The following is a 57,671-nucleotide window of genomic DNA, read 5'->3' as shown; positions in this document are numbered from 1 at the left end:
TTACACTTTCTGTGAACACCATCTTATTCCTTTCTTCGGGAAGGCACATATTGGCTATATTCCAAATGGCAGAGTAGTTGGATTAAGTAAGTTTGCAAGACTTGTTGAGCTTGTTGCAAAGCGTCCGCAGGTACAGGAACGAATGACCCAGCAAATTGCAAGTGCAGTTATGAACGTATTGCAGCCAGAAGGTGTAATTGTAAGTGTCGAGGGGCAGCATCTTTGTATGTGTGCAAGAGGAATTAAGAAACCAGGTAGCTCTACTGTTACTACAGTTAAAAAGGGAATATTTAAAGAGAATAAAGGTCTAGTTGAAGAATTCGAAAGAGCTCTTTTACGAGATTGATAGGAGGTTTGCAACATGCTTTATCTTTCACGAAAAATGTACTTTTCAGCAGCTCATTATTATCGGATTGAAGAGTGGAGTGAGGAAGAGAATCAAAAAGTTTTTGGACTTTGTAGTAATCCACACGGACATGGACACGATTATACGTTAGAAGTGATGGTGAAAGGGCAATTAGACAAAGAATCAGGGATCGTAGTAAATATTACGGATATTGATAAAGTTGTAAAATCCTTTATTTATAGTGAAATAGATGGAAAATTTCTGAATAAAGAGCATCCGTATTTTACTAGTCATTTGCCAACTACCGAAAATATTGTTTCGTATATATGGAATTCACTTGATGGGAAAATTGACAATTGTCAGCTTCACAAAATTCGTTTGAAGGAAAATGATTTTTTATTTGCGGAAAAGGAGGACCAAGAAATGGTTCGATTAACTAGAAAATACCACTTTTCAACTGCACACCGTTTGCATAGTAATCAGTTGAGTCACGAAGAAAACCTTGAAATCTTTGGGAAATGCAATAATCCATATGGGCACGGTCATAACTACTACCTGGAGGTAACAGTAAGCGGAAAGCCAGACCCAATTACCGGGATGATTGCAAATCTTTCAGAAATAGATGAAATCGTTGAACAGGAAATAATGAAGAAATTTGATCATAAGCATTTGAATTTAGATACAGAGGAATTTAAGGAATTAAACCCAACTTCCGAAAATGTAGCAGTGGTCGTTTGGGATCTTTTAGATCCGAAGCTAAAGAATCTTTATAAAATTGGGTTATATGAAACAGAGAAAAACTATTTTGAATATTATGGTCCGGAAATGGAGTAAAAATATGCCTAGTCAATCGTTTAAGGGAAGAACAATTGTCGTTACGGGTTCAAGTAAAGGAATTGGTAAAGAAACAGCAGCCGAGCTTAAAAAATTTGGTGCAAACCTCGTGCTTGGAAGCAGAAGCAATTCCTATAAGCTAGAAGGAAATGTATTAGAGTTACCGTTAGATGTAACAAGTGAGGAATCCGTTAAAGAGTTTTTTAAACATGCAGTCAATCAGTTTGGCACAGTAGATACCTTATTGAATTGTGCTGGTGTAGGCGTATTTGGAAGTGTAATCGATACCTCATTAGAGGATTTTGATAATATGCTAGCAACAAATGTACGAGGTACTTTTCTAACCTGTAAGTACTTTGGGAAGCATATGGCTGAAAGAGGTAAAGGTCATATTTTAAATCTTGTTTCAATCGCTGGCACCACAGCATTAGCAGGTTGCGGGGGGTATTCCGCATCTAAATTTGGAGTTATGGGATTAACAAAAGTATTACAGACTGAACTTCGGACGAAAGGTGTTCAGGTTACAGCAGTTATACCAGGCTCTGTTAGCAGTAGCTTTTGGGACAATATGGAGACAAGCTTTGATTTGTCAAAAATGATTCCAACCGAAACGGTTGCAAAAAATTTGCTTTACCTACTTGATCAGCCACAAGGGGCTTTTATTGATGAAATCACAATAATGCCACCTTTAGGCATTCTATAGGAGGGGGGACAGTGAGGCGGCTTTTTAATAGAGTATTTAAGAATTCTTCAATTGAAAAAGAACAGCCTTTTGCCATGACTCTCCCTTCTGGAACAGAATTTGACGACTTAGATCAAATGACCAAAAAAGGATTTCTCGCGAAGAAATTATGTGAATACTCAGGAGGAGATAAGGCTCAAGGAGATTTCATATTCTACTTGTCATTTACCAAAAAGTCATTTCATGACCCTATAAGTGATGAAGAAGTCTTTCTCCATTTAAGCGAGATAATGGTCAATTGGAATGAACAAAATTTGGATATCCCACAAGAAATTAGACAGTTAGATGTAAAGAATGATATCCAAAACGCGATGCTTAAGGCGTTTGAAATGTTTAAGAATGAGCTATTTGTTTCACTTAATACAGTGAAACAAACATCTTTAAAACAAGCTGATGACGGTAAGTGGGAAGTCTATCGTGATGTCATTTTAGCAGCAACACAGGGCAAATTTTTGCTAATAAAGGAAGATGAGGTTGAAGGCTTCAAAGAAGGAATCGTATTTTGCGAGAATACGATCAAGAACCGTTCAGATATCCCGAATTGTCGCAATCAAGCAAAAGAAATTCTTGAATCAAAGCATATAAGCAAAACTCTGGTCATGACCTGGTTGCTCGTTCTCTCAGAGGCAATTACGAACACGATTAAACATGCAGAAGAGGGTAAAATGACCTTAATTGAAGACACTGCCAAAAAAGAAGTAAGGTTTATTATTGAAGATAAGGGGCCAGGGTTCAATTTACAAGACCTGCCTAAGATGGCTCTACTAGAAGGATACTCTACAAAAAAATCAATGGGGCAAGGTTTTACTCTGATGATGAAAATGACGAAGCAGGTCACATTATATACATCTCCACAAGGCTCAACCATCATCTTACATTTTGATTTTACTAATGAAAAGGAGGGGAAATTTGATGCCACGGGTTGAAATACCTAAACGAAATATGAATACGATTGAGAAAACACTTTTAACTGCTAATTTGTTTGAAGGTTTTTGGGATAGATGGATTGTTCATGGTGTGGAAAAGGAAGACTTAGAGACAGTACGTTCCACTATCTCCACGAAAGATGAGTGGATTCAATCCTGGAGAAGCTTAGCAAATCAAAAAGTTTTTGAAGCAAAGAAATTAGCAGAAAATAACCGAGTAAGGGAGGCAGAACTGAATTACCGCAAAGCCGGACTTTATTTTCAGTTAATTCAATGGCTCATTCCAGAAGCGAGTAGCGAAAAAATATATTGGCTGAATAAGTCCATGGAAAATTTCCATGAAGCAGACCGACTTAATTCTTGGAAAACAACATACGACATGCTGCATATGGGGGATGAAATTTATTTTGGAAGAATAAGAGTTCCTTCAAATCCAAAAGGAGTTGTGGTTATCATTAATCCTCTTGATTCCACGAAAGAAGAACTGTTTACGTATGAGTTGGATTTTTTAGAAAAGGGATTTGTTACGCTGAGTTTTGATGGTCCAGGTCAAGGTCAGACATACGCTTATATGGGAATTAGGGGCACGAAAAAAAGGTGGCAGAAATTTGTCGATTTACTTATTGACTATTCTGTACTCAATTTTTCAAATCTACCCATTTATTTATTTGGTACAAGCTCCGGTGCGGCTTGGGCATTATATGGTAGCTGCAACCCAAAAGTTAATAAGGTTGTGGCTGTATCACCTGTCTTTCCTTCAAGTAAGATTACTCTTCCCGACTATTTTATGGAAAGAACACGTTATGTTTTAGAGGAATCAAATGCACTCCCAACTTTGGATTCTCTAGATTTTGAAAAACCAGTATTACTCGTTCACGGTAAACAAGATGTGATGGTTTCAGATGAAGAAATACATCACCTTTATCATCTATTACCTGATGGTAAATGTTACCTAGAATACGAGGATGAAGGGCATTGTTGTAATTTTAAACTTCCAGAAGTTAGACGATATGCAACTGACTGGTTTTCCCGAAATTTAGAAAACTGTAAAAGGAGGCAATGACATGGAATTAAAGATCAGAAAAGAATATGAAAATTTGACCCTTACACTCTATTTAGAGGGAATATTGGATATTTCAACAGCAAATGTAATAGATCCATATTTGGAAGAAATAGATGAGATTGAAAAGCTAATCATTGATTTTTCGAAATTAGAATTTATTGATTCAACGGGAATTGGTTCGATTATGAATGCCATCTACTTATCAAAGGAAAAGGGATTCAAGCTTAGATTACAAGGAGAAGATGAGTTAACACGACAAGTTCTTGATACTGTTGGTTTATATGACATGTTATCTGTACTCCAAGAGGAGGTTGAGTAATGTATATGGATCATATGTCATATAACTTCTCAAAATCTAAGCAAGAAGAAATGGATAGAACGTTAGAACGGGAAATTAATTTAGCCAGGAATATCCAAACCTCACTATTAAATGGTAAAACTCCTAGTATTGAAGGTGGAGAGGTCTCCGGTTCTTCCATACCTGCACGGTTAATAGGTGGAGATTATTTTGATTTTTATCCCCTTGTAGACGGGAATCTTCGGATTGTGATTGGGGATGTTATGGGTAAGGGTATCCCAGCAGCGATGCTAATGATTTTAACTAGAGGAGCATTCCGTAGTGCTGCAGAAAGCACACAAAGTCCTGGTGAAACATTAACAGCTATGAATCAAGCAATCTATGAAGACTTACGGACTTTGAAATCTTTTGTAACGCTTTTTTGTGCTGATTGGAACCCAAGTACGTCGGTTTTAACCTATGCAAACGCAGGCCATAATCCTCCCTTACTTATTAAATCAAAGAATAATACAGTAGAGGAGCTTCCAAAGGTGAAAGGGATTATGGTTGGTGGTTTACCCAATCAGGTCTATCAAGAGCTATCCATAAAATTGGAGGAAGATGATACAGTGTTTTTTTATACGGATGGTATTGTTGAGGCTCAAAATAAGGATGGGGAGCAATATAAGCTAGAGCGTCTTTCTCAAACCTTATTGCAAAACAAGGATCTAGGTGTTGGCGAAATTGAAAAAAGAGTCATGGAGTCAGTGAACGAGTTCACACAGGGAGTCCCACAAAAAGATGATATTACGATGGTTTTACTAAAGATAAGTGAGAAAAAAGCGGATATAACAAGTTTGAATTCTCCGGTATTGAGTTAGGAGGATGGTTATGGAAAGTATTGTTTCTAAAGGAAAAGATATTAGGGAAGCAATAGAGATTGGACTAAATGTGTTAGAGACAACAAAAGATAATGTGGCCATCGAAATTATTCAAAATGAAACAAAAGGATTCTTAGGAATCGGTTCGAAGGCTGGAATTGTAAAACTGACGAAAGTCAAAAATGAAAAGCTAGAGCAGACAAAAGTAAACGAAATGAATGAAACGGTTATCAATCAGATGGATTTGATTGCAGACCATGTATCTAATCAAAAAGAAATGCCAGTGGATAAATTAAGTCAAGGTCAAATGGAATCTGTTATACATGAGACTCAAAGGAATCAAGCATCCTCATACGATGGCAAAGCATGGGTCAAGGATGGTCAGCTATATTGTAAGTCATCCCCTACTCATTTTCCGATGGTCACGGTACATCCTGGAGTTTCTCTATATAAAAATGGTATGAGAGTCAAGGATACGACAACAATTATCTCTGAACACGATTCTTATGACATTCGGGTGGAAGAAGAGGTCAAGGAAACAAAATGGTCAGTTTCCATGGATAATCATCGATTAAAGGTATTATTAAAGGTGGAACCAGGCTTTAAAATTAAGAAGAAAGTGCCAGATATAGAAGCTGAGCACCATATTGAATTGATTGCTGAAGAAGTGAAGGAGATACAACATACACTCTCCTACGAGGATGTTTTGTTTAAATTAGAGACGTTGAATGTAAGACACGGTTTCAATCACACAGAAATAAATAAAGCACTGGAAGCAACAGAGCCAGGCACATTTGAAATTGTGACGGGAATCCAACCTAAGCCAGGTAAAGATGGTTGGATTGAAATTAAAGTGGAAACAGACACAACCGAAGGTCTTAAGGAAAAGGAGGATGGCAGTGTAGATTTTAGAGAGATCAAAACGATTCCATCTGTAGAGAGGGGACAGCTTATTGCGATTGTTCATCCTCCTGTACCTGGCCAAATTGGATATACAGTCACAAATGAGCCCTTGCCAGCAAAACAGGTACATCCTGTTGTATTGAGAACAGGTAATGGTGTTATGGTTGTTAAAGATAAAGCTGTTGCTACGGAATCAGGGCGTCCTTTTCTTGAGAAAAGGGGACAGCTTGTAAAAATATCACTTATGCAAAAACTAACACATCTAGGAGATGTTGATTTAGGATCAGGGAATCTTCGATTTTCTGGAGATATAGAAATTGTCGGTGAAGTAAAACATGGGATGATGGTTGAGGCAGAAGGCGATGTTATGGTTCATAAAGCGATTGACCATGCAACTTTAAATGCAAGCGGTGCGGTAATTGGATACGGTACTATTATTGGTTCAGAAATTTCAGCGGGAAAGAACAATATGCTGGTTGCAGAATTAGGGCATCTTCTTGGGATAATAGAACAACATATGACAAATATTGTTAAAGTAATTGGGCAGTTGTCACAATCAGCAGCTTTTAAATCAAGTGACTTAACAAGGGCAGGCATTCAGCCGTTATTAAAAATTTTATTGGAAAGAAAATTCAAAAACTTCCCTCCGATTGCCAAAAAGTACGTCGATGTTGTGAACAGAAGTGAGGGATACCTCCAAGATGATGAATGGAGAGAAATAGCGGTGTTGCTGAACAAACTCTTTCTTTCATTAACCAATCAGATCACCTCCTTAGAATCAATAAAGCTATTATCTCGCAAGGTAAAGGATTTGCATGAACTTAGTAAGACGCCTGTGGAGCCTGATTCCTATATAACCATTTCAAGCTCGGTAAATAGTAAACTGTATTGTAGTGGAAATATACTGATCCTCGGAAATGGATGTATTAATACAAAGATACACGCTGGAGGAACCTTGAAAATTTATGGAGTTCTTCGAGGTGGAGAGGTGTATGGTCGCTTAGGCGTAGATATCAATGAGGTCGGGGCTGAGAGTGGAACTTCTACTTTAATAGCGGTCCCTGAAGACCAAAAAATAGTTATGAAAAAGGTTATGGAAGGATGTACGATCAAAATTGGTCATCGTAAATATACATTTATGGAAGCTAGAAATCATGTAACAGCATTCCTAAACGATAATGGCACAATTGAGATTCAATGATAGGATAGGTGGATTTTATAATGATTCGTTTTTTATTAATAAAGGATGAGAAAACTGTAGAAGTTAAATTAGAGGGAGATTTAGACATAGATGGAACGGAAGTTGTGGAAGAGGAACTACTCCCAGCTATCGAAAAATTTTCTTCTGTTACCCTTAACTTAAGAGATGTCCCATTTGTTGATTCTTCGGGGATTGGTCTATTGCTAAATTTGGTTAAAACAATGGAAGAAAAAGGAATTACGATTGTAATAACAAATGTCAGAGAAGAAGTAATGGATGTGTTCGATCTTTTACAAATTCCCGATATTCTTGGTGAAGGAGTTTTTATATAACCTTTTACAACTTTTGTATAAAGATATCAATTTTTTTCCTCGGGACACCAATAGTTTAAATCAGTCGTGAATGTTATTGGAGCACATATAGAATTTTGGAAATAAAGGTGATTCGATGGATGCTATTTATACAGACTTTGAAGTTAATAATTTGATTTCCTTTTTAAAAAAAACAGGTCAAGAGAATGTAGACTTTTTAGGAGAAGATATAGATATTTTCTTTTGGTCATATGATTACCGAACAAATGAAATGCTTTTTACGAATGGCATCAAGAAAGTATCTGGATATACGCATCAAGAATACACTGAATTAAAGCTATGGAACAAATCGATTTATCATGAGGATAAATACGTAGAAGAAGTTTTTATTGATGCATTTGTTAATATGACTCCAGTTAATATCGAATATCGAATTATAAGAAAGGATGGGTCTATCGGTTGGGTTAAAACCAAGGGAAAGCCAGTTGTTTCTCATCTCAACGAACCCATTCGTTTCAATGGTCTGACTCGTGATATTACCGCAAAGAAAACTTTTGATAATGAAATAAAAGAGTCTAAAGAAAAATACCAGACACTTGTAGAGAATTCTGCACTAGGTGTATATATATCCCAAGATAGTAAATATCAATTTGTTAATCAAAAGATGATTGAGATAACAGGCTATACCGAAAGTGAATTGCTTGAAATGCGCTATGATACTCTTTTAGACCAAAAGAGCAAAGAACTCGTTCTAAAAAGAGTTTCCAATTTTTTAAGTGGAAAAGAGAACAGCTCAGAGGAAATTACAATTGTTCGAAAAAATGGGGAAAAACGAATAGTTGAGCTACAATCCTCACTCATAACTTATAAAAACAAACCAGCATTAATGGGGACATTCCTTGATATAACAGAAAAAAAGAAGTCTGCAGAGCAAATAAATTTTCTTGCCTACTATGATTCATTGACAGGTGTTCCTAACAAACATCTTTTTCATAAAATGCTTGAAAAAGAAGTAAAGGTGGCAAAGTCCCAAAACAAAAAGCTTGCCCTCCTATACATGGATTTTGTTCAATTAAGTATCATAAACGACACATACGGTCACAATGTTGGCGATGAGGTATTAAAATCAGTTGTAAATCAAATAAGTGAATTAGTTGATAAATATGGGTTTATCACAAGGTATAATGGTTGTGAATTTTTCATCCTGTTGCGCGAATTGAGCATTTCTGAAGTAGAAGGAATGGTTGAGGAAATCATAAGTATAGTGCCCAAATCTCTTAATATTGGTCTAGAATCGACCCTAAGAATAGGAATAAGCTTATTTCCAGAACATACAGTATGTGTTGACTCATTAATAAAATATGCCAATATTGCACTACATCATATTAAAGATAATGTAACGAATGGGAAGGGTTACGAATTTTACGATGACACCATGATGAGGCAAGTGGAAAGGATAGCAAAGCTAACAGGTGATTTTCAAAGAGGCTTGGCACAAGGTGAATTTTATTTGGAATTTCAGCCGAAAATTGAAATTGTGACGAAAGAAATAAAAGGGATCGAAGCGCTCATTAGATGGAAACATCCAGAGTTCGGTTTTATTTCCCCTATGGAATTCATTCCGCTTGCCGAGAAGAATGGATTTATTAATCAATTAGGCGACTGGGTCTTGGAAGAAGCTATTCACCATGTAATGACGTTACCCAAACCTATCATGGTAAGTGTAAATCTATCGGTAATCCAATTATTTCAGGAAAATATTGTTGAGAAGCTTGAAAAGATTTTAATGCAAACGAACTTTCCACCTTCCTTATTGAATTTGGAAATAACAGAAGGTATTGCGATTTTGGATATTAATAAAACGGTAAAAATACTTGAACGGATAAAGAGCTTAGGTATTCACTTATCGTTAGATGACTTTGGAACAGGGTACTCCTCTTTAAGCTATTTATCTCAACTTCCATTTGATTATATTAAAATAGATAAGTCATTCTTTGATAACTCTGAACATGAACAATCTAATCAGAAAATCATTCAAACAATTATAAACGTATCTCATAGCTTGAAATTAAAGGTTGTGGCTGAAGGGATTGAAACAAAAGAACAGGCAGATGCTTTAGTCCAGTTTGGATGCGATTTGGGACAAGGTTATTATTTTTCAAAGCCAGTAACAGTAGAAAAAATAAAAGAATATATGTTGAATAATGATTAGGAATGTCATCTTTCGGGATGGCATTTTTTTGGGTGGATTTACGAAATTTCATATTTTGTGTATGACAGACAAGGAATCCCACTCAAACCTCAATCACACACCCATCCCGAATCCCAAACTTCCGAATCGATCCGACTGGCATTTCAATGGTTTTATATGCATGTTTAACCGGAAAGATAACGGTCCACGGTTTCACATCTTCCTTCGTTTTCACCACTCGATTTTCTTTATCAAGAAAGACAACATCAATTGGAAAAAACATGAAGAACATATGGATGGAATTGCAGGGCTCTAAAATGATAGCTTCGTTTTTGATCGGTTTAAGTTGAAACATCAAGCCTTTTAACCGTTTTAAAAAAGTATCATAGGTCTTTAGTTCTAGATTTAAGATGCGAATATGAGTCTTTTTGCTCATATTTCTTTCCTGCCTTTCCATTATCTACTGATTGTTTGATGCTGTATAGGCATGTTATATTCTAACTCGTAAGGCAAACAACAATGACAAAATCGATAAGGGCAAACCTGGGGAAACCTAGCGACGCAAAGCTATAGGGGCTTCATTGTGAAAACAATATGCTCGCCAGCTACCGAAAAATAAATCGAACCCTTGAGGGGCGATATTATTCTTTCGGGATAATATCGCCCTTTTTTGTACCTCATCGATTGTCAAAAAAATAAAAACAAAAATTTCGAGGGGGAAATATATATTATGCAAAAAATTAAACAATTTTTCACAGAAGAAAAAGGTCAAGGAATGACTGAGTACGGTTTGATTCTTGGACTTATCGCTCTAGCAGCAGTTGCAGCAATCACATTCTTCGGTGAACAAATTCAAACAAAATTTGCTGAAATTGGAAAGAAACTAACTGGTACCGAATTTACACCACCAGCTCAATAATTATAGAATTAATGTAAACTAACCAATTCCCCTACTATCCTAAAAATGCGAGAGTAGGGGATTTTTAAATGAACTTGAAAATGAGGTGGATGAATGCTAAATGTATGTTTATTCTTGGCACTTCTCATTTCTTTTATTACAGATATAAAAGAAAGAAAAATATATAACCTTGTTACATTTCCAACCATGCTTATCGGTCTTATTTTTCATACAGTATCAAATGGATGGGACGGTCTTCAATTTAGCTTTTTCGGTATTCTTACAGGATTCGGTCTACTATTAATTCCGTACGTACTTGGTGGTATGGGAGCAGGAGATGTCAAGCTACTTGGGGCAATTGGAGCTTTAAAGGGTAGTACTTTTGTTTTTCAATCATTCTTCGTGATTGCCATTATTGGCGGAGTGATTGCGATAGCGATTTTAATTCATAAAAAAGAAGTAGGTTTCTTCTTCAAAAGGATCTTCTTTGCGATGCGTTTTCGTACACTTGATGGAATCGATAAAGAGGATATGCATCATGCCTTTCCTTATGGAGTTGCGATCGTGATTGGGACGCTTCTTTATAGTGGAGTTGAGTTAGTGTGATACGAAAGCAGAATGGTCAAGGAATTGTTGAGATGGCACTTTCGATTACACTCCTTTTGTTTTTAGTATTTGGAATCATTGATTTTGGACGGATTTTTTCAGCTTATTTAACCCTCAATCATGCAAGTAGAGAGGCAGCTAGAGTGGCAAGTGTAGGCGGAAGTAATGAGGATATCCTGCGGACTGCAGTTGAGGCAACAGAAGTAATGACAAGCGAATTGGTTAAAGTGAATATTTCACCTGAAATTGGTCGCTCAAGGGGTGAATTTGTAACCATTGCGATTTCTTACCCAGTTACGCTTTCAACCCCTCTTCTTGATCGTGTTGTACCGAATCCATTTCAGCTTGAAAATGAAACAACAATGAGGATAGAATAATGAAATTTTTTAAAAAAGAAGATGGGGCAACGATTGTACTTATTGCTATTATGATGAGTGTGTTTTTAGGATTACTTGCATTGGTCGCTGATGTGGGGAATCTATACTTAGAAAAGGCCAAAATTCAAAAGGTAGCGGATGCTGCTGCTTTAGCAGGAGCAGGGGAACTGCCTCTAAATCAAACTCAAGCTCAAATGATGGCAACGAAAACGATTGAACTTAATAAAGAGAACCCAAGTGATTTTTCAATCTTTATTCAAAATAACTCAACAACGATCGAGGTCATTGCAAACAAGGAAGTCCAGTTATTTTTCGCTCGTACCCTTGGTTTTGAAAATCCAGTGATCCGGGCAGATGCTTCTGTAGATTTGATGCCTGTAACATCAGGAGTTGGGGCTGTGCCACTAGGGGTAGAATATTCGAATTCCTTACAATTTGGAAGTGAAGTCAAGCTGAAGGTTGCTGATGCAACCTATGGAAATTTTGGGGCACTTGCCTTAACTGGACCCGGTGCAAAAAATTATGAAACAGATTTAGAAAATGGATATGGTTTTGAAATAAAGGTTGGCGATGTGTTAAACACTGAAACAGGGGCCATGGCCGGAAAAACATATACGGCTGTTACAAAGCGGATTCAAGCATGCCCAAATCAGACTTATTTAGATTACAGCGATGATTGCAAACGACTTATTTTAGTACCAGTTTTCAAGCCGATTTTAATTGATAATGCGAAACAGGTGAAACAAGTTGAGGTTGTTGGCTTTGCCACTTTCTTCATAAAAAATGTTACATCAACAAGCAGTAATGCTGAAGTCATTGGAACTTTTATTCAAACAACCTACCCAGGAAGCATATCTTCCACACAAAAAAGCTATGGCACTTATGGGTATAAATTAACAAAATAGGTGGGGTACTATGAACCGAAAAAAGCTTTGGATTTTTGCAATCACCTTTGGATTGTTTTCAGCGACTTTATTCTATTTGATAACGGAATCTAAGAATGTAGAGCCTGTAAATGCTGCTGATTCAGAAGGCATTGCTTCAAGTGAACAAGCGGAAGAAAGCACTGAGCAAATAAAACAGCTACTGCCAATAGAAAATGGAAAGAGGGCCATTACAGTTTCTGTTAATGAGGTTCAAGGTGTTTCTGGGTTTATTGTTCCAGGCTCTTATGTAGATGTGATTGCTACTTCTCCAGAGAATAACAGTCAGCTTTTGGTAGAAAATAGTAGGGTCCTGGCTGTTGGGAGAACAACGGCTGTAGCCGAGGATGCGAGTGTAAATAATTATCAAACCATCACACTAGAGGTAGCACCTGAAGCTGGGATTGCCATTGCGAATGCAACAAGTAAAGGTGCAATCAGTCTGATGTTGAAGGGGAGTCCTGCTACAGAGCCAACATCAGGATCTTAAGTGGAAAAAGGTGATCTGAAGTGATTCATTATTATATTTTGATGGATAAGAATGTCCATATCGAAAGAATGAAGGGCTTTATTGGCAAACAAAACGTAATTTCAAGTTTTCATACCGTTACGGAACTACATTCAGCATTGAAGGGTACTGAAGGGGAGTCGATTATTTTACTTGGTGAACTCTCGACAAATGATCCGTACTTAGTTTGTCAGGAAATCACGTATCACTACCCTCAAACTGCGGTGGTCTTACTCTTACCAGATGAAAGCATCGATTTAAAAAAGGCTATGTATTCCGGCGCTGTTGATGCAGTTAATATTTACAGTGATCAAGAATGTGTAAAAGCGATTGAAAAGGCAAGAGAAATCGTCCACCTCAAGAGTCAGCGATTCCCACAGGAAGAACCAACCGAAGGTAAGGTTATAACAGTGTGTAGTACAAAGGGTGGAGTGGGTAAGACAACAATAAGTGTCAATCTAGCGGTGGCTTGTATGAAGAAAAATTTGAAAGTAGCGGTTATTGACCTAGATTTGCAATTTGGAGATGTGCCCCTTTTATTTGATCAAAAGCCCAAAAAGACGATCTATGAGTGGATGAAAGAAGGATATGATGAAGGGTCGACTTCCCTTGAAGGCTATCTTACAAAAGACGAGACTGGTATTGAAATACTAGCCTCTCCTCATTTACCGGAATATGCAGAGCTTGTTACGGGTGAGCACATTTATACGATTATTCAAGAAATGAAAAAAACGTTTGATGTGATTATCATTGATACGCCACCTTCATTTGTCGAAACAAGCTTAGTGGCTTTAGAAAACTCGGATGAGATCTTGTTAATCACTAGTCTTGATTTACCGTCCTTAAAGAATGGAAAGTTAGCTCTTGATACGCTTGGTATTTTAGGGTTGAAGGACAGAATCAAAGTGATTTTAAACCGTGACACAGAGTCTGCTGAGCTAACTACAGACATGATTGAAAAAGTGTTAGGATTACCTATTAAACAACGGATTCCGAGTGATTATAAATTAGTGATTTCTTCTATTAATAAAGGGGACCCTTTTGTGTCTATGTCACATCGCTCCCCAGTAGCAAAATCGGTTCTTGCATTAGCAGATGAACTTATCGAAAGACCGAAACAAAAAGAAGTTACAAAGAAAAAAACGTCATTTTGGAAGTCTATTACTCGAAAAAAGTAAGGAGGGTTTGGTTTGTCACTATTAAAACGACTTAATGAAAAAACAAATACTGTAAGTAGTACAAGCCCTCAAGAAGTAAAACGAAAAGAACCCAAGAAACCAAAAGAATCAGAGCTAAAGACTCAATTGCATCAGCATATCATTTCAGAACTTAAGAAACACCCAGCGATGACTGAGGAAGAACAAATCACATTTATTGAAAAAGAATCGATGGAATTTCTGAATGAACATGCGGATCGCTTTTTAACACATGAAGCTAAAAAAGAGCTTATTGATACGATTACAAACGAATTGATCGGTTTTGGTCCAATTACACCTCTTTTAAATGATCCAGATGTATCCGAGATTATGGTGAATGGTCCTTACCAAATTTATATCGAAAAAAAGGGAAAGTTGATTGAAAGTGATAGCTATTTTCGAGATGACGACCATGTGATGCAGGTGATTGAAAAGATTGTATCACCGCTTGGGAGAAGAATTGACGAATCAAGCCCAATGGTTGATGCAAGGTTGCCGGATGGGTCTCGTGTGAATGCGATAATTCCACCCCTCTCATTGGTTGGTCCTGTGATCACGATTCGTAAATTCCCAAGTAAACGCTTGGAAATGAGAGATTTAATTGGTTTTGGAACATTAAGTGAGGAAATGGCTAAGTTCCTTGATGGGTGTGTAAAAGCAAGACTTAATATTTTTATTAGTGGTGGAACCGGTTCTGGTAAGACCACACTATTAAATGTATTATCATCGTTTATTCCAAATGATGATCGGATTGTGACGATTGAGGATGCCGCTGAGCTTCAGTTAATGCAGGACCATGTCATTTCACTTGAAACGAGGCCTCCTAATATTGAAGGAAAAGGCGCTATTGCGATTCGTGATTTAGTGCGAAATTCCCTTCGGATGCGACCAGACCGTGTGGTAATTGGGGAGGTTCGTAGTTCAGAAGCACTTGATATGCTTCAAGCAATGAATACAGGTCATGATGGCTCTCTTGCAACAGGTCACGCAAATACCCCGAGGGATATGCTATCACGTTTGGAAACAATGGTTTTGATGGCGGGGATGGATTTACCGGTGCGTGCCATTCGGGAACAAATTTCAAGTGCCGTTGATCTTATTATCCAACAATCTAGACTTAAGGATGGAAGTCGGAAAATCACGCATATTACCGAAGTTATCGGTATGGAGGGAGATACAATCATTTTACAGGACCTCTTTACCTTTAAACAAACTGGTACTACTAGTGACGGAAAAATAGAAGGTAGACATTCCTCAACTGGAATTCGCCCGTACGTATCTGAAAAACTAGAAAACTACGGAATTGACTTACCAAGCGATTGGTTTAATGAGGTGTAATGAGATGTTTTTAATCTACTTTCTCGTCTTTATCCTTTTATTTTTGGGGATTGGATTCTCTTTTTTTCGTGAAAAAAGTGTTGTAAAACGAAGAATCGAAACGTTTATCCCAAATGACATTAGAAACACGATGATTGTTGATGAGCCAGAGGCAAGTAAAAAAGAGCGTCTAAAAATGAAAGAAATCTTTCTCAAGCTATCAACAGTCATCCATCCGAGAAAGAATAAAAGTGAGAGATTACAACAAGAGCTAGAGACAGCGGGAATTCCATTAAAACCAGAGGAGTTTATCTTGTTACGACTAGTGATTGTGGGTTTTGTCCTGGTCATTTCACTATTGACCCAGCTACACCTGTTTGTCATTCTCTTGTCAATTATTATTGGATGGGCATTTCCTGCATTCTATTTAAAATATAAAAGGGGAAAGCGGCTATTAAAATGTGCTTCACAACTTCCCCAAACGCTTGAAACCATGTCAACAGCTATGAAATCGGGTTTTAGTTTTATGCAAGCGATGCAGATTATTGCAAAAGAAGTACCCGATCCGATCGGACCTGAATTTTTACGAGCAATCCAGGAAATCAATCTTGGAGTCTCCATGGAAACGGCTTTTGAAGCTATGTTAAAACGCCTTCCAAATAAGGACCTAGATATTGTTGTCACCGCTTTACTGATTCAGAGAACAACTGGTGGGAATTTAACACAAATACTAGAAACGATTAAAGACACAATTACAGAGCGTGTTCGAATGAAGGAAGAGTTAAATGCCTTAACGGCACAAGGGAAAATGTCTGCGTGGGTAATATCTTTACTTCCAGTTATATTAGGACTGCTCCTTAATGTCATGAATCCAGAATATTTTAGTCCATTGCTTTCACACCCACTCGGGTGGACATTACTTGGTTTTGGAGCGATTTCTGGAATAATTGGTTGGTTGCTTATTCAAAAAATCATCAAAATTGAGGTGTAGCATGACTTTTCTATTTTGGCTTACATCATTTATTTTTTTTACTTCACTATTCCTTTTAGTTGTTTTTCAGACAAATAAGACAAAATGGAAAATGCAACAAAGGATTTCACCTTTTGTGAATGGAAGAAAAGTCTTTGAAGAAGACTCACATGAACTTGAACAAAAGGATCTAGCATTTAAAGAGCGGGTAATTGCACCTATATTGACTTATGTGCGAAGAATAACGTTTGGAAAAATGTCAAAGTCCAAAATGGAAAATCTGGATAAAAAATTACTGGCAGCAGGCCATCCATTTAGACTTACTGCTGTTGATTTTAAGCTCATCCAAATCTCATTATCAGTGATTGTCTTTATCGTGTCATTTTTCCTTTTTAATTCAAAAACAGAGGAAACACTTAAAGTATTTATGATGTCATCCGTTTTTTCAATCTTCGTCTACTTGTATTTCAATTTTTATTTAAATGCAAAAAAGAAAGCTAGAATCAAAGAGATTGAAAAGTCGATGTCTGACTTTTTTGATATGATTACCGTTTCGATTGAAGCAGGGATGGGGCTGGATGGGGCATTGAAAAAGGTTTGTAAACAAATGCATTCCCCGCTTTCAACTGAGTTTTTGTATGCGTTAGAGGATATGAAGCTTGGAAAAACAAGGCGTCAGGCATTTATTGAATTGCGAGAACGGGTACCTTCTGAGTTTTTTAGAAGTATTATGAACTCCATTATTCAAGCAGATCAGCTAGGGATTGGAATGACAAAGGTTTTACAAGCCCAGACCCAACGGATCCGCGAAAACCAACGACAGGTTGCAAAAGAGCAGGCCATGAAAGCACCAGTTAAAATGTTAATGCCTATGGTGATTTTTATCTTTCCGACCTTATTTATTGTCCTCTTAGGTCCGGTTGTTGTGAACCTTGTAACGAAGTGGTTATAAAAAAGTTTAAGAAGTGAAAGTAAGCTCTTTATTGACTTTGTCGGCTGTTTTTTCTGTTTTTCTCAACACCAATAATGGGAGGAACCACACATTTAAAAACTCCCTCAATGTGTGGTTCCTTTCGTTTTATCTCTCCAATCTAAAATACCAGCAATAAAATACCCATAATAAATATAAAGTAGCGTAAATAGATAGCCAGGACACATACCAGTCCCAATGTAAATAATGAATAAGATTTGTGTATTTTTCAATGATGACTTCCAATAGTGTTAGAACTGAACAGAACCCACTTATATATATAAATTTCTTCCAAATTGGCTTTGTACGTGGATAATGGATACAAAAGAAAATACTGATTACAGGATAACATAAGAATTCAAATAAAAAGCTAGTGCCGTTGATGCTGGATAGTTCCCTGTCAGGGTATTCAAGCAAATGGAATTCGACCGTTATTAACCCAAGAGACCATGTAATAGTTTGTTGAAACAAAAAGGCGATACTTGCTTCTCTCCATTTACTCTTTGGAATATACGCTAATGAAATGAAAGTACATCCGTAGATGATGTATAATATCATATGTTCCAGCTTCATGAGTATCTTTCCTCGCTAGACAGAGGCTGGTCAATCACCCACAATACATATTGACGGCATAACCATAACTCAATCAAAAAATTAAAGAAACTTCTTATTAAACTATCCTTAGTAACAGACATAATATTGGTAAATGCATCTAATAAAAGCATGATTAAGAGAATAATGCCAACCCAAAGCAAATAGTGAAGCGACCGTCTTTTATAAGATGCATTTTTGGGAAAGCTCAACTGAAAAAAAACGGCGATGCTAGGAAAAACAAAAAATTCCATTGTAAAACTAATCTTTGTTGCATGTTTAAAAAATCGAACCGGTGATTCGAGTAAACCTGCATAGGTAAGCCCAATGCTAAAAACCCAGGTTAACATTTGAAAAAACAAAAAGGTTGCAATTGCTTCACGTAATCGGTTTGCAGGAACTCTTCTCCATAGCACTACGGGTAATACCAACCAAAATAAAATGAGTACATAATAATCGAAATTCATATCCATCACCCTTTAAACTAATATGTCAGGTGAAAATAAAATCCATCCATATTTTTGAGATATTCTACCCAAAATTTGGACATACTACTACTGAAGAATTCTTCAAGCACTCTCATCTTAGAATCCACACAAGTTACCATTCATAACCCGCCTTAGACATGCATATATTTTTACACCTACACATATTCTTTACAAATTTACATTAACAGCATATTAAGTGAGAAGTGGAGATCGTTATTGTGGGCAACCTGTGTCCCTGAACCACGTTAACAATTTCACAATTTCTTCATATTTCCTTTACAAAAAAGAAGGAATTGAGGAGGTGTGTGTAGAATTAGTACATATAACCTTAAATCAAACAAGGTTATATTGTTTCACAGGTTGGATACCCTAAACAGGGTCTGGGCTGTGTCCAATGCATTAGAGTTAAAAGGAGGAGTTCATGTATGAATTACAACGTTCGTGGTGAAAACATTGAGGTAACTCCAGCATTGCGAGAGTATGTTGAGAAGAAAGTTGGTAAGCTTGAACGCTATTTTGACAGCACTCCGGATGCGAAAGTAAATGTTAACTTAAAAGTAAATAATGCAAAGGATCATAAGATAGAGGTTACGATTCCAATGCCGCAGCTTGTGCTTCGTGCAGAGGAGTCTCATGAGGATATGTATGCAGCGATTGACCTTGTGACTGACAAGCTTGAGCGCCAAATTCGTAAACATAAAACGAAAGTTAACCGCAAGCTTCGTGAAAAAGGTTCTACCAAGACGATGTTTGCTAATGGTGGAGCTGGTACAGCAACTGCGGTTCAGGAAATTGAGGATGAGGATTACGAACTAGTTCGTACGAAGCGTTTTGATTTGAAACCGATGGATAGTGAAGAAGCGATTCTGCAAATGAATATGCTAGGCCACAACTTCTTCGTTTTCACAAACGCAGAAACGAATACTACGAATGTCGTGTATCGCCGTAAGGATGGCAAATACGGCATCATTGAACCTAGCTAAACTAACAAATACCCAAGAGTGCAGCCTATTCTAAAGGCTGCCTCTTTTTTGAAAAAAATAGGGGGAATCCCCCATAGCCAAACTCTTCAACATCGTAGATAATACTAATTGCGGGACAACTCGTAGACTATCGATTTTTCAATAAAGCAGGGATATCTATGATTACTATTCTACAACCAACCCTTTCTAATATTGCGATTATTTTGTTCATGTATTTATGCATTAGCATCCTGGTGACGAATCGAAAATCGATTAATAAATATCTATTTTCGGCAAGTGTTCTTTTCCTCACCTCGGTATGTGTGATTTTTCTTTTTTATTTGCCGATTCGCATTGAGGACTATAAGTTTGATCTTCGTCTTGTTCCTTTGGTGGTGTTCACCCTTTTGTTGGGGTGGAAGCATGCGATCCCTGCCCTTGTTATAGCGGTTAGCTGGAGGCTTGGCATGGGTGGAGTGGGAGCTATGCCCGGCGTGGTATTCGGCATGATTCTCCCGGTGTTCCTGGCTCTTCTTTTTCATAAAAAGGATCGAGCGATGCCAAGTCCGCTTGCGTTGTTCATTCTCATGACGGCTTGCTGGCTTACATCTGATTTGCCGATTCTTTTTCTAGTGCCAAATGGTGGAGAGGTGTTCGGTCAAATATATCTTGTGCGGATTTTGGCGCTCCAGGTGTCGGCGTTCATTCTGTATTTTTTCATTTACCAGCTGGACAGAGAAGTGGTGCTGAAGCGAAAACTAAGGTTCTATGCGGAGCGTGACCCACTGACTGGACTTTATAATATGCGTTATTTTGAAAGTCGGATGAAAAAAGTAGCTAACTCTCGTCAAACGTATATCGTGATGATTGATATTGATCATTTCAAAAAAATTAATGATACGTTTGGCCACCTTCATGGGGATTCTGTTTTGAAGAATGTAGCTATGACGTTATCAAGGCTCATTCCGCCTCGCCATTCCTTACTTGGGCGCTATGGTGGTGAGGAGTTTATTTTGTGTTTAGAGGTAGATTCGAAGGAAAGCTTGATGAGCATTGTTTCGGAGATTCACAGCGGGATTGAGCATACTCCATTTTATGTGGAGGATCAGAGGCTAAAGGTCACGGTATCCATCGGGGTTTCTGAGCTTAAGGATCCTGCAAGACTCTACCAAGCGATCGAAAAAGCGGACAACTCTTTGTATGCGTCAAAGCAAAATGGCCGGAATCGAGTTAGTTATGCGATGTAAGTATCCTGCGGGGTACTTTTTTTTGTATTTGTCTAGTTCCAGCGCCTAGCCAGTTTTCCCCCAGAATAATCTTCTTAGGGTATCTTGCGAAAAGCTTTCGGCAACAAGCAAAGCTTGTTCCTGCGAAGAATACTCTATGAGGCCTTCCTTAGTGCTTTGAGCAGCTCGAGGTCACAAGCCAATCTGTCAAGAAGGTCAAAGAACAACCTTCATGCCAGCTCGTCTTGTGCTTGTCGGGGCTGTACAGGCACTTGCGCTTTTCGATTTTGTCGAATCGCCTCACATCGCGAAACCCGATAATATTTTACCCTTGTCCTTTTTAATGGTAAAATGAATGATATACAATTTTCCTATTAGACGAATTTACGATAGAGGAGCGTACATAATGCTTGGAATTTTAAACAAAGTTTTTGATCCAAACAAACGCACAATCAAGCGCTTGGAATCACTTGCAGATAAAATTGAGGCACTCCATCCTGCCATGGAGAAGCTTTCTGATGAGGATCTTCGCAACAAAACCGAAGAGTTCAAGGAACGTTACCAAAAAGGTGAAAAACTAGATGATATACTCGTTGAAGCTTTTGCTGTTGTTCGTGAAGGAGCAAAGCGTGTGTTGGGTCTGCACCCATACCGCGTACAGCTCATGGGGGGGATTTCCCTTCATGAAGGAAATATTTCTGAGATGAAGACAGGGGAAGGTAAAACCTTAACTTCCACAATGCCTGTTTATTTAAATGCAATTACTGGTAAAGGGGTTCATGTTGTAACTGTCAACGAATACCTTGCTAGCCGTGATGCGCACGAGATGGGTCAGCTTTATGAGTTTTTAGGTCTATCGGTTGGATTGAACTTAAACTCGATGTCTCGTGAGGAAAAAATTGAAGCCTACCGCGCTGATATTACGTACGGTACGAATAATGAGTTTGGTTTTGACTATCTTCGTGATAACATGGTCCTTTATAAGGAACAAATGGTGCAGCGTCCGCTATATTTTGCCGTCATTGACGAGGTTGACTCGATCTTAATCGATGAGGCGCGTACTCCGTTAATCATTTCGGGTTCCGCTCAAAAGTCGGCAGCCCTTTATGTACAGGCGAATGGATTTGTGACCACTCTAAAAAAAGAAGCAGATTACACCTATGATGAAAAAACAAAGGGTGTTCAGCTTACTGAAGAAGGGATTTCAAAGGCTGAAAGAGTGTTCGGCATTGAAAACCTGTTTGATATTCAAAATGTGACTTTGATTCACCATATCAACCAAGCGTTAAAAGCGAATGCGAGTATGCACCGCGACATTGACTATGTGGTTGACGATGGACAAATCGTCATTGTGGACCAGTTCACAGGTCGTTTGATGAAGGGTCGTCGTTATAGTGAAGGCCTTCACCAAGCGATTGAGGCGAAGGAAGGCGTCGAAATTCAAAATGAAAGCATGACGCTTGCGACGATTACGTTCCAAAACTACTTCCGTATGTACGAAAAGCTTGCAGGTATGACCGGTACGGCGAAGACAGAGGAAGAGGAATTCCGCAACATCTACAATATGAATGTTGTCGTGATTCCAACAAACCGTCCGATTGCTCGTGATGACCGTCCTGATTTAATTTACAAATCAATCGAGGGCAAGTTCCGCGCGGTTGCTGAGGATATTGCTGAGCGCCATGCGAAGGGACAACCTGTTCTTGTTGGTACGGTTGCAATTGAAACGTCTGAAATTATTTCGAAGTATTTATTGAAAAAAGGTATTAAACATAATATCTTGAACGCGAAGAACCATGCGCGTGAGGCGGAAATCATTGAGCAGGCTGGTCAACAAGGCGCGGTTACGATTGCGACAAACATGGCCGGTCGTGGTACTGATATCAAGCTAGGTGAAGGTGTCAAAGAGCTTGGTGGTCTTGCTGTTATTGGTACGGAGCGCCATGAGAGCCGTCGTATCGATAACCAGCTTCGTGGTCGTTCTGGTCGTCAAGGGGACCCTGGTGTGACGCAATTCTATCTATCCATGGAAGATGAGCTCATGCGCCGTTTCGGTTCCGACAATATGAAAAATATGATGGAGCGCCTTGGCATGGATGATACCCAGCCAATCCAAAGTAAAATGGTTTCAAGAGCGGTTGAGTCTGCGCAAAAACGTGTTGAGGGCAATAACTTTGATGCGCGTAAGCAGCTTTTACAATATGACGATGTACTTCGTCAACAGCGTGAGGTTATTTACAAACAACGTTTTGAGGTACTGGATTCCGAGAATCTTCGTGAGGTTGTTGAGAACATGATTAAGTCTTCCCTTGACCGTGTCGTTCAAGCCCATACACCAAAGGATGAGGTGGAGGAAGACTGGAACTACAAAGGAATCATTGATCATGTCAATGCGAACCTTTTAAATGAGGGCGACGTGACGGAGAATGACCTACGTGGAAAAGAGCCAGAAGAGATGTCCGAGCTCATTTTTGCAAAGGTAAAAGAGCGTTATGATGAAAAAGAAGCGCAAATTGAGCCAGAACAAATGCGTGAATTTGAACGTGTTGTTGTGCTTCGTGCCGTTGACAGCAAGTGGATGGATCACATCGACCAAATGGATCAGCTTCGTCAAGGGATTCATTTACGTGCGTACGGTCAAACGGACCCACTTCGCGAATACAATTTTGAAGGCTTTGCAATGTTTGAGAATATGGTTGCTTCCATCGAAGACGATGTTGCGAAGTTTGTGATGAAGGCGCAAATCCGCAGCAATCTTCAGCGTGAAGAAGTGGCGAAGGGCCATGCTGTTCAACCAAAAGAAGGCGGAGAAGCAGAAAAGCCAAAGAAACGCCCTGTTCAAAAAGCCGTTAACATCGGCCGTAACGACCCTTGCTACTGTGGTAGCGGGAAAAAGTTTAAGAATTGTCACGGAAAGTAATGGGACAGGTTTCATGTCCCGGATTATAGATTTTGGATAGGTGAGAGGTGAGCTCTCACCTTTTCCTTCGAAAAAAACCGGGACTTCTTGTGAAAAAATGAGTAAGATGATGAAGTAGGATAATGATAGTAGTAAATGACAACATCTTGGAGGAGAATTTATGGATTTAGTAGATATTAAGCATGAACTGGATAAAATGGCTAAGAAATTAGCGGGCTTTAGGGGGTCTCTTTGACTTAGAGGCCAAACAAGCGCGTATCACCGAGCTTGACGAAATCATGTCAATGCCGGATTTCTGGAATGATCAGAACGCCGCACAAACCGTGATCAACGAATCAAATGCGTTGAAGGACCAGGTCGTTGAATATAATAATCTAAATGATGCCTTTGAAAATCTTGAACTCACGTATCAGCTTGTGAAGGAAGAGCCAGATGCTGATTTACAGGCGGAGCTTGATGAGGAAATTCAGGAATTATCGAAGAGTTTAAGTGAATTTGAGCTGCAGCTTCTTTTAAGCGAGCCTTATGATAAAAATAATGCGATCCTAGAACTCCACCCAGGTGCAGGTGGTACGGAATCACAGGACTGGGGCTCCTTGCTTCTTCGCATGTACACGCGTTGGGCGGAGAAAAAAGGCTTTAAGGTTGAAACATTGGACTATCTTCCTGGAGATGAAGCCGGGATTAAGAGTGTAACTCTTTTGATCAAAGGCCACAATGCTTATGGCTATTTGAAGGCTGAAAAAGGAGTCCACCGCTTGGTTCGTATTTCACCGTTCGACTCATCAGGTCGACGTCACACTTCGTTTGTGTCATGTGAGGTTATGCCTGAGTTTAACGACGATATCGAGATTGACATCCGCAGTGAAGATTTAAAAATCGATACGTACCGTGCCAGTGGAGCAGGTGGTCAGCACGTTAACACAACTGACTCAGCTGTTCGGATCACACACATCCCAACGAATACCGTTGTAACGTGTCAAACCGAACGTTCACAAATTAAAAACCGTGAACAAGCGATGAAAATGTTGAAGTCTAAATTGTATCAGCTTGAAATCGAAAGACAACAAGCCGAACTAGACGAAATTCGCGGCGAACAAAAAGAAATCGGATGGGGCAGCCAAATCCGCTCCTACGTCTTCCACCCGTACTCCATGGTCAAAGACCACCGTACGAATGTGGAAGTTGGGAATACAGGAAGCGTCATGGACGGGGAGATTGATCTGTTCATTGATGCGTATTTGAGATCGAAGTTGAATTAATGAGTGTGGGAAGGGGCAGCCTTGGGGCTGCCCCTTTTTAAAAGGTGAAAATAAAATAGCCATATAAATGTGTCCCTCCATATGACCTGGACTACTCTCAACTTCCTAAATACTGGAATATGGTATCACTCCATTGTACCTGGACTACTCCCAACATACTAAAAACTGGAATGTGGTATCACCCCGTTGAACCTGGACTTCTCCCAATATCCTAAAAACTGGAATGTGGTACCACTTCATTAACCCTAGACTACCACCAACATCCTAAAAACTGGTACATAGTATCATTCCAAGCAACCTGGACTACCCGAACCCTCAAAATGTTGAAACCCAGTCTCGTTCCAAATAGCTAACCCCTCAACAGTAGCTCCATCCCTTAAATTACCCCACCCTCCTGAACGCGAAGTTTTCTATATAAAACCACACAACAAAGCGAACATAGGATAGCGAGTGTTGCGATAAAAATATATCCAGCTTGCAATCCAAGGAGATTACCGACTTGGCCTTTTCCAAAATACTGATTAACAGAACTAATGATGACCCCAATCAGCATGTTGCCAATTACACTTGCGATTCCCATTAGCGTCACTGTAAATGTCATGGCGACCCCAATTCCTTTTGTATACCTTTTGGCGAGTAGAGCCATAACGGTCGGATAAATCGGGGCAATGCCGACTCCGGCAATCGCAAATAAAATCGCACCCGGTTCCCCAACAAGAACAGCAACCAAACTACAAATTCCAGAAAAAGCAGAGAACAGCATGATTGAAAAAGTGTAGCCGATTTTATCAGTAATTGGGCCAGCAAACAAACGAGCGAGTGTAAAAAAGATGAAAAACAAGGATAACATTTCCGAAGCTCTTTTTAGTGACCACTCATAAGCATGCTGTAAATAATAGACAAGCCAGCTCCCAACTGCCAATTCAGATACTACGCCAAATGACAGGACTCCTACAATCAACCATGCAATTGGATCGCGAATGAGACCACGAAATGATATGGATTCACCTTCATTTTCACCTTGATTGATCTTTGGAAATTTCCCCAATAGTGCGGGGATGATTGGTAAAATCGATAACGAAAGAATGATCAAATACATGCCACGCCATCCAAGCTCACCGTCAAGTAGGTTCCAACCCATTAACGAAGCACCTATGACCGGAGCGCCAACTGAACTCAGACCATAAAAAAAGTGGGAAAGGTTCATCATCGTCCCTGTGTTTTTGGTGAAAATATGAGCCGCCATGATTCCGAGACCAATCTCAAGCATTCCGTTTCCGATATATAGTAAAAAGTAAGAAGCTATAAGGGAAATATATCCTTGTGAAAGATACAAAAAGATACCCGACACAGCCATGGAGGCAAAAGCGAGAATACCCGTCAGTTTCATTCCAATCTTGTTTGTTAGGAATGAAGTAAAGGAACACGCCAATAAATAGCCCAAAGAATTAAGGGCAAGCAACAATCCAAGCTGCGTCTCGTTAAGTGAAAAATCTTTTTCCATACTTGGTAAGGCAGGACCTTTCACATTTTCGGATAAACCAAAAATAAGAAATCCGCCAAAAACAACAAATAATAAAATGACATAATTTATTTTAGGTTTGAACACCATGTTGACCTCCATCTTCATCACATTCTCCTAATATAGCAAAAACAATCTAGTAATTCATTATAAATCTTTCCAATTTTCAAACAAACGATTGTTTAGATTCTGCCCTCCTTGATCCAGTTACTAAACAAGTGTCAATTAAAGCCGAATCTCCAGCATAATTATGTTCAAATCTCTGAAAAAAATGTAAAATAGAGGGAGATATCAAAATTGGGGGACAACCTTATGAATGAAACGATTTTATCTATCGAAGAGCTAAAACGAGAGGATCTCATTCGAAAAAACAAATTGGTCGGTCTTGTTTCACTTATTTCTGTCATTCTGGCAATCATTGTTGAGGCTTCAATTGGACAGCCCCTTCAAATGATTCTCACGATTGGAATTGGTGGGGCGATTTTTCTATCAATCTTACACGTATTAATTTATAAGAATCTATTTTTAACACAAACACCCTATTTTTCTGTTATAGGGATTGCTGTGGTTCTTTTCATCATTATGTCTAGCTCGCAATCAGCGCCAATTGTTCTTTTACCATTTTACCTACTGACGACGGTTGCGATCTACAATAAGCGAAAGACATTATACTTTGGAGTGGCCTGCGCTATATTAATCACGGTTATATTTTTCGTGACGAAGGGTCAGGACTTTGGCTATACCCCTAAGGAGCTTGTTATCTATTATTTAATCTTTACAGTTATTATTGCAACTCTATTTTTCCAGAGCCTTGTAACAGGAAAACTTACTCAGGAAATTCAAGCTACCCAGGAACAAACGGAGCATCTTTTAAAATTGAGAAGGCAGCATGCAGTTCAGCTTGAGGAGAACTCACAGACCATCAGCGAGAACATTACAAACATCCGTCGCCAAGGTGAGGAGCAAATGCACACCTTCAATGAGATGACCATCGCTGTTTCTGAAATATCTGCTGGGATGAATACGCAAAACGAATCGGCGTCAACGATAACGGAGTCGATTGAGAGCCTTAACCTTGTGGTTCAGGAGCTTGTTAAAGGATCAAACCACCTTAGCACTCAGACAGATAAAGCGAATGAGGCAGCTGATAATGGAAATGAAACGATTGATCTATTACTCACAAAAATTACGGACTTTCAGGCATCTGTCACATCGATGTCTGAAACGATGAATTTATTAGTTGAAAAAATTAATGAGACAAATGGATTTACGGATCGTATTCAAGAAATCGCATCACAAACGAATTTACTTGCTTTAAATGCGTCAATTGAAGCTGCCCGTGCAGGTGACAGTGGCAAAGGCTTTGCCGTCGTTGCGGCCGAAATTCGGAAGCTTTCAGAGGTAACATCCAACACAGCGAATCTCATCGCTGAAAATTTAAAAGAGGTAAATGAAAGCACCACATTAACGCAAAAACAGATGGCAGAAAACGCAGAAAAAATGGATGAGAGTGTCAAACTCACAAAGGATACAAAAGGGGTCTTCACAGTCATCGATGACACTGTTTCTGAGCTAAACGAGGCGGTAAAGCATTTCGAAAAAAGTACGAACGAAATCGGGAAAACAACGGTTTCCATCGAAACCTCTGTTAGTGAATTTGCGGCCATCATTGAGGAAACAACCGCATCACTCGAGGAAATCACCGCCTCTATCGAAAACCAAAACAGCCAAATGCAGCACCTCGTCTCTTACGTCCAAAACACAGACGATGCCACTGCTGAACTAATGAAAATATTTAAGGAAAAATAGGGACAGCCCCACTGTCGCTATTCACATAAAAAGGGTACGAGGGACCTGTCCCTAGTCCCAATAAAGGAGAGATACATATGGTCTATCAAGCTAGTGAAAATCGGTATAGTGAAATGAAGTTTAATCGTGTTGGAAAATCCGGTTTGCTGTTGCCAGCCATTTCCTTAGGGTTGTGGCATAATTTCGGAGGAGTCGACAACTTTGAAAATGGACGTAATATCCTAAGAAAGGCTTTCGATCTTGGGATTACCCATTTTGATTTGGCAAACAACTATGGTCCACCACCAGGTAGCGCTGAAGAAATGTTTGGAAAAGTACTGAAGCAAGACTTTGCGCCATATCGTGATGAAATGGTGATTTCCTCGAAGGCTGGTTACACCATGTGGGAAGGTCCATATGGGGACTGGGGTTCCAGAAAGTATTTGATTTCTAGCCTTGACCAAAGCTTAAAACGAATGGGACTTGACTATGTGGACATTTTTTACTCACATCGTCCAGATCCTAACACACCGCTTGAGGAAACAATGGGAGCGCTTGACCATATTGTAAGACAGGGAAAAGCTCTGTACGTTGGAATTTCCAATTACAGTCCAACTCAAACGTTAGAAGCAATTCGTATTTTAAGAGAGTTAGGGACACCACTACTCATTCATCAGCCAAGATATTCCATGTTTGACCGCTGGATTGAGGATGGTTTGCAAGATGTGCTGACTGAAAATGGTGTAGGCTCTATCGTCTTCTCCCCGATGGCTCAAGGGTTGTTAACAAATAAATATCTTGGTGGCATTCCGAGCGACTCAAGGGCGGCGAAGGAACACACACATCTTCAAAAGGATATAATTACAGAGGATGTCCTACAAAAAATACAACAGTTAAACGAACTTGCAACAGAAAGAGAACAAAGCCTTGCGCAAATGGCACTTGCATGGGTTCTGCGTGGAGATCGTGTCACATCCGCATTGGTCGGAGCAAGCAAAGTGAGTCAAGTCGAGGACAGTGTAGCCGCGTTAAAAAACCTCGATTTCACAGAAGAAGAATTAACAAAGATTGAGGATATTTTAAACGAAAAGTAGTTATACTAGAAAAGCGCATAATAGAAGAGGAGTAGCCTGTGTACGAGCAGGTTGCTCCTCTTTTATATTGCATCGATGATTGCCCTTTATTATAAATATCCGAATTATGAGATTTCGGACTATCACATTCGGTGTAGCTGTGATATTTTCATTTATAGGAATACACAAATAAAGGAGATTGAGAGAATGGCAGTTTCAGCAGTTGTGATTGGGGCAGGTGACCGCGGGGAGAGGGCATATGCTCCGTATGCTCTAGATCATCCACACGAACTCAAAATAGTGGGTGTGGCAGAACCTAATGAAGAAAGAAGAAAGAAGTTTCAAGCACTTCATCAGATTGAAGATACATACGGATTTACATCATGGGAAGAGTTGATGGAACAAGGGAAAATCGCGGATGTCGCCATTATTTGTACACAGGATCAGTTCCATTTTGAACCCACAATTCGAGCATTGAAGCAGGGGTATCATGTCCTTTTGGAAAAACCGATGTCACCAGATGTACGGGAATGTATTGAAATGGAACGGGTTGCCCGTGAGTGTGAACGTAAATTGACGATTTGTCATGTTTTACGTTATACAGAATTTTGGTCGACTATTAAAAAGGTAATTGAAGAAGGCAAAATAGGGGAGGTTGTCTCCTTACAATTAAATGAAAACGTTGAAGTTATGCATATGTCTCACAGCTTTGTCAGAGGGAACTGGAGCAATAAAGAGAAATCCAGCCCGATGATTTTACAAAAGTCATGCCATGATATGGATATTATTAGCTATATCATGGACAAAAAGTGCGAACGAATAAGTTCATTTGGGTCGTTGATGCATTTCAAAAAAGAAAATGCCCCAGAAGGTGCTCCAAAAAGATGTTTGGATGGGTGTCCTGTTGAACTTGAGTGTCCATTCCATGCGGGTAGGTATTATCTTGGTGAGGGTAAAGGCTGGGCCAAAAAGTTTACAGAGGACGACTCACGGGAAGGGATTATTAAGGCACTGCACGAAACGCCATACGGAAAATGCGTTTATCAATCAGAAAATAATGTCGTTGATCATCAAGTCGTAAATATGGAGTTTGAGGGTGGTGCAACTGCAACCTTTAGTATGTGCGGGTTCACGCGCGAACAAACCCGTATCGTACAAATCATGGGAACAAAAGGTGAGATCCGTGGAAAGATGGATGAAAATAGCCTATCCATCTATGATTTTCTCACGAAACAAGAAACGATTATACGCCTTCCCAATTCCATTGGAGGACATGGTGGCGGTGACTTTGGCATTATCCGCTCCTTTATACGAGACATACAAAACCAATCACAAAAAGAAAGCATTACCTCTGCAGCAATCTCGTTAAGAAGCCACATCATGGCCTTTGCTGCCGAGGAATCCAGATTGTATCAAGGAAAATCCATTCAGTTAGATGATTTTTATCTGCAGTATACAAATTAATTTAATGCTCCCCTTAGAATAATAGGGGGAATCTTGTGGAATAGGGAACTCAAGAATTCCTAAGTGATTCAGGATAAAATCAACAAATATTGCAATTATATTTTATTGGCAATCATTTTGTTTTAACCGTCCCTTTGCACCCTCCCTCTATGTAAAGTTAAAATGTTTACTAAAAATGTTTACTTTACGCTAATTTCTGTATACTATATAAGTAGAGGAAAGACAGAAGGGATGAGAAAATATGGCCACAATTCGTGAGATAGCCCAAAAATCTGGCTTTTCAATTGCGACCGTTTCTAGGGTACTTAATAATGATTTGAATTTATCTGTTAGTGAAGAAACGAGAGATAAAGTGAAAGCCGTTGCTGATGAATTGGGATATAAAAAGAAGCAGGGGATTACACAGCTTAACAATATCGCATTTCTATATTGGATATCCAATGAAGAGGAGCTTGAGGATGTCTTTTTCAGGGGCATTAGGACAGAGCTCGAAAAGCAGGCAAAGGCAAGGAAAATAGAATTAGTTCGATATCATATCGATGATGGCATTGAAAAGGTTGATAAAAAGACAACCGCTTTTATTGCAATTGGAAAATTAACCGACAAAGAGATCAAATATTTAGAGGAAATCACCCCCCATGGCGTGTTCTTAAATACAAGAAGAGACCCGCAAAATCTAGATTCTGTTCTACCAGATTTGAAGCTTATGACAGAATATATGATTCAGTTTTTTGAAGGCCTCGGCTACAACCGAATTGGGTTTATTGGTGCAAGTGATTACGATGTTGAGACATATGAACCTATTCCTCAGTTACGAGAGGTTACGTTCAGAAACTATCAACGGGAACGGAACAAATTAAGAGAAGAGGATGTTTTAATTGTACCTGCCAGTACGGTGAAAAATGGTTACAAAGTCGCGATGGAGGCAATCGAAAAAATGGGTGATGACCTTCCGGAGGCATTTTGTGTTGCGACAGACCCACTTGCGATTGGTGCCCTTCAAGCATTTAATGAAATGCAAATTCCGATACCGCAAAGGGTAGCTTTTTTTAGTATCAACAATATCAGTGTTACGAAATATGTTTCCCCACCCTTAACAACCTTCCATATTGATATTCCAACCCTTTGCGAAACGGGTTTGGATTTGCTGGAGGAACGATTAACAAAAAACAGAACAACTGCAAAAACGGTATATATACAAGGGAAACCAATTTTTCGAAAAAGTACCCCACCAATAGAGGAAAAAAAGTGAGCAAAAAATGCTCACTTTTTTTGTGCCATGAAAAACTGTGTTTACTTCCTCTTTATTTTACACTGTATGAATCCAAATAACATGGAGAAAGCTAAATTGATTTTGTTAAGGAATGGAAAAGATGGTATATAACTAGTAAAAACAAAGTTATTTTTTAGTAAAACATATTAAATTAAACGTTTACATGTTTAGTTAAAAGTGCTATGATTTTATCAGTAAACAAATTACTAAAAGAGGAAGGTGTTCTTTATGAAAAATAAATTCATCTTGTTTATTTCGGGGATCTTATTAATAGGTATACTTGCTGCTTGCGGTAGCTCAAGTAGTCAAGAGGGCGCAGATGATGATGTAGTTACGATCTGGGCAAATAATATTAACGTTCCAGTATTAGAAAAGGCTGCAGAAATCTATAAACAGGACCACCCAGATTTTAAAGTGAAAATTATTGAAACAGGCGGTCAGGATATTAAGAGTAAAACAACAACAGGATTGCAGGCTGGTGGTAAAGGCCTACCCGATGGAATGCTTCAAACAGACGATGAACTTCAAGGTAAATTAGAGGCGTTCCCTGGTGCGTTTGCAAACCTAAGTGAACTCGGGTTTGACGAATTTAAAAATGAGTTTCCGGATTTTAAGCTAGAGGCTGTTTCTAAAGATGGGAATATCTACGCAATGCCATTTGATACAGGCCCAGCAGCAATATTTTATCGTACCGATATTTTTGAAGAAGCAGGCGTAAATCCAGAAGAAATTAAAACATGGGATGATTACGTTGATGCTGGCGGAAAAATTAAAGAGGCAACTGGTAAAGCAATGCTAAGCTTCGATCAAGCGGATGCAAACGTGTATACAATCATCTTAAATCAGCAGGGAGAAGGGTATTACGACGAGAATAATAGACTAACAGTTGGCAGTGAAGCTTCTGTCAATGCTCTTAATGTACTGAAAGGCTTACGTGAGAAAGACGCTCTATTAGGTGTAACCGGTTGGGATGCATGGGTGACCTCGATTGCAAATTCAGAGACAGCATCTGTTGTTGCAGGTGGCTGGTTAGTGGGGACAATTGAACAACAAGCACCAGAAACAGAAGGTAAATGGGGCTTAATGCCATTACCAGCACATGAAGAAGATGGATCACGTTCATCTGTTCAAGGTGGTAGCTCATTTGTGATTCCTTCAACTGGTGATCAGGTTCAAGAAACATATGATTTCTTATCATGGTTTACAACCAGTGTTGAGGCACAAGAAATTGCGATGGAAGGTGGATTATTTCCTACCTATGCACCAGTATTTGAATCTGAAATGTTTGATGCAGAAGAGCCATTCTTCGGAAATCAAAAAATCTGGCGTTTCTTAGCAGACGAAATGGACAAGATTCCAACAATCATTTATACAAAAAATGATCCAATCGCTCGTGATGAAATTGTAAAAGCGCAAGGTGAAGCACTGAATGGAAAAAGTGCCGATGAAGCGATGGAACAGGCTAAGAAAAACATTGAAAATCGAGTAAAATAATCAATCTAACAAAATGAGGTGATGAAAGAAGCCTTTCATTACCTCTCCCATGAGTAAGGGGGTTGACAACATGATGAACCAATTCAACAAAACAAAATGGACGCCGTATTTATTTTTAGCTCCAGCGCTCATTTTATTTCTTATATTCACGGTGTATCCAATCATTTCATCTTTTATTTTGAGTTTCCAAACGTCTGAAGGTGGCGTTTATGTATTTGCTGGGCTTGATAACTATATCCGATTATTGAATGACACTACATTCCATCAAGCCCTTTTTAATACATTTATTATTTTTATTGTTCAAGTACCAATCATGATTCTTTTAGCGCTTATGCTAGCGGCACTACTAAATAGTAAACTATTAAAGTTTAAGGGAATGTTTCGTACAGGGTTCTTTCTACCAGCTGTAACCTCATTAGTTGCCTACTCTATTCTATTTTCTATCATTTTGATGGACAAAGGTATCTTCAACCAATTTTTATCCCTTATTGGAATTGAGGCTATTCCTTGGTTGAATGATCCATTCTGGGCGAAGGTTTCTATTATTATTGCGATGACTTGGAGATGGACGGGCTATAACATGGTGATTTATCTGGCTGCCATGCAGAATATTTCGGAAGAAACGTACGAAGCAGCTTCTATTGATGGTGCAGGGAAGGTTCGACAATTCTTCTCGATTACCATTCCGCAATTGAAGCCAATTATATTATTCACTTCGATTATCTCAACGATTGCCACCTTACAGTTATTTGATGAACCGTTTAACCTTACGAAAGGTGGACCTGGAGATTCAACGACAACACTAGGATTAATGATTTATAAAAATGGATTCCAATACTATGACTTTAGCTATGCATCGGCCATTGCATATGTGGTTGTCGTGATTGTTGCAATCCTATCACTAATTCAATCAAAAGTAACGGGAGATGGTAAATAATGCAGGAAAATAAGGCATCTAGATTCTCGAGAAAAGCAGGTATTTATCTTCTTTTGCTAATCGGTATCGTGATTTCAATCTTCCCATTCTATTGGATGTTAGTTGGTGCAACGAATCATACGAGTAAAATGTTCTCGAATCCTCCAACATTGTTATTTGGAGATCAATTTTTAACCAACTTTACGAATTTAAATGAGAGCATCAATATTTGGCGGGTATTGTTTAACTCCTTATTTGTGTCGGGTGTTTATGTCATTTTGGCACTTTTCGTTTCAACAATGGCTGCTTATGCTTTGGCAAAATTTCATTTTAAAGGGAATAAAATTATCTTTACAACATTTCTCTTATCGATGATGATTCCGTATCAAGCCCTCCTTATTCCTCAGTTTAGGATGATGGCTGATTACGGATTATTAAATACGTATGTTGCTCTTATTTTACCAACCGTTTGTACACCTTTTGCCATCTTTTTGATGAGACAAAACTTTATGGCGTTTCCAACTGAATTGATTGAAGCTGCCCGGATGGATGGAGCAGGAGAAATGAAAATTTTCTTTCGTATAGTTATCCCATCTATGAAGCCGGCACTTGCGGCCACATCCATTTTCTTATTCCTATCACAATGGAATAACTTTCTATGGCCATTAGTCGTAACGACAACAACGGATATGTATACATTTCCAGTGGCGTTATCAAGCCTAAAGGGTGTTTCTATTATTGATTATGGTCAAATCAATGTCGGAATTTTGATTGCAACTATTCCAATTATCATTTTCTTCCTTGCACTACAGAAGCATTTTATCCAAGGTATGCTGGGAAGTGCCATTAAATAAAGTAAAGCAATACAACCAACTTTTGGAGGTCAATATGAAGCAGCTTAAAGATTACGAGAATTTGAATGTACTTCAAAAGAACCGAATAAATGATCGTTCTTATTTTATGTCTTATCAGAATCTAGAGGATGCGCTTAGCTTTGAAAGAGGTCGTGCGCATGGGTTTTTTTTATTAAATGGAATGTGGAAGTTTCATTATGCGAAAACACCCGAACATGCTCCAGAATCATTTTATAAAAATGACTTTGATACTAGTAATTGGGATGATTTACAAGTACCATCAAGCTGGCAGATGCATGGGTACGGAAACCCGCATTATACAAATGTTCAATATCCATTTCCAGTTGATCCTCCCTTTGTTCCAACTGAAAATCCAACCGGTTCTTATCGAAGAGGATTTTATGTGACCGATGAAATGCTGAATGGACTTGTTTTTCTTCGCTTTGAAGGGGTAGATAGTGCATTTCATGTTTGGATCAATGGGCAGTTTGTTGGATATAGTCAAGGGAGTCGTGTGGCTTCCGAATTCGATGTAACAGACTTTGTTCAGGAAGGGAATAACACGATTGCTGTTCGGGTCTATCAATGGTCTGATGGTAGCTATATAGAAGACCAGGACATGTGGTGGCTAAGTGGTATTTTTAGAGATGTGTATTTACTTGCAAAGCCGAAAGTGTATACCCATGACTTCTTTGTAAAAACAAACTTGGATGAAGCGTATAAAGATGCAGAATTACAGCTTCAATCTGTGATCCATTCACCTATTGGTAGTTCAAAAGAATACCAGTTAGAGATTCAGCTTTTTGATGGGAATTTCAAAGAGATTGAAGAAGCGAAAAGAGATATACTAGTTCCGTTAAGCGGGTCAGAAGAAACGAAAATAAATACTAGTATACCGGTAAGTGACCCTTTTAAATGGACAGCAGAAACACCATACTTATATTACTTAGTAATGACGTTAAAAGATAATGAGGGTAGCATCATTGAGGTAATCCCATCGAAAGTTGGATTTAGGCAGGTAGAGTTAAAGAATGGTTTAATCCAGGTAAATGGGGTGCCTGTACTCTTTAAAGGTGTAAACCGTCATGACCATCATCCTGATTTAGGGCGTGCTGTTCCGCTTGATTGGATGAGAAAAGATATTGAACTGATGAAGCAGCATAATATCAATGCGGTACGTACTGCGCATTATCCGAACGACCCAAGATTTTATGATTTATGTGATGAATATGGCCTATATGTTATCGATGAGGCAGATCTGGAATCTCACGGATTTGACAGAATCGGAAAGCCTCACCAATTAGCTCAGGATCCAGAGTGGAAGGATGCGTTTGTTGACCGAATGAAGAGAATGGTAGAACGTGATAAGAACCATCCTTCTATAATCATCTGGTCACTAGGAAATGAATCTGGATTCGGCCAGAACCATATAGCGATGGCTGAGTGGGCAAAACAAAAGGATCCAACAAGACTTGTCCATTATGAAGGAGAGACTCGTTCGATCATGACCAAGGAGAATAATAATCCAACGCGTTTGCATGAAGCGGCTGACATGTTCTCGACAATGTACACCCCACATGGAATTATGGAACAATTAGGGAGCAGAAATGATTTAGCTCAGCCACATATTTTATGTGAATTTGGTCATGCAATGGGGAATGGACCAGGTGGAATAAAAGAGTATTTTGATTTGTTTTATAAGTATGATCGTCTTCAAGGTGGGTTCGTCTGGGAATGGCTTGACCATGGTATTCGTCAATATACAGATGATGGTGAAGAATATTTTGCATATGGTGGTGACTTTGGAGAAACACCTCATGATGGGAACTTCGTCATTGATGGGCTCGTCATGCCTGATCGTACACCCTCTCCAGCGCTTTTAGAATATAAAAAGGTGATTGAACCTGTAAGGGTTGAAGCGGTTGATCTAGCAAATGGTACTGTTCGCATTCAAAACTTATACGATTTTATTACTTTAAATCACCTTACCATTTCATGGTCTCTCGTTTCAGATGGAAAAGTGATAGATCGTGGAATGGTGGAGATGCCAACGATTTATCCAGGTGAGTCGAGTGAAATTTCAATTCCATTCGCATTGCCAGCTATAAAAAAAACCAATACTGATTACTGGCTTAACCTCCAATTAAATCAGTCGTTTGATACAAACTGGGCGAAAGCTGGACATGAAGTGGCGTGGGAACAATTTGAGTTACCTGTAAATCAATGGATAGAAGTGACTGATAATGGAGTGTATTCTCCGTTGCAAGTAAAGGAAACCGATCATAAGCTCGTAGTTAGCGGAGAATCCTTCGAGTATATCTTTAATAAAATTTACGGGGTACTCGAATCATGGAAGCACCAAGGTATTGAATTGTTAGAGCAAGGTCCGAATGTGAATATTTGGAGAGCTCCAACAGATAATGACAAACTGGGCTTAGATGAATTTAGTGTGAAAAAAGAAGAAGCAGAGTGGCGAAAATTCGGTCTGCATCACTTGCAAAATCGCGTAAAAGCTGTTGAGTATGAGGTAGCGCCAACTAATAACCAAGTGAAAGTATACGTGCAGTCTCGATTTGCTCCTCCGGTACATGCTTGGGGCTTTGAGACAATGGTGACGTATACCATTTCGAAAAATGGCTCAATGAAGATTGATGCAAATGGAAAAAAACAAGGCGAGTCTTCAACTACATTACCTAAGATTGGTCTGCAAATGAAGTTGAAGCCTCAATTAAATCAAGTCGATTGGTATGGTAGAGGACCAGGTGAATCCTATGTTGACAGCAAATTAGCGAATCGCTTTGGAGTTTGGTCAAAGACGGTTGATGAACTACACACACCATATGTCGTTCCTCAGGAAAATGGAAATCGACATGAAGTAAGATGGGCTTCATTAACTGACCTTTCAGGTATTGGGTTACTGGTAGTAGGACATCCTAGCTTTGATTTTAGCGCAAGCTATTATTCAACTGACACTCTTGAAAATGCGAACCATACCTATGATTTAGTGAAGGATGATTTTATCACCTTTAATGTAGATTACAAGCAACAAGGTTTAGGATCAGCAAGCTGTGGACCTGGAGTTTTAGAACAATATCAATTAAAAAATGAGGACTTCCACTTCACAGTAAGCTTCCGTGCTTATTCAAAAAGTGAGCACTCACCAATCGAATTAAGTAAAATGATATAAAACATAACACCTGTCATCATTGGGACGCAGGGACAAGTTCATTGTCCGACCCGGTGATGACAGGTGTTTTTTATTTTTACTAAAATTTAAGTAAAAGTAATTGACCTTTTTTACCAACACCTCTAAAATGAAGATAGAAACAATAGTATTGGAGGCAATCTACCATGGATCTTAAGCAACTTTCAGATAAATTCACTACAATCTTTAACGAAAACGATTACAGAAGCTTCTTCGCGCCCGGGCGCATTAACCTCATTGGTGAGCATACCGACTATAACGGTGGCCATGTCTTCCCAGCTTCCATCACAAAGGGAACTTATGCGCTAGCAAGAAAGCGCCAAGACAACAAAATCAGAATGTACTCATTGAACTTTGAAAAGCTAGGGATAATCGAGTTTGACCTCAACAACCTAGACTACAACAAAGCACATGACTGGGCGAATTATCCGAAGGGCATGCTCCGTTACCTCAAAGAAAAAGGCTACGAGATCACAACAGGTGTGGACGTACTATTTTACGGAAACATTCCAAACGGCGCGGGTCTTTCTTCATCTGCATCCATTGAGCTCGTATCAGGTGTGATGTTTGAAAAATTATTCGACCTGGCAATCGACCGCGTTGAGCTTGTAAAAATTGGCCAACTTGTTGAAAATAAGTTCATTGGTGTCAACAGTGGCATCATGGACCAATTTGCAATTGGAATGGGTAAAAAGAATGCGGGAATTTTACTAGATTGTGATACATTAAAGTATGAATATGCACCATTGGAACTTGATGAGCATCTCATATTAATCATGAACACGAATAAGCGTCGTGAGCTTGCGGATTCCAAGTATAATGAACGTCGCAGTGAGTGTGAACAAGCGCTTTCTCTGCTTCAAAAAGAGCTCGATGTTCAGGCACTCGGCAACATCAGCAGCGATCAATTCGAACAGCACAAGGATCTAATCGAAAATGAAACAATACAAAAGCGTGCAAAACATGCGGTGTATGAAAATGAACGAACACTTGATGCACTTAAAGCCCTCAAAGCTGGCGATTTAATAGAATTTGGTCGCTTACTCAATGCATCTCATACATCATTACGTGATGATTATGAAGTAACTGGAAAAGAGCTTGATACGTTGGCGGAAACTGCATGGGCGCAGGATGGAGTGCTTGGTGCGCGTATGACAGGTGCCGGATTCGGTGGTTGTGCAATTGCCCTCGTCGAAAAAGACAAAGCACAGCAAATCATTGAAAACATCGGAAAAATTTACGAAGAAACTATTGGCTATAAAGCTTCCTTCTATGAAGTAAGCATCGGTGATGGCGCAAAAGAACTATAATAGGGACAAAGGTGTCCCAACTACAAGGAGCGATTCTACTATGAGTATTTTAGTTTTAGGTGGAGCAGGTTATATCGGTTCACATGCCGTTTATCAATTAATTGATGCAAACGAAGACGTTGTCGTTGTTGATAATCTTCAGACTGGCCACAAAGAGGCAGTTCATCCGAAGGCAAAGTTTTACCAAGGCGACATTCGCGACCGTGCCTTTTTACAATCCGTTTTTGAAAAAGAAAGCATTGACGCGGTGATCCATTTTGCAGCGAATTCACTTGTTGGTGAATCGATGGTCGAACCGTTAAAATACTACGACAACAATGTGTACGGAACACAAATTGTGCTCGAAACCATGAAAAACAATAACGTGAAATATATAGTGTTCTCCTCAACAGCAGCAACCTATGGTGAGCCAAAGCAGGTGCCAATCACCGAGGACATGCCAACGGTTCCTACGAATACGTACGGCGAAACAAAGCTTGCAATGGAAAAAATGATGAAGTGGTCTGAGATGGCGCATGACATCAAGTTCGTGTCACTTCGCTATTTCAATGTGGCAGGTGCGCGAGCAACTGGTGAAATCGGTGAGGACCATGATCCGGAAACACATCTAATCCCGGTTATTTTACAAGCGGCCCTCGGAACAAGAGAGTTTATCACGATCTTTGGTGAAGATTACGATACGCCAGACGGAACATGTATCCGCGACTATATCCATGTTGAGGACTTAATTAACGCACATATTTTAGCATTGAAATACCTCCAAAATGGTGGCGAGAGCAACTATTTTAACCTTGGCAGCAACAGTGGCTTCTCGGTGAAAGAAATGGTCGAAGCGGCTAAAGAAGTTACACAACGTGATATTCCTGTGAAGTTAGGCGATCGCCGTGCAGGTGACCCAAGCATTCTCATCGCATCATCTGGAAAAGCGAAGGAAGTGCTCGGCTGGGAGCCGAAGCGCACATCAATCAACGAAATCATTAAGGATGCGTGGAACTGGCATGTAAATCACCCAAATGGGTATGAAAGCTGAGGGGAGAAACATGAACATTTATGGGACCGTACAACAGCTAACAGAGCAAGCAGTAAAAGTCGGACTCATTGAAAAAGAAGATAAAATTTACGTTCGAAATCAGGTTCTTTCTTTGCTTGGTCTTGAGGACTTTGTGCCAACCGAACATGTCTTACCTGAAAAAGATATCCCAACTTTGGTTGAGGATTTAGTGGACTATGCATGTGAGAACGGAGTCATTGAAGACTATTTTGACGCAAAGGAAATTCTTGCGAGCAAAATCATGAACACGATGATTCCACTTCCATCTGCGGTTACAAACCATTTTTACGAGCTTCATGCAAAAGACCCGGCTGCAGCAACAAAGTATTTTTATGAGTTAAGTAAAAATAGCAACTATATTCAAATGAAGCGAATCGAAAAAAACATTGAATATAAGGTGGAAACAAAGTACGGAGAATTGGATATCACGATTAATCTCTCAAAGCCGGAAAAGGATCCAAAGCAAATTGCGCTTGAAAAAGAGGCAAAAACAACTGGTGAGAAATATCCAAAATGCTTACTTTGTGTGGAAAATGAAGGTTATGCGGGCCGTATCGGTCATCCGGCTCGCTCCAATCACCGCATTATTCCAGTACAACTTGAAGGCGAGAACTGGTATCTTCAGTACTCACCCTATGTGTACTACAACGAGCACTGCATCGTCCTGTGTGAGGACCACCGCGATATGAAGATCAGCAGTGACACATTTGCAAGATTACTTGGTTTTGTTGAAGAATTTCCACACTATTTCCTTGGTTCGAATGCGGATATCCCAATTGTAGGCGGTTCGATTTTAACCCATGATCACTACCAGGGCGGTAACTATGAATTTGCAATGGCGAAAGCTGAAGATGAGATGAAATTTACCTGGGATCGCTACAGCAACATCGAATTCTCAACGGTAAAATGGCCAATGTCTGTTCTCCGTCTACGAAGCAGCGACAAGGAATCCTTAGTTGAAGCGGGAGATCATATTTTACAAGCATGGCGCAAATATAGCGACCCAGAAGTCGATATCATCGCATTCACCGGGGATACGCCACATAACACGATTACACCAATTGCACGAAAGCGAAACGGAAAATACGAGCTTGACCTTGTGCTTCGAAACAACCGCACAAACGACGAGCATCCACTCGGCATTTTTCATCCGCATGCCGATGTGCATCATATTAAAAAAGAAAACATCGGTCTCATTGAGGTGATGGGATTAGCGGTTCTTCCGGCACGACTCAAAACGGAATTACATGAGGTCGAGAATTATTTAATAGGTGAAGCGAATACTATCAACCCGATCCACCAGGAGTGGGCGGACAAGCTAAAACCATTCAATCCAACAAAAGACAATGTCCACGATCTAGTGAAGCGTGAAGTCGGTAAAAAATTCATGCGGGTGCTTGAGGATGCCGGTGTCTACAAGCGCGATGATGCAGGCCAAGCGGCGTTTAAGAGATTTATAGAGTATATAAAAGGTTAATTTTTACTAAAAGAAGGTGAGTATATGAAGATTTCGACAGACACATTTGGAAAAATAGATAATCGATCAGTTCATGCATATACAATTGAAAATAACAATGGGATGTCGTTTCGTTGTATTAATTACGGTTGCATCATAACTGATATCATTACACCTGATAGGGATGGTAACCTGGAGAACGTTGTTCTGGGTTTTGATCACCTTGAGGACTACTTACAACACTCTCCTTATTTCGGAGCAATTGTAGGTCCAGTAGCCGGACGAATTAAGGCGGGGCAATTTGAACTGGATGGAACTGTCTATCATCTCGAGAAAAATGAGAATAACAATCATTTACATGGTGGTGAAAAAGGCTTTAGCAATCTCATTTGGGAAGCAGCGGTAATTGAGCAACAGGATGAAGCAGGTGTAGAATTTCAATATGTAAGACAAGATGGTGAAGATGGATATCCAGGGACAGTTACTTTTAAAGTAACATATATCTTGAACAATCATAACGAACTCAAGATTACGATGTCTGGTATTTCAGATAAAAATACCATTTTAAATCTTACCAACCATACGTATTTTAATCTTTCCGGTAATGTAACGGATGATATTCTCCAACACGAATTAACACTAAAGAGTGATCGTTTCCTGGAGTTAAATGATGAATTGCTTCCAACAGGCAATATGCTTGAAGTAAAAGGAACGTCATTTGACTTCCAAAATGGCAGAAAGATTGTAGAGGGGACAGCTGCAGATCACCCACAAAACATATTAGCTGGTAATGGTTATGATCATCCATTTCTATTAAATAGTAATCAAAATCAAGAAATCCAGCTAAGCGATCAAGAATCTGGAAGAACTCTTATTGTTGAAACAAATCAACCAGCTGTAGTTGTCTACACAAGCAATCAGTTAGAAGGTAACTTTGAAATAAGAGGAGTAAAGGCCAGACCGTATCTCGGAATATGCTTAGAAACACAAGGGTTACCGGATGCTATTAATCATCCAAACTTTCCATCCGTCGAAATCAAAAAGGGCGAGAAATACTATTGGGAAACGAAGTATACATTTTTAACTAAATAGCGACATAAATGCGACTCAAATTCGTTACAAGTATACAAAATTCACAAAGAAAGAAGGTGAACCATGGCAACGATTAAAGATATCGCCGAAAAAGCGGGTGTCTCCATTGCGACAGTATCGCGGGTTCTCAATTATGATGCTAGCCTTTCCGTCGGTGATGACACGAAAAAGAAAATTTTTGAAATTGCTGAGGCGCTTTCGTATAAGAAGCGCCCCTCCAAAAAGTCACCTTCTGCACGGATTGGAATTCTTCTTTGGTACACCGAAAAGGAAGAGCTTAACGATCTTTACTACATGTCGATTCGACTAGGGGTTGAACAACGCTGTGAACAGCTTGGTATCAAAACAGCCAACTTTTACAATAGCATTGAGAGCATGAAGCAGGAGGAGCTTCAGGGGATTATTGCGGTTGGTAAGTTCAGCACTTCCCAAGTTGAAGACTTATCAAAAATGACCCAACATCTCGTGTTCGTTGATTCTAACCCAGACGAGGATGTTTACGATGCAGTTGTGGTTGATTTTGAAAAAGTAACGCGAACAGTGCTGAAGCATTTCATCGACAAGGGACATACGAACATTGGCTATTTTGGTGGTCGCGAGGAGTACAAAGACCACTCAGCGGAAATCGAAGAAATCAGGGAGAAAACATTTAAGTCTTATCTATCAGAAGCAAATCTTTTAGATGAAAGTAACCTATATATTGGCAGCTTTACAGTAGAGGATGGATACAAACTTATGAAGCAGGCAATTGAAGAAAAAGGCGAAGACCTACCTACAGCCTTCTTCGCTGCCAATGACCTACTTGCAATCGGAGCGTTGCGTGCGCTTAATGAAGAAAAGGTCGATGTACCTGACCGTGTAAGCCTCATTGGCGTCAATGACATCAGCGTGTCCAAATACGTTTTCCCGCCGTTATCAACGGTGAAGGTCCATACCGAAGTCATGGGTGAAACAGCCGTCGATACCATCCTTGAACGCATCGAAGGAAGACAAATTGCCAAAAAAATATTCATCACTACACAATTAGTAATAAGGAAAACCTAGTCCACTCGACTAGGTTTTTCTCGTCGTATGTCATAGCGGTATAGCACACCGCGTATTTCAATAAATAGTTTATCGAAATAGAGCCACTCGATATACCGTCAGGTCAAGAAACGATAAATGGTATATCGGAAAAGGGTTAATCGATATGTCGTCAGGTCGAATATCAATAAGTGGTAAACCGAGAAAGAGTTAATCGCTCTACCGTACTTCCGAAAAACGATAAGTGGTATATCGGAAAAGGGTTAATCGATATATCGTCAGGTTAAATATCAATAAGTGGTAAACCGAGAAAGAGTTAATCGCAATACCGTGCTTCCGAAAAACGATAAGTGGTATATCGTAAGTGAGTTAATCGATATATCGCAGGTGGAATATAAAAAATTGGTATAACTGAACATGGTTCTTCTACACATACCGCTCCTGTTAACAATAAAAGACAAACCGATCATTCACTTTTCAGTCTCCTAACAAGCACTTCTGCCTCGTACAATATACGGAACCTATTCTCAATAACACACCCTATTTAATAGGAAAGAAAGAGTGCAAAACTCCCCACAATAACTGCGAAAAACCAAGAAACCTTAGTCCAATCCTCTCATTTTCCTAGTAATTCTATTTCTGATTTTCTTACACAAAACTCCAGAATGACAAAAAATGGGCGCTCTTTTACAAATCTATTACTTATTTTTAGAGGTCCTCGACTTTTACCATCCATCAGGAGTGAAAAAGCTTACAAAAAGCAACAACCTCCAACGTACATGTCAAGTTACATTTATATTACAAAAGTTAATGACAAAAGGACTATTTTCCTACTAAATGTAATAAAGTGCTTCAAGAGACTTGAATTCGAGATATTATGTCGTGATGTATCAATGTTCTTCAGTTTTATGGAATGACTAAAGGTACTAGTTTAATAGTACACCTTAGGTAGTAAGCGAGTCCGGTAGTATGAATGATTTGTAGAAAAATGTAGATAAAACAGGTCTTTCGTATTGGTTTTATAGTTAATTGAATATTCTGTAGAAATTGACCTAATCCGAAATATCGGGTAATTTTTAGTATATATTTGGAAAAAATGTGAACGTATTCTGTAAGTTTTGCCCTATATACAGGCATTCCACTATAAAAACTTATTTACGATAAGCAGGTGATTATTATGGGAATTAACGTTTCTGCTGCCATTTCCCAAGCAAACCAACTTCGCAACTATGCCTCACAACTTCGGAATCTAAAAAGCTCTCTAAATGGATTTAAAGGGAATATCAACTCAGCCTGGCAGGCGACGGAGGTTCAGTATATCAATCAAGCCATCGCCGAGATCAACCGTGAACTTAATCAGATTGCCTCAAAGCTTGATTCAGTCGCGCCAGATATTATCTCGGTCGCAAACCAGATCAAACGTGAAGAAGAGGCAGCTGCACGTGCGGAAGCTGAAGCGAGACGGAAAGCTGAAGAGGAAGCGAGAAAAAGAGCTGAATTAAATGGACCATATCCACGCTTTTGATTGATGAGAGGTTCAAGAAAAGATGGCAGAGACAATATGTTACGAAACTAAAATAACGAGTTTTTTTATCTAATAGATTATGTTTCTTTAATGGGTTAGTCAAGAAGTGTGATATAGCCCTTCTTTGGTTTACCTTTGTCATCGGTGCATTTATGACTTTATTCGTGGGTGATGTGTTACGAATACATAGCCGATTGAGTCTACTGTCAATTTCATCCCAACGGGGGATTATCAATGAGTAACTCAAATAAAGATAATAGCCCATTTAACCCTTTTAAATTCTAATGTAGTTAAAACCAATATCGCATCCGCGGAACACATGATGAAAGGAGAGGTAGACTTTGTCAGTAATTAAAATAAAAACAAATTATGTCTTAGATACGAATCAACATTTAACAAGTGCGTCTACCAGGCTCTGGTCGATCAAAATGGATCTATCTAGTGTCAGGCACTCGATTGATAGTCGCATTACATCGAGACAAAATATTGCAAGCAGACTATCAGAAGCCTATCAAAAGGCCGGTGAAGTACAAAATAAAATAAAACAGGTAGAGACCTTTATTCAGCAAGCAGCACAGCGTTATAACAGTACGGAAAATAAAGTCTGCAACCAGGCAAAAGATATCGTAGAAAATAATGGCTGGAAATATGACTTGGCTCGTAACGCCACGATCGGTGCGGGAGCTGCGGTCTTAAATTCCAATAAACTATTACGTGTTGGAAAAGGACTCCAGTTTCATATGTATAAGAAAAATGGGCAGACCTTTATCAAACTAATGGGAGACAAGATTAAGAATCTTAGAGATTTTGAGAAGTACTACGGTCTCCTTAAAGAAGGTCTGGGTGGAACGGCGAAGTGGACACGTGACTATGTAACAAACCTTGTGAATAAAGGGGTTCCTCTTTATCAAAAAGGGGACCCTGGACGGTTTTATAATAAAAACGCGAGTAAGCTTATTAATTCAAACTTTGAAGCGTTTGATGATGCCATTAAGCGTGTTGATGATCCATTTCATAAAGTTGCAGGACGTACATTTGTTGATGAAATGAAGGTTTGGGAAAGCTTTACAGGGTGGAAGGATGCGACGAACCTTACTAGATTTGGTAAGGGTCTTGGGATTTTAGGTATAGGTATCGATGTTTATAGTAATTTTGACGAAAACATTCCAAAAGATGCTCAGGGTAACCGCGTATACACCACAGAAAATCTAAAAGAATTTGCGATTGATACAACTGTTGATATCGGGGCTGGTGCTGCAGCGATGGCCACAGGTGCTGCAGCAGGTTCCTTTTTCCTTCCTCCTGTAGGAACAGTTGTTGGTGCAGTAGCTGGTACAGTCGCATATGGGGCCATAAACTGGAAGGTATTTGGTGATAAAAGTATTGTTGATATCGCAAAAGATGGAGCAAACGCTGCATTCGATAAAGCCGTAGAGTGGGGCGGAGAAGCAGCAGATTTCATTGGAAATACTGCGAAAGAAGTAGGTAAAGGAATCGAAGAAACAGCCGAAAAAGTGGGAGATTTCATCGGTGGTATTGGGAAGAAACTGGATGAAGTATTTTGGTAGGAGATGAAACAATGCTAAAAGACGCAAAAGAAGAGGATTTACACATTATAAAAGTAGTTGCACAACATCGATTAAGACCGGATAAAATCACAGGTTTCTTTTGGCTGACTCTCATCTTTAGTGGGATCATGGTCGCCTTTACATCATTAGCATTAAGCGAGAGTCCAGTCATAACGAATCCAATCTGGCCAACCGTTTATAAAATCCAGATTGCCTTGTTTGTTTTAAACATAATTGTTGCTCTTTTCTTTACACCCGAAAAAAATGCATACCGTTATCAACGCCTTCAAGCTGTTTTCCTAAGCTTATTTGGTTTGAAGTTATCGATTGATTTCTTCCCGTTTTATTTCCTTGCAGCTGAGGATAAAATGGCGCCAGGTTACATGAACATCTTTGGTCTCATTATTCTTTTAGGCGGGCTTGTGTTAACTGTTTATGCCACTTTACGAGCGTTGAAAAGAGTCCAAAAGGGAGAATTTCGAAAAGACGGTAACGGACTCTATAATTTCAAGGAATCGAAATCACAGATAAACGTTCCAGTTATATTTGGAGCAGTCATGATCGGCGGAGCTATTATTCAGCTTGCATCAGATGCCCAAACCACCATTTCAAGCATGATTGGTGTTTTGTTTGTCTTACTTCTTTGTACAGTACTTCAATATGCTATTGCGTTAGTGTGGCCGGAATTTCTAATTCTAACGTTAAGTAAATTTCAATTCGAATCATATCGTGTCCCACCAAGAAAGAGAAAGAACTTAAGTCATAAGGTACAAACCAATGGTAAGAAGGTTAAGAGGTAGTTCTAATCTGAAAGGCGGTCTACATTCTTGGTTTTTATCATTAAACCCATTCAATTTATATGCTTGTTCTTTGCGATGATGTTTTATATCGACGTACTGGAACAAATCTATCAAGGGAACTTAACAAGTGGCTTCATTATGCTTGTGATACTACTTCTAGCAACCATATTCATTTTAAAATGGATTAGCAAATATCCGACTGCTTTCTTTGGCATGTTTTTCGTTAATGGGATGCTTAGTTTAATTTCCTTTATGGTCATACTGTATATCTTCTTTTTCATAACAGGCACCCGTTCCTTCGGCGATGGTATGAGTCTCACGATGCTTTTTGTAGGAATGCTACCCATCATTTTTTGGTGGAATTTTAATATTTTAGAAGTGTTTAGAAAAAAGGAACGTTCGTGAAATGAAAAAATAGGGGGGATCGAATAATGAAAGTGAAAAGAAGTCCTGTCACCTTCCATAATGTGATAAGTACGAAATCAAGAAGCAAGGTTAGCGAATGGCATCAAACGGCAAAGCAATTTCGTAACGCCATTATTCGAAACGAACTGTACAGTACAGGACCGATCATATATCGTGTTTCGAACTTTTCAGAGGATACACAGGAAGCAGACTATACGTTTTACATACCGGTGAATGCACCAGTCAAAATGGCTGATAATGATCGCTTTGAATTTACAAGTGTCCTAGAGTTTGAGGATGGTTTAAGTTTTCGACATGCCGACCTGGATGAAGACATCGAAATTGCCTATGACCTACTTCGAGAGGCTGCAGAAGCAAATGAACTCGAGTTAGAGGAGCCATTCTACAATATTTTTCTAGATGTGTACGGATCAGGAATCATTGATGTGTATGCACCAATCGTGAAGGTGTCTGCTAATGATTAATCCGAATGACTCAATCCGTTATACAAATGTGATTTCGAAAAAGTTCCGGTTTCATTACCATGAAATGAATGCGGTCATGAATGGCTTTTTCCAGGATGTTGCGAAGCTTGGCGTCACAATGAAAGGCCCATTCTTCTATTCAATCAACAATGTGCCGATGGATGAAATAGTCCATGCCGAATTATTTATGCCGATTCGTGAGGACGCTGCACCAGTTCACGACGATTTTGAATTTCACAGCTATTTTAGCATCGAAGAGATGGCTTCAATTTGTCTACATAAGGAATTTGAAAAAAATACACAGGTTGCATACCATATGTTGTTTTCATACATCGAGGAATCCAATCTACGACCAATCACCCCGATTTTTCATGTGGTTTCAGGGGATGAAAATTTTAGATATATGTTCATTAAAATAGGGCATGTCCCTAAGGTTTCGGAAGAAGTTGTTTAAAAAAGGAACCATTTTTGTCTAGCTCCAGCGCCTAGCCAGTTTTCACCTTGTATGGGCTTCTGTGAGAATCTTGCGAGAAGCTTTCGGCAACAAGCAAAGCTTGTTCCTGCGAAGAATATTCTAAGAAGCCTTCCTTAGTGGTTTGAGCAGCTCGAGGTCACAAGACGTTCCGTCAAGAAGGTCAAAGAACGACCTTCTAGCCGGCCCGTCTTGTGCTTGTCGGACTTGCACAGGACAAGGAAAGCTTCGGCAGCATAATCACCGCACGAAGAAAATGCTGTGCATTTTCGAGGATGTGCTGACATCGACGTTTGCCACAGGACGTGGCAGTAGTTAGTCGATGATCCATATTAGGCGCTTGTGCATTTGTTATAAGGGAGAGATTTGCTTTGATATTAACTCTATTTGATCGGGAAAAGGCTTTTACATTTGTGCTGCCAGAGCGCATTACTGGGCGTTATATTTTAACGTCTGAGGATGCGCATGGAAAAGCAGCGGATATGATGGCTATTGAGGCGGAGGACGGCAAATGGTTTTTGAAGTCCAACAAATCCGCGTTTCTAACGAATGACAAGCAGGAGACGCTTGTTAAACAGGAAATTGAGCCATTTAAAACATACACGATATCCCGTAATCATGATGCATCAGCGCTTTTATATGTGGAGCCGCCGACAAGTGATCGAAATGAGTATACAAAGCACGAGGTGACGGGAAGCAGCATTCGTATCGGCCGTGGCAATGACAGCCACATCCGGTTCTCAAATAAGCTCGTATCCAGCTCCCACTGTGTAATTCAGTATGATGCACAAGGTCATGCTATTATCCGCGACAACAATAGCTCGAACGGAACGTATGTCAACGGAGAACGTGTGACGGAAAAAGTTCTCTCAACCGGTGATGTTATTTACATCATGGGGCTAAAAATTATCTACAACGGCAAGCTGCTCTCATTGAATAACCCGCATCAACTGGTATTTTTAGACCGCAATGCCTTTCGTCCGTTTGAGGTGCAAAAGCCAATTATTGAAGAAGAGGAACCTCTGGACGATTTCGAAACGGAAGAAATAAATGACGACCTGTTTTATCGTTCGCCACGTTTTAAGCGAGATATAAAAAGGACAGAAATTCGAATCGACCCGCCGCCTCAACAACGCGACCTTGATGAAACACCATTGATGTTCATGCTCGGACCATCGCTCACAATGGGGATGGCGTCCCTCTCCATGGGGTTGTTCACGTTAAACAACGTGTTGGCACAAGGCGAGCCAATCAGTCGCGCGATGCCGACATTAATCATGTCGTTCAGTATGTTAATTGGAACCGTACTTTGGCCGATTTTAACGAAGCGCCATGAAAAAAAGCAACGCATCAAGCATGAAGCAAAACGTCAGGAAAAGTACTCGAAATACATTGAAGAAATGGCACAGGTGATTGAAGAAGAATGTGTTCGCCAAAGTGAAATTCTTCATGAAAACCATGTCGCACTGCAAAATCTGATTTCACGGATTACGATGCGAAAAAGAAATCTCTGGGAGCGTGCCATTGGGCAAGACGATTTTCTCAAGGTTCGCCTTGGAATCGGTGATCTCCCGTTAAACGCTGAACTGAAATATCCTGAGAAAAAATTCACATTGGAGGACGACAATCTCCAGGATGAGCTTTATAAATTGGTAGAAGCACCGCACATCTTAAAACAGGTGCCTGTGACCTTAAGCTTTGTCGAGGAATATGTCAGCGGTGTGATTGGGCGTCGCAATCGTGTGCAGGACTTTGTGAAGGGACTCATTTTTCAATTAACGGCTCTTCACAGCTATGACGAGCTCAAGCTTGTGTTTCTTTACGATAAGGATGAGGAAGAGTATTGGAAGTTTACGAAATGGCTTCCGCATGTGTGGGATGAGGGAATGCAAATTCGTTTTATCGCAACAGATGCAACCGAGGTAAAAGAGCTTTCCGCTTATTTTGAAAAAGAAATTGCCTATCGCGCGGAATTAGATGAGGAACAGTTAAAGGACCTTGACCAGCATTATTTGATTTTTTCAATGAGTAAGTCGCTCGCGTCAAGGGCCGAGATGTTCAACCTTCTTTTAGAGGAGAAAAAGAACATCGGAATTAGCCTTGTTACTTTGTATGATGAGCTTAAAAACTTGCCGAAGGAATGTACGATGGTTGTTGAACTTGCAGACGATATGTCGAAGATTTACGACAAGGACGACATTTCCGGTTCGTACACAGCATTCGATGCGGAATTTTATGAGCGTGAAGATGCGGAGGAGGTTGCGATTCGCTTAGCCAACATCCAGCTTGCATCCTCTGTTGAGGCATACACCTTACCAGATATGATCACTTTCCTTGAGATGTTTGGGGTTAGTAAAATTGAGCACTTGAACGCGCTCACTCGCTGGAAGGAAAACAACCCCGTGCTCTCCATTGAAACGCCAATTGGGGTCGACACGATGGGTGAGTTGTTCAATCTAGACCTTCATGAAAAATACCATGGTCCACACGGACTCATTGCGGGAATGACAGGGTCTGGTAAATCTGAGTTCATCATGACTTTTATCTTGTCACTTGCAGTCAACTATCACCCGGACGAGGTTGCGTTTATTTTAATCGACTACAAGGGTGGCGGAATGGCAAATGCCTTTTTAAATCTGCCGCATCTAGCAGGTACGATAACAAACCTAGATGGAGCCGCGGTGAAACGCTCATTGATTTCGATTCAAAGTGAGCTGAAGCGTCGCCAGGCGATTTTCAGTGAGACGAGTCGACGTATGAATGTGAGTAATATTGATATTTATAAATACCAAAAGCTGTATCGCGAGGGGCAAGTATCTGAGCCACTCCAGCATTTGTTCATGATTTCAGACGAGTTCGCCGAGCTTAAAACCCAGCAGCCAGAGTTCATGGAGCAGCTGGTGAGTGCGGCACGTATCGGCCGAAGCTTAGGTGTCCATTTGATATTAGCCACACAAAAACCGTCAGGTGTCGTGGATGATCAAATTTGGAGTAACTCGAAGTTTAGAATCAGTCTGAAGGTACAGGAAAAAGCAGATAGTATGGAGGTCATCAAGCGACCAGATGCTGCCGAACTTTCACAAACTGGTCGTTTTTACCTGCAGGTTGGCTATAACGAATTGTTCGAGCTTGGTCAATCCGCATGGGCTGGGGCACCCTATTACCCAGCTGAAAAAGTGGAAAAATACGTGGATGAAAGCATAAGCGTCATTGATCACTTAGGTCGCGTCATCAAGAGTGCGAAGATTGACCGCAGAACAATGGTGAAGAATCCACCGAAACAAATTGATGAAGTGACCAAGTATTTAGAAAGTCTAGCAAAACAAGAAAATATCACTGTGAATCAGCTATGGCTTGAGCCAATACCTGCAAAGATTTATTTGGATCAAATAGCTGAAAAATATCCGGCAGTCACAACGAATCGCTTTGAGTTAAACCCGGTGGTTGGGGAATACGACGATCCGGCAAACCAACGCCAAAATGTGATGAGACTACCAATCACGCAGGATGGCAATACTATCATTTATGGGGTAGCGGGAAGCGGGAAGACGACGTTTGTTGCGTCAATCATGTACTCACTCATGGAATCTCATACGCCAGACGAGCTGAATGCGTATTTACTAGATTTTAGCTCAGAAACGTTAAGCTGGTTCCGTGAAGCGCCACATGTTGGGGATGTTCTTTTATCCCATGACAGCGAGAAGATTGATAATCTCTTTAAAATGATGAATAGCGAGATTGAGAGACGTAAAAAGCAGTTGTCCAATTATGGTGGAGACCTGCAGACGTATAACCGTTTGTCTGAAGATGGCCTGCCATCGATTGTGATTGTGATTCATAACTACGCAGCGTTTTCTGAAATGTACGAGGGGCACGAGGAAACGATTTCCTACCTCACCCGTGAAGGTACGAAATACGGGATTTATTTTATCGTCACAGCTGCTCATACCGGTGCGGTGCGGTACCGCTTAATGCAAAACTTCAAACAGCTATATGTGCTTCAGCTTAATGACACATCTGAATATTCAGCGGTGCTTGGAAATGTCGATGGCGTTTTCCCTTCGAAGCATAAAGGCCGAGGTATTTTCAAAGCTGACGAGGTGTATGAGTTCCAGGTTGCCTTGATTACCGACGGTGTCGAGGACATGTATCAATACATCACCGATTACTGTCGCAACTTGCGCGACAATTGGGGCAAAAGTGCTGCGAAGCGAATTCCAGTCTTACCGGAAAAAGTCGATATCGAGTATCTGAAAGATGAAATTCGTTACAACAAGTCTCATAAACTACCTGTTGGGGTTGAAAAAGATTCACTTGCCGTTACATATTTTGATTTCGGTCAATCTTTTGTGAATCTAGTATTGGCTAGCAGTAGTGAGTCAACTGCAGGCGTGATGCAGGGAATTTCTGAAATCGTTCATATGAATGAGAAAAACGAAGTCATCGTGCTTGACCCGAATGCGGAGCTTGTTGAGATGGGCGGAAAACATGTGTCGAGTTCAACGGATATCGAGGACACGATCGTTTATCTGTTTAACACATTAGTCTTCCGCAACAACACAACAAAGGATGCAATTGAAGAGGGTGCAACACCACCAGTGTTCGAACCGATTTACTGTATCGTTCATTCGTTCAACGACATGATGCTGCTGTTATCAGATGATGGTCAGGATAAGCTGAAAGTATTTTTAGAGCGAATTGACGGGCTCAATGTATATATGATCATCTCCGACCGCGCCGATTCCTTGAATTCTTTCGCTTTCGAGCCTTGGTTTAAAAAGCAGGTTTCGTTAAGCGACGGAATCTGGGTTGGAAACGGCATAACCGATCAGTATTTAATGAAAGTTTCAAAGGTCACAAACAGCATGTATCAAGAAATCCCAGAGGACTTCGGATACGTGCTCACAAAAGGAAAACCAAAGTTAGTCAAACTTTTAAGAGGTTCGGCAGTTCGTGAAGAGGAGGCGGTTTACCATGGATAAAGTGCTGGTCGAGGTATTTATCCCGGCCTCTGGCGAATCCTACGACGTCTTCATTCCGGCCCAAAGCAAGCTCTATGAAGTTACATTTCTACTCGCAAACACCATGACGGAGCTCTCTGGCGGCTACTTTGTCGCAACCGACACGACAGTCGTCTGTGACCGCGAAACCGGCACAATCTTTGACATCAACAGGACCGTGGAAGAATTAGGATTTATAAATGGGAAGAAACTGATGCTGGTATAGGGTGGGTTTGGAACATGCCAAAACCCAGCCAAACCGCATCAACCAAGTGGCAATAGACACTTTTTATAAGCTAACAAAGTCTTTTAAGTTAGGAAGGTGCCAAATGAGGTTACAAAAGAGGGTAGTTTTATTCCTTCTTCTATTCATTCTCATAATAGGAGGAACAGGGTGTATGAGTTCAAGTAGCGCGAGTACCGAAGAAAAAGCCATTCAGTATTTAGAAGATAAATATGATAAAGAGTTTGAAGTATTACATGCGAAAGAAGGCAGCAAACTTTTTGAGAATCTATATGGTGGAGATATTGTAACCGTACACCCAAAAGGTGAGCCTGATACTATTTTTACGGTAAACGGTAGTGAGGAACCATTTACAGAAACATACTTACAGGCTAAATGGGCACAAGAATTGCAGGAAAAACTTAAATCAGATATTGAAAAAGAGCTACCAATCGATACTCCCTATAAAGTCATTATTAGTAATACAAGAATGAGTGACTCATCTAACCAGAATAAAACTGTTGAAGAGGTATTAACCGAAAGCGAGACTGTTCTTGTCAGTATCATGGCCGCTATAAAAACAGAAGGGGAACCAAACGTAAGTCAATATAGCCAAGGAATTTATAATCTTTATAACTTACTAAAAGGTCTTGGAGTTAATAAGTATGTTGTTTCTGTTGGTTTTGTTGATGAATCGGATGATGTAACGGACTTTATACGAACCTCGTATGTAAACAATATGACATGGGAGAATTTGAAGGCGAATGTCCATGGGGTAATTGCAATCGATGATCGAAAAAATCCTGACAATCCAAGTGACCTTGTGAACCCTAAGTTGATTATTACAGATGTAAATAGTGTGGTAGAAAACTATACACCGATTGAGGAGTGATATTTAGTGTCTCTCTCAAATTTATCTGAACAAGAAAAATATATTCTATTACAGCTGTCCTATTTAGATGTCCCGAACTATATTGGGGAAATTTCCGCTGATAGCCCGCATTCCATTCAAGATATTTTGGGATATATCGACTATGACAGCCTACCACCAGGACCCAAGGCTACCTATGATGCAATTGATAAGTACATTTCAACTAACTCAAATACTCCATTAAAGGAAATCACGTTAGTGGGCTATCAAAATAACAACCCTAATAAGGAAACCAACACAGGTGGAGACTCTTATTCAGGATTCGTAGGCTATGCCTTTGCCGACAAGGAAGGAAACGGCACTGCTGTTTTTCGAGGAAGTGAAATGGCTGGAATAGGTGATTTAGCAACCGACTGGGTGTCCAATGTGGAGGCAGGTATCGGAATTACCATTCAGCAGCAAAGAGAGGCAGATGCCTTTTATGAAAGATACATTAAAAAGTTAGATGGAGAACAGTATGTATTCGGACATTCCAAAGGAGGAAATCTGGCCGAATATGTACTCGTAAATAATCTAGAAGATGAAAAATTGACCTCGTATGTTGTGAATGGAGCACCTTTATATTATTGGACGCTTACACAGGCGCAAAAAGATGCTTTAAAGGATCGAAACACCTTCATTGTACATGAAGGGGATGTAGTTTCCTCGCTTGGATATGCTCCATATGTGGATAAAACGGTTGCCGTTAATTCTGAGGATAGTGATCCACAGTATGCACATGGTTTAGACAGCGTGGACTTTACTCCGCAGGGAGACTTCCAAAATGCATCTGATGGTGCATCTCTAGTACGGGATATAGCAAATCCAATTGCCGGAGCCATCGTACTAGCAGCTTCACTTCATCCTAAAGTGTTGGCGTATAGAGCGGCAGCAGCGATTCGCGATGCTACTTTATATATCCTGGATGCAGCAAAACGAGGACTTGAAAAAGCTGTTAACTGGGTTAAAGAAGAAGCAACAAAATTCATTGCGAAGGTAAAAGAATTATCCCAACAGGTCAAGGCAGAAATTAACCAATTTATCACGAACGTAGCCACAAAAGCTGCGATGTTTTTTGTAAAAGTAGTGGCTAAACTCGGTGGTTACTTTCCGGTTGAGCCTTATTTAAAAGTGAATGTCGATCGGCTTTACTATTATGCTCAAAGGCTTGAAAGCATTAAACGTCGTGTGGGTGCACTAAATGACAAAATTGATTCCCTCTATTGGGAGGTTGACTTTTTAGATATGCGGCATGTGTTGAGTGCCGACATTTTAACGTCATTCACACACAGGATCAATCAAAACATTAATTACCTAAATACTGCAGCCCGATTGCTTGAGTCAAACGAAACGAAGTTAGTCGGAAAGGCAAGGATTATTCGATAGGAAAAAATTATAGGAGGTACCCCAATGAAACCTCATGTCCAACGGAAGATTAATAGCATTATAGCTGAAATCAACGCCATCTCGCGGGAACTTGATGAAATCTCTAATGGCCTCAATCGGGAGTTCAAGGGGATTGGCTCTACCAAAAGTGCATCCAGCCTACAGAGTGCAGCAGATAAATACCGAAGGGTTGGCTATAACCTGAGACGAATTTAAGCTCTTAAGCTTGTAAGCTAGCAAACTAGAATAATCGTACCGGTTTTGGCTAACCTTATTGGAGAATGGGAACGAATCTGAGGTTTTCGTACCCGATTGCATGCAGTTTAGGTGAAAAGGGTAACGAAAAATGTCTATTCGTTCCCAATTGGTTGAGATTAGATTGAAAAAGGGTACGCAACGACGTTAATCGTACCCGATTTGATAGATTTTGAGTAAAAAGCGGAACGAAAGCAGGTTATCAGTATATCCGAGAGCCAGAAAGACAGTC

Annotated in this window: 51 protein-coding genes and 1 riboswitch (1 of these 52 only partly in view); of the genes, 47 read left to right on the top strand and 4 right to left on the bottom strand. The window is 39.7% G+C overall.

The annotated features are described in order from the left end of the window. The 10 genes from folE to V7138_RS12700 all read left to right on the top strand — a co-directional run. A protein-coding gene (gene folE, locus V7138_RS12745) for a GTP cyclohydrolase I FolE (protein ID WP_335397866.1) crosses the window boundary here: on the top strand, positions 1-346 show its 3' portion. Its footprint begins 224 nt before the window's first position; 346 of the gene's 570 nt are visible here — the last part of the coding sequence; its start codon lies beyond the left edge, outside the window; its stop codon occupies positions 344-346. Positions 347-361: 15 nt separating this feature from the next. Beyond that, positions 362-1,180: a 6-carboxytetrahydropterin synthase gene (locus tag V7138_RS12740; protein WP_335397864.1), complete on the top strand. Its 819-nt coding sequence runs from the start codon at positions 362-364 to the stop codon at positions 1,178-1,180. Between the two features lie 4 nt (positions 1,181-1,184). After that, positions 1,185-1,883, top strand: a complete 699-nt coding sequence (locus tag V7138_RS12735; RefSeq protein WP_335397863.1) for an SDR family oxidoreductase — start codon at positions 1,185-1,187, stop codon at positions 1,881-1,883. Between the two features lie 11 nt (positions 1,884-1,894). After that, on the top strand, positions 1,895-2,848 hold the full coding sequence (locus V7138_RS12730) for an ATP-binding protein (protein WP_335397861.1): 954 nt from the start codon (positions 1,895-1,897) through the stop codon (positions 2,846-2,848). Next, positions 2,835-3,911, top strand: a complete 1,077-nt coding sequence (locus tag V7138_RS12725; RefSeq protein WP_335397859.1) for an alpha/beta hydrolase — start codon at positions 2,835-2,837, stop codon at positions 3,909-3,911. The genes V7138_RS12730 and V7138_RS12725 overlap by 14 nt, the downstream gene beginning before the upstream one ends. Position 3,912: 1 nt before the next feature. Continuing rightward, positions 3,913-4,230, top strand: coding sequence for an STAS domain-containing protein (locus V7138_RS12720; protein WP_335397857.1), 318 nt, complete (start codon positions 3,913-3,915; stop codon positions 4,228-4,230). Continuing rightward, positions 4,230-5,069, top strand: coding sequence for a PP2C family protein-serine/threonine phosphatase (locus V7138_RS12715; RefSeq protein WP_335397855.1), 840 nt, complete (start codon positions 4,230-4,232; stop codon positions 5,067-5,069). The genes V7138_RS12720 and V7138_RS12715 overlap by 1 nt, the downstream gene beginning before the upstream one ends. Positions 5,070-5,079: 10 nt before the next feature. Beyond that, positions 5,080-7,173, top strand: a complete 2,094-nt coding sequence (locus tag V7138_RS12710) for a FapA family protein (protein WP_335397853.1) — start codon at positions 5,080-5,082, stop codon at positions 7,171-7,173. Between the two features lie 20 nt (positions 7,174-7,193). After that, complete coding sequence (locus V7138_RS12705; protein WP_335397851.1) at positions 7,194-7,505, top strand: STAS domain-containing protein; 312 nt, start codon at positions 7,194-7,196, stop codon at positions 7,503-7,505. A gap of 115 nt (positions 7,506-7,620) precedes the next feature. Beyond that, a complete protein-coding gene (locus V7138_RS12700; protein WP_335397849.1) occupies positions 7,621-9,696 on the top strand; it encodes a sensor domain-containing protein in 2,076 nt (691 codons plus the stop codon). Positions 9,697-9,778: 82 nt separating this feature from the next. Here the strand turns inward: V7138_RS12700 and V7138_RS12695 are convergent, their stop codons facing one another. Further along, positions 9,779-10,111: a DUF192 domain-containing protein gene (locus V7138_RS12695; RefSeq protein WP_335397847.1), complete on the bottom strand. Its 333-nt coding sequence runs from the start codon at positions 10,109-10,111 to the stop codon at positions 9,779-9,781. Positions 10,112-10,201: 90 nt separating this feature from the next. Then, positions 10,202-10,288: riboswitch (cyclic di-GMP riboswitch) on the top strand. 117 nt (positions 10,289-10,405) lie between these two features. Here V7138_RS12695 and V7138_RS12690 point away from each other — a divergent pair. The 9 genes from V7138_RS12690 (at position 10,406) to V7138_RS12650 (ending at position 17,422) form a co-directional block, all read left to right on the top strand. Then, positions 10,406-10,594: a Flp family type IVb pilin gene (locus V7138_RS12690; protein ID WP_438824357.1), complete on the top strand. Its 189-nt coding sequence runs from the start codon at positions 10,406-10,408 to the stop codon at positions 10,592-10,594. A gap of 93 nt (positions 10,595-10,687) precedes the next feature. Then, positions 10,688-11,179, top strand: coding sequence for an A24 family peptidase (locus V7138_RS12685; protein WP_335397845.1), 492 nt, complete (start codon positions 10,688-10,690; stop codon positions 11,177-11,179). Beyond that, positions 11,176-11,556, top strand: coding sequence for a TadE/TadG family type IV pilus assembly protein (locus V7138_RS12680; protein WP_335397843.1), 381 nt, complete (start codon positions 11,176-11,178; stop codon positions 11,554-11,556). Before V7138_RS12685 ends, V7138_RS12680 begins: the two co-directional genes overlap by 4 nt. Beyond that, entirely contained in the window at positions 11,556-12,461 is a 906-nt protein-coding gene (locus V7138_RS12675; protein ID WP_335397841.1) for a pilus assembly protein TadG-related protein, read from the top strand. The genes V7138_RS12680 and V7138_RS12675 overlap by 1 nt, the downstream gene beginning before the upstream one ends. 10 nt (positions 12,462-12,471) lie before the next feature. After that, the gene (gene cpaB, locus V7138_RS12670) at positions 12,472-12,969 is read left to right on the top strand and encodes a Flp pilus assembly protein CpaB (RefSeq protein ID WP_335397839.1); all 498 of its coding nucleotides are present in this window, start codon (positions 12,472-12,474) and stop codon (positions 12,967-12,969) included. A 20-nt stretch (positions 12,970-12,989) separates the two neighbouring features. Next, complete coding sequence (locus V7138_RS12665) at positions 12,990-14,165, top strand: AAA family ATPase (protein ID WP_335397837.1); 1,176 nt, start codon at positions 12,990-12,992, stop codon at positions 14,163-14,165. A gap of 12 nt (positions 14,166-14,177) precedes the next feature. After that, a complete protein-coding gene (locus V7138_RS12660) occupies positions 14,178-15,521 on the top strand; it encodes a CpaF family protein (protein WP_335397835.1) in 1,344 nt (447 codons plus the stop codon). Positions 15,522-15,525: 4 nt separating this feature from the next. Next, positions 15,526-16,491: a type II secretion system F family protein gene (locus tag V7138_RS12655; RefSeq protein ID WP_335397833.1), complete on the top strand. Its 966-nt coding sequence runs from the start codon at positions 15,526-15,528 to the stop codon at positions 16,489-16,491. 115 nt (positions 16,492-16,606) lie between these two features. Further along, positions 16,607-17,422 carry a type II secretion system F family protein gene (locus V7138_RS12650; RefSeq protein ID WP_335397831.1) on the top strand — a complete coding sequence of 272 codons (816 nt, stop codon included), beginning with the start codon at positions 16,607-16,609 and terminating at the stop codon, positions 17,420-17,422. A gap of 126 nt (positions 17,423-17,548) precedes the next feature. Here the strand turns inward: V7138_RS12650 and V7138_RS12645 are convergent, their stop codons facing one another. Together V7138_RS12645 and V7138_RS12640 are read right to left on the bottom strand one after the other, a co-directional pair. After that, complete coding sequence (locus V7138_RS12645; protein WP_335397829.1) at positions 17,549-18,013, bottom strand: CBO0543 family protein; 465 nt, start codon at positions 18,011-18,013, stop codon at positions 17,549-17,551. Next, the gene (locus V7138_RS12640) at positions 18,010-18,498 is read right to left on the bottom strand and encodes a CBO0543 family protein (RefSeq protein ID WP_335397827.1); all 489 of its coding nucleotides are present in this window, start codon (positions 18,496-18,498) and stop codon (positions 18,010-18,012) included. The genes V7138_RS12645 and V7138_RS12640 overlap by 4 nt, the downstream gene beginning before the upstream one ends. Positions 18,499-18,944: 446 nt before the next feature. Between V7138_RS12640 and hpf the strand changes: the two genes are divergently transcribed. The 4 genes from hpf (at position 18,945) to prfB (ending at position 24,889) form a co-directional block, all read left to right on the top strand. Next, positions 18,945-19,502, top strand: a complete 558-nt coding sequence (gene hpf / locus V7138_RS12635) for a ribosome hibernation-promoting factor, HPF/YfiA family (RefSeq protein WP_335397825.1) — start codon at positions 18,945-18,947, stop codon at positions 19,500-19,502. A gap of 158 nt (positions 19,503-19,660) precedes the next feature. Next, positions 19,661-20,728 carry a GGDEF domain-containing protein gene (locus V7138_RS12630; protein ID WP_335397823.1) on the top strand — a complete coding sequence of 356 codons (1,068 nt, stop codon included), beginning with the start codon at positions 19,661-19,663 and terminating at the stop codon, positions 20,726-20,728. Positions 20,729-21,113: 385 nt separating this feature from the next. Then, on the top strand, positions 21,114-23,627 hold the full coding sequence (secA, locus tag V7138_RS12625) for a preprotein translocase subunit SecA (protein ID WP_335397821.1): 2,514 nt from the start codon (positions 21,114-21,116) through the stop codon (positions 23,625-23,627). A gap of 160 nt (positions 23,628-23,787) precedes the next feature. Then, positions 23,788-24,889, top strand: a protein-coding gene (prfB, locus tag V7138_RS12620; RefSeq protein ID WP_335397820.1) for a peptide chain release factor 2 whose coding sequence is annotated in 2 segments (ribosomal slippage) — positions 23,788-23,859 and positions 23,861-24,889 — 1,101 coding nt in all. Because the reading frame shifts where the segments join, the coding sequence is not laid out codon by codon here. 376 nt (positions 24,890-25,265) lie between these two features. On the opposite strand, the gene V7138_RS12615 is transcribed toward prfB, so the two are convergent. Then, on the bottom strand, positions 25,266-26,519 hold the full coding sequence (locus V7138_RS12615) for an MFS transporter (RefSeq protein ID WP_335397818.1): 1,254 nt from the start codon (positions 26,517-26,519) through the stop codon (positions 25,266-25,268). 204 nt (positions 26,520-26,723) lie between these two features. Here V7138_RS12615 and V7138_RS12610 point away from each other — a divergent pair, with 204 nt between their 5' ends. From V7138_RS12610 to V7138_RS12495, 24 genes are all read left to right on the top strand, one after another. Further along, the gene (locus tag V7138_RS12610) at positions 26,724-28,220 is read left to right on the top strand and encodes a methyl-accepting chemotaxis protein (RefSeq protein ID WP_335397816.1); all 1,497 of its coding nucleotides are present in this window, start codon (positions 26,724-26,726) and stop codon (positions 28,218-28,220) included. A gap of 77 nt (positions 28,221-28,297) precedes the next feature. Next, a complete protein-coding gene (gene mgrA, locus V7138_RS12605) occupies positions 28,298-29,293 on the top strand; it encodes an L-glyceraldehyde 3-phosphate reductase (protein WP_335397814.1) in 996 nt (331 codons plus the stop codon). 186 nt (positions 29,294-29,479) lie between these two features. Continuing rightward, positions 29,480-30,736, top strand: coding sequence for a Gfo/Idh/MocA family protein (locus V7138_RS12600; RefSeq protein ID WP_335397812.1), 1,257 nt, complete (start codon positions 29,480-29,482; stop codon positions 30,734-30,736). 241 nt (positions 30,737-30,977) lie between these two features. Further along, entirely contained in the window at positions 30,978-31,988 is a 1,011-nt protein-coding gene (locus tag V7138_RS12595; protein ID WP_335397810.1) for a LacI family DNA-binding transcriptional regulator, read from the top strand. Positions 31,989-32,237: 249 nt separating this feature from the next. Beyond that, on the top strand, positions 32,238-33,503 hold the full coding sequence (locus tag V7138_RS12590; RefSeq protein WP_335397808.1) for an ABC transporter substrate-binding protein: 1,266 nt from the start codon (positions 32,238-32,240) through the stop codon (positions 33,501-33,503). Between the two features lie 70 nt (positions 33,504-33,573). Beyond that, positions 33,574-34,440 carry a carbohydrate ABC transporter permease gene (locus tag V7138_RS12585; protein ID WP_335397806.1) on the top strand — a complete coding sequence of 289 codons (867 nt, stop codon included), beginning with the start codon at positions 33,574-33,576 and terminating at the stop codon, positions 34,438-34,440. Further along, complete coding sequence (locus V7138_RS12580; protein WP_335397804.1) at positions 34,440-35,273, top strand: carbohydrate ABC transporter permease; 834 nt, start codon at positions 34,440-34,442, stop codon at positions 35,271-35,273. The genes V7138_RS12585 and V7138_RS12580 overlap by 1 nt, the downstream gene beginning before the upstream one ends. Positions 35,274-35,307: 34 nt before the next feature. Next, positions 35,308-38,460, top strand: a complete 3,153-nt coding sequence (locus V7138_RS12575; RefSeq protein WP_335397803.1) for a glycoside hydrolase family 2 TIM barrel-domain containing protein — start codon at positions 35,308-35,310, stop codon at positions 38,458-38,460. 164 nt (positions 38,461-38,624) lie between these two features. After that, a complete protein-coding gene (locus tag V7138_RS12570) occupies positions 38,625-39,788 on the top strand; it encodes a galactokinase (protein ID WP_335397801.1) in 1,164 nt (387 codons plus the stop codon). 40 nt (positions 39,789-39,828) lie between these two features. Then, positions 39,829-40,818, top strand: coding sequence for a UDP-glucose 4-epimerase GalE (gene galE / locus V7138_RS12565; RefSeq protein WP_335397799.1), 990 nt, complete (start codon positions 39,829-39,831; stop codon positions 40,816-40,818). A 10-nt stretch (positions 40,819-40,828) separates the two neighbouring features. Then, positions 40,829-42,316, top strand: coding sequence for a UDP-glucose--hexose-1-phosphate uridylyltransferase (gene galT, locus V7138_RS12560; protein WP_335397797.1), 1,488 nt, complete (start codon positions 40,829-40,831; stop codon positions 42,314-42,316). A gap of 24 nt (positions 42,317-42,340) precedes the next feature. Next, positions 42,341-43,387 carry an aldose epimerase family protein gene (locus V7138_RS12555; RefSeq protein ID WP_335397795.1) on the top strand — a complete coding sequence of 349 codons (1,047 nt, stop codon included), beginning with the start codon at positions 42,341-42,343 and terminating at the stop codon, positions 43,385-43,387. Between the two features lie 63 nt (positions 43,388-43,450). Then, positions 43,451-44,431: a LacI family DNA-binding transcriptional regulator gene (locus V7138_RS12550; RefSeq protein ID WP_335397794.1), complete on the top strand. Its 981-nt coding sequence runs from the start codon at positions 43,451-43,453 to the stop codon at positions 44,429-44,431. Between the two features lie 1,156 nt (positions 44,432-45,587). Then, a complete protein-coding gene (locus V7138_RS12545) occupies positions 45,588-45,935 on the top strand; it encodes a hypothetical protein (protein ID WP_335397792.1) in 348 nt (115 codons plus the stop codon). A gap of 341 nt (positions 45,936-46,276) precedes the next feature. Continuing rightward, complete coding sequence (locus V7138_RS12540; protein WP_335397790.1) at positions 46,277-47,503, top strand: hypothetical protein; 1,227 nt, start codon at positions 46,277-46,279, stop codon at positions 47,501-47,503. 11 nt (positions 47,504-47,514) lie between these two features. After that, positions 47,515-48,303 carry a hypothetical protein gene (locus V7138_RS12535; protein ID WP_335397789.1) on the top strand — a complete coding sequence of 263 codons (789 nt, stop codon included), beginning with the start codon at positions 47,515-47,517 and terminating at the stop codon, positions 48,301-48,303. A 27-nt stretch (positions 48,304-48,330) separates the two neighbouring features. Continuing rightward, positions 48,331-48,708 (top strand): hypothetical protein, encoded by a 378-nt coding sequence (locus V7138_RS12530; RefSeq protein ID WP_335397787.1) that lies wholly within the window; start codon positions 48,331-48,333, stop codon positions 48,706-48,708. Positions 48,709-48,734: 26 nt separating this feature from the next. Continuing rightward, the gene (locus tag V7138_RS12525) at positions 48,735-49,193 is read left to right on the top strand and encodes a DUF5085 family protein (protein WP_335397785.1); all 459 of its coding nucleotides are present in this window, start codon (positions 48,735-48,737) and stop codon (positions 49,191-49,193) included. Beyond that, the gene (locus V7138_RS12520) at positions 49,186-49,647 is read left to right on the top strand and encodes a DUF5085 family protein (protein WP_335397783.1); all 462 of its coding nucleotides are present in this window, start codon (positions 49,186-49,188) and stop codon (positions 49,645-49,647) included. The genes V7138_RS12525 and V7138_RS12520 overlap by 8 nt, the downstream gene beginning before the upstream one ends. 389 nt (positions 49,648-50,036) lie before the next feature. Next, a complete protein-coding gene (gene essC, locus V7138_RS12515) occupies positions 50,037-54,647 on the top strand; it encodes a type VII secretion protein EssC (RefSeq protein ID WP_335397781.1) in 4,611 nt (1,536 codons plus the stop codon). Then, complete coding sequence (locus tag V7138_RS12510; protein ID WP_335397779.1) at positions 54,640-54,891, top strand: methyltransferase; 252 nt, start codon at positions 54,640-54,642, stop codon at positions 54,889-54,891. Before essC ends, V7138_RS12510 begins: the two co-directional genes overlap by 8 nt. Positions 54,892-55,063: 172 nt before the next feature. Further along, positions 55,064-55,780 carry a hypothetical protein gene (locus V7138_RS12505; RefSeq protein ID WP_335397777.1) on the top strand — a complete coding sequence of 239 codons (717 nt, stop codon included), beginning with the start codon at positions 55,064-55,066 and terminating at the stop codon, positions 55,778-55,780. A gap of 6 nt (positions 55,781-55,786) precedes the next feature. Further along, positions 55,787-57,184: an Mbeg1-like protein gene (locus tag V7138_RS12500; protein ID WP_335397775.1), complete on the top strand. Its 1,398-nt coding sequence runs from the start codon at positions 55,787-55,789 to the stop codon at positions 57,182-57,184. A gap of 24 nt (positions 57,185-57,208) precedes the next feature. After that, a complete protein-coding gene (locus V7138_RS12495; RefSeq protein WP_057997876.1) occupies positions 57,209-57,400 on the top strand; it encodes a hypothetical protein in 192 nt (63 codons plus the stop codon). The last annotated feature ends 271 nt before the right edge of the window (positions 57,401-57,671 follow it).

Origin of the sequence: Bacillus sp. JJ1533 (assembly GCF_036965045.1) — a bacterium.
Classification (GTDB): Bacteria; Bacillota; Bacilli; order Bacillales; family Bacillaceae_L; genus Ferdinandcohnia.
Note: the sequence above shows the minus strand (reverse complement) of the source record. Positions and strands in the feature narration are given on the sequence as shown.

Coding starts and splice junctions, on each gene's coding strand:
- V7138_RS12740 (WP_335397864.1), top strand. CDS start 362: ATGCTTTATCTTTCACGAAAAATGTACTTTTCAGCAGCTCATTATTAT.
- V7138_RS12735 (WP_335397863.1), top strand. CDS start 1,185: ATGCCTAGTCAATCGTTTAAGGGAAGAACAATTGTCGTTACGGGTTCA.
- V7138_RS12725 (WP_335397859.1), top strand. CDS start 2,835: ATGCCACGGGTTGAAATACCTAAACGAAATATGAATACGATTGAGAAA.
- V7138_RS12720 (WP_335397857.1), top strand. CDS start 3,913: ATGGAATTAAAGATCAGAAAAGAATATGAAAATTTGACCCTTACACTC.
- V7138_RS12715 (WP_335397855.1), top strand. CDS start 4,230: ATGTATATGGATCATATGTCATATAACTTCTCAAAATCTAAGCAAGAA.
- V7138_RS12710 (WP_335397853.1), top strand. CDS start 5,080: ATGGAAAGTATTGTTTCTAAAGGAAAAGATATTAGGGAAGCAATAGAG.
- V7138_RS12705 (WP_335397851.1), top strand. CDS start 7,194: ATGATTCGTTTTTTATTAATAAAGGATGAGAAAACTGTAGAAGTTAAA.
- V7138_RS12700 (WP_335397849.1), top strand. CDS start 7,621: ATGGATGCTATTTATACAGACTTTGAAGTTAATAATTTGATTTCCTTT.
- V7138_RS12695 (WP_335397847.1), bottom strand. CDS start 10,111: ATGAGCAAAAAGACTCATATTCGCATCTTAAATCTAGAACTAAAGACC.
- V7138_RS12690 (WP_438824357.1), top strand. CDS start 10,406: ATGCAAAAAATTAAACAATTTTTCACAGAAGAAAAAGGTCAAGGAATG.
- V7138_RS12685 (WP_335397845.1), top strand. CDS start 10,688: ATGCTAAATGTATGTTTATTCTTGGCACTTCTCATTTCTTTTATTACA.
- V7138_RS12675 (WP_335397841.1), top strand. CDS start 11,556: ATGAAATTTTTTAAAAAAGAAGATGGGGCAACGATTGTACTTATTGCT.
- cpaB (WP_335397839.1), top strand. CDS start 12,472: ATGAACCGAAAAAAGCTTTGGATTTTTGCAATCACCTTTGGATTGTTT.
- V7138_RS12655 (WP_335397833.1), top strand. CDS start 15,526: ATGTTTTTAATCTACTTTCTCGTCTTTATCCTTTTATTTTTGGGGATT.
- V7138_RS12645 (WP_335397829.1), bottom strand. CDS start 18,013: ATGAAGCTGGAACATATGATATTATACATCATCTACGGATGTACTTTC.
- V7138_RS12640 (WP_335397827.1), bottom strand. CDS start 18,498: ATGAATTTCGATTATTATGTACTCATTTTATTTTGGTTGGTATTACCC.
- hpf (WP_335397825.1), top strand. CDS start 18,945: ATGAATTACAACGTTCGTGGTGAAAACATTGAGGTAACTCCAGCATTG.
- V7138_RS12630 (WP_335397823.1), top strand. CDS start 19,661: ATGATTACTATTCTACAACCAACCCTTTCTAATATTGCGATTATTTTG.
- secA (WP_335397821.1), top strand. CDS start 21,114: ATGCTTGGAATTTTAAACAAAGTTTTTGATCCAAACAAACGCACAATC.
- V7138_RS12615 (WP_335397818.1), bottom strand. CDS start 26,519: ATGAAGATGGAGGTCAACATGGTGTTCAAACCTAAAATAAATTATGTC.
- V7138_RS12610 (WP_335397816.1), top strand. CDS start 26,724: ATGAATGAAACGATTTTATCTATCGAAGAGCTAAAACGAGAGGATCTC.
- mgrA (WP_335397814.1), top strand. CDS start 28,298: ATGGTCTATCAAGCTAGTGAAAATCGGTATAGTGAAATGAAGTTTAAT.
- V7138_RS12600 (WP_335397812.1), top strand. CDS start 29,480: ATGGCAGTTTCAGCAGTTGTGATTGGGGCAGGTGACCGCGGGGAGAGG.
- V7138_RS12595 (WP_335397810.1), top strand. CDS start 30,978: ATGGCCACAATTCGTGAGATAGCCCAAAAATCTGGCTTTTCAATTGCG.
- V7138_RS12590 (WP_335397808.1), top strand. CDS start 32,238: ATGAAAAATAAATTCATCTTGTTTATTTCGGGGATCTTATTAATAGGT.
- V7138_RS12585 (WP_335397806.1), top strand. CDS start 33,574: ATGATGAACCAATTCAACAAAACAAAATGGACGCCGTATTTATTTTTA.
- V7138_RS12580 (WP_335397804.1), top strand. CDS start 34,440: ATGCAGGAAAATAAGGCATCTAGATTCTCGAGAAAAGCAGGTATTTAT.
- V7138_RS12575 (WP_335397803.1), top strand. CDS start 35,308: ATGAAGCAGCTTAAAGATTACGAGAATTTGAATGTACTTCAAAAGAAC.
- V7138_RS12570 (WP_335397801.1), top strand. CDS start 38,625: ATGGATCTTAAGCAACTTTCAGATAAATTCACTACAATCTTTAACGAA.
- galE (WP_335397799.1), top strand. CDS start 39,829: ATGAGTATTTTAGTTTTAGGTGGAGCAGGTTATATCGGTTCACATGCC.
- galT (WP_335397797.1), top strand. CDS start 40,829: ATGAACATTTATGGGACCGTACAACAGCTAACAGAGCAAGCAGTAAAA.
- V7138_RS12555 (WP_335397795.1), top strand. CDS start 42,341: ATGAAGATTTCGACAGACACATTTGGAAAAATAGATAATCGATCAGTT.
- V7138_RS12550 (WP_335397794.1), top strand. CDS start 43,451: ATGGCAACGATTAAAGATATCGCCGAAAAAGCGGGTGTCTCCATTGCG.
- V7138_RS12545 (WP_335397792.1), top strand. CDS start 45,588: ATGGGAATTAACGTTTCTGCTGCCATTTCCCAAGCAAACCAACTTCGC.
- V7138_RS12535 (WP_335397789.1), top strand. CDS start 47,515: ATGCTAAAAGACGCAAAAGAAGAGGATTTACACATTATAAAAGTAGTT.
- V7138_RS12525 (WP_335397785.1), top strand. CDS start 48,735: ATGAAAGTGAAAAGAAGTCCTGTCACCTTCCATAATGTGATAAGTACG.
- V7138_RS12520 (WP_335397783.1), top strand. CDS start 49,186: ATGATTAATCCGAATGACTCAATCCGTTATACAAATGTGATTTCGAAA.
- V7138_RS12510 (WP_335397779.1), top strand. CDS start 54,640: ATGGATAAAGTGCTGGTCGAGGTATTTATCCCGGCCTCTGGCGAATCC.
- V7138_RS12505 (WP_335397777.1), top strand. CDS start 55,064: ATGAGTTCAAGTAGCGCGAGTACCGAAGAAAAAGCCATTCAGTATTTA.
- V7138_RS12495 (WP_057997876.1), top strand. CDS start 57,209: ATGAAACCTCATGTCCAACGGAAGATTAATAGCATTATAGCTGAAATC.